Here is a 57,671-nt window from a genome sequence, read left to right as displayed (position 1 = left end):
GCTTTGATGTCGCGCACGGTGTCCGCGCAGTCCTGGATGTCCGCGCACACCACGTGCGAACCGTCCTGGGCCAGCCGGATCGCAGTGGCGCGCCCGATGCCCTGCGCGGCACCGGTAACGAGGGCGACAGTGTTCGTCGAAGTCATCTCCGACCTCCGGGGACGGGGTAGCTGCGTTGGCGTCCTCCAGTGAAACCACGCGCTCGCTCCCGGGTACAGCCCATCCGGTGGCCGCCGTTGTAGACAGCCACAACGGCGGACTCCGGGATGGTCAGCTGAGCGCCGGGATGATCTCCCTCGCGATCAGGTCCGCGTGGTGGGCCTGGTCGAACAGCGGTGTGAACAGCACGAGCTCCGCGCCGGCGGCCTGCACTTCGCGGACGGCGCGCACGCAGTCGTCCGGGGTACCGGCGATGGTGGCGGCCTCGACGTCGGGGGAGAGGCCGCCGTAGAGGGCGGTGAGTTCGGCGTTGACGCGTGCGCGGGCGCGCGCGGCGTCGGCGTCGATGGCGACGTAGACGCGCTTGGCGATTTCGAAGTCCGGGCCGGGGTTCTCCGAACGGACGAACCGGACTTGGTCGGCGAAGGCGGCGGTCGGGGTGGAGCCCGCGCCGAAGAAGCCGGTGCCGAGGTTGAGGGCGCGGCGCAGGGCCTTCGGGCCGCTGCCGCCGAACCACAGGGGCGGGTGGGGTTTCTGGAAGGGCCGGGGCGTGATGCCGGCGCCGGACAGCTGCCAGAAGTCGCCGTCGTGGTCGACGGTTTCCTGGGTCCAGAGCGCCTTCAGTAGTTCGACGCCTTCGGTGAAGCGGGCCAGGTAGCGGTCGGGTTGCATGCCGAACGCGGCGTACGGGCGGTTCTTGCCGCCGGAGCCGACGCCCATCTCCAGGCGGCCGCGCGACAGCTGGTCCAGGCTGGCGGTGCTCTTCGCCAGCTGCGCCGGGATGTGCAGGGTGGAGACGAACACCGTGCAGCCCAGCCGAAGCGTGTCGGTGCACGCGGCGGCGAAGGTCATCGCCTCCATCGGGCTGAGCTGCGGCCGCCGGCCGAACACGGCCTCCTGCGTCCACGCGCTGTGGTAACCCGCTTCCTCCGCCCGCGTCAGATACTCCCGGAACGCGCCGGGATCGAACGAACCGTCCGAGTAGTACTGCGGAATCGCAATCGCATACCTCACGACTCGATCTTACGGCCGGGGAGCCGTTCCGGCCTCGTCGACCAGGCTTCGCGGAAGCCCCGCCACGGCGCGGAAAACGTGTTCACCGCGCCGTGGCACGGGACTACGCGGGCACGGCCGGGAGCACCGGGGCGTCGGTCCGGGCCCGGACCGACGCGGCGTCTTCCCCGGGCGCCAGTGACACCAGCCGCAGCCCGGCCGGGGTGACGTCGAGGACGGCGAGGTCGGTGATGATGCGGTCGACGACTCCGGCGCCGGTCAGGGGGAGTGTGCAGCGCGAGACGAGCTTCGGCGCGCCGTCTTTCGTGACGTGGTCGGTGAGGACCACGACCCGGTTCGCGCCGGCGACGAGGTCCATGGCGCCGCCCATGCCCTTGACGAGGGTGCCGGGCACGCTCCAGTTGGCGAGGTCGCCGTTGGCCGCGACCTGGAACGCGCCCAGCAGAGCCAGGTCGATGTGCCCGCCGCGGATCATGGCGAAGGACGTGGCGGAGTCGAAGAAGCTGGCGCCGGGTGCGACGGTCACGGTCTGCTTGCCGGCGTTGATCAGATCGGCGTCCTCGTCGCCTTCGAGGGGAAACGGGCCGAGGCCGAGGATGCCGTTCTCGCTCTGGAGCGTCACGCGGACGCCGTCGGGCACGTGGTTCGCGACCAGGGTCGGGATGCCGATGCCGAGGTTGACGTAGTCGCCGTCGCGCAGTTCGCGGGCGGCGACGGCGGCCATCTCGTCGCGGGTCCAGCTCATGCGTGCGCCACCTCCTCGGTGCGCACGGTGCGCACGGTGCGCTTTTCGATCGGCTTTTCGCGGTCGCGCGCGGCGACCAGCCGGTTCACGAACACGCCGGGGGTGACGACGTGGGCGGGGTCGGTGAACTCGTCGAGCAGGTGCTCGGTTTCGGTCACGCAGATCCGCCCGCACGCGGCGACGAGGGGGTTGAAGTTGCGCGCGGCGAGCCGGTAGGTCAGGTTGCCGGCGGGGTCGGCCGTGCCGGCGTGCACGAGCGACAGGTCGGCGACGATGCCGCGTTCGAGCACGGCGGTCCGTCCGTCGAATTCCGCGTGCGGCTTGCCTTCCGCGACCGGGGTGCCGGCGCCGGTGGGTGTGTAGAACGCCGGAATGCCCGCGCCGCCCGCGCGCAGCCGTTCGGCGAGCGTGCCCTGCGGCACCAGTTCCACGTCGAGCTCACCGGCGAGCGCTTGCCGCGCGAAGAGCTTGTTCTCCCCGACGTAGGAAGCGACCACTTTGGACACCTGGTGGTTCTCGAGCAGGATCCCGAGGCCCAGTCCGTCGACGCCCATGTTGTTGGACACCACGGTCAAGTCGCGCACCCCGGAGTCCCGCACCGCTTCGATGAGGTCCGCCGGGATGCCGCTGAGGCCGAACCCGCCCACGGCGACGGTCATGCCGTCGCTCAACACGTCGGCGATCGCTTCGGCGGCGCTGCCGTAGATCGTCGGCAAGGCACGCTCCTTCCTGTTCACTGAACGATCGATCAGCACACCCCAATTCACCGCGGAGCACGGCGTCAACACCTCGGCTCGAAGCTCTCACGTGGTAATCGGCTGCTTGTCGGGGCGTTCACTGAGTGAACGTAAGCTGGGCTCATGACGAACCCGCCCGCCCACCTCATCGGCCGCGTGGCGACGGTGCTGCGCGCGCTGTCGAACGGTGAGGGCTCGACCACGTCGGAGGTGGCGCGTGCCGCCGGGCTCGCTCGCCCGACCGCGCACCGCTTGCTCACGGCGCTGGCCGAGGAGGGGTTCGTCGACCGGGAGCACCGCAGCGGGCAGTGGCACCTGGGCCCGGAGCTGTACCTGCTCGGGGAGGTCGCCGCCCAGCGCTACGACGTGACCGAGCACGCGCGCGCCAGCGTGCACCGGCTGGCCGAAGCGACGGGGGAGAGCGCGTTCTTCTCCGCGCGCCGCGGTGACGAAACCGTGTGCCTGGTGCGCGAAGACGGCAGCTTCCCGATCCGCTCGTTCGTGCTCTACGAGGGCGCGCGGTTCCCCCTCGGCGTGGTCTCCGCCGGACTCGTCGTGCTGGCGATGCTGCCCGACCGCGAGATCGACGACTACCTGGCCCGCGCCGACCTCACCGCCAAGTGGGGACCCGAGCACGGCGCGGACGCCCTGCGTACCCGGATCACGCGGACGCGCGAGGCGGGTTACTCACTCAACCCCGGCCTGGTCGTCGAAGGCAGCTGGGGACTGGCCGCCGCCGTGTTCAACCGCGCCGGCGCCCCCGCGTGGGCCCTCACCATCACCGGCGTCGAGTTCCGCTTCCCCGAGCAGCGCCGGGCCGAACTCGGCGCGCTGCTGCTGCGGGAAGCCCACCACCTCACCGGGAAGCTCGGCTCGGCCGGAGGGTAGCCACGCGGCCGTGCGCTTAGTATCTTAATTCCAGAAATTGAGATACTAGGAGGCGAGATGGAGCGGCTGCCGGCCCTGGCTCTGGCCGAACGCGCACGAGCACGATCCGCCGTACCCCTGCCCGGGGTGCCGGCCCTGCCGATGCCCGGGCACGTGCTCGACGCGGTCCGGGAGGTCGCCGGGCGGGTGCTGCCGCGCCAGTCGCGGGGCTGGCCCGAGCTGCGGCGGATCCTCGCCGCCCACCTGGGTGACCGGTTCGGGCTGGTCGTCGATCCGGACCGCGAAGTGCTGGTGACGCACGGCGCCCAGCAGGGGATGAGCGTGGTCCTGCGGGCTCTGCTCGCACCCGGTGACGAGGTCGTGGTGCCGGCCCCGACGTACTTCTTCGACGGCGTGGTGCGGATGGCGGGCGCGCGGCCGGTCTACGTGCCGAGCCGGCCGGACCACTCGTGGGCCACGGACCTGGCCGCCCTGCGCGCGGCCGTGACTCCCGCGACGCGCGCGATCCTGCTCTGCAATCCCGTCAACCCGACGGGCCACACCCCGGCGCGGGACGAGCTGTCGGCGATCCTCGCGCTCGCGGCCGAGCGCGGACTGCTCGTGGTGTCGGACGAGTCCTACGCCCGCTACGTCCACAGTGGACCCGGCTACACGCCCCAGCAGTGCCTGCGCGAGGAGTGGCCGGACCTGGTGACGGTGACCAGCCTGAGCAAGAACTACGCGTTCACCCCGTGGCGGATCGGCTACGTCCACGCGCCGGCACATCTGCTCGAGCGGGTGCACCGCGCGTTCGAATGGGACGCGATCAACGTCGGCGACGCGCCCCAGGCGGCAGCCTGCGCCGTGCTCACCGGCCCGCAGGACTGGCTGGACGTCGTCTTCTCGACGTTCCGCCGTCGCCGTGACCTGCTCTGCGACGCGATCGAGGCCGCGGGTCTGTCCGTCGTGCGCCCGTCCGCCGGGATCTTCGTGTTCCCCGACTTCTCGGTGCTCGGCCTGCGTGGCCGCGACCTCGAGGAGGCCCTGCTGCGCCACGGCGTGCCGGGGATCGCGGGTGACGCGTTCCAGGGGCCCGCCGCGCACGCCCGCCTGCTCTACGGCGGTACCGAAGCCGACCTGGCGGAGGCCGGGCAGCAGCTGGCCGCGCTGGTGCGTGACGAAAGGCGTTAGGGCACCGCGATTTCCGCGTGGGTGATCGAACGGCTCGCGGCGAGCGCGCCGACGATCTCGCGCCGCGCGGACGCGGTCCGGCGCTGCATCGCCGCCCGGGCCGCGTCCGCGTCACGCGCCGCGATGGCCTCGACGATGGCCTGCCGTTCGCGGATCCGCGCCGGCGGCATCGCCGGGTCCAGCCGGATGCCCAGCCGGAAGATCCGCTCGATCTCGTCGAGCACGCCGACGGTCGCCGCGGCCAGGCGGTTGTTTCCGCTGCCGTTCGCGATGATGGACTCGAACTCGTAGTTGGCCCTGAACCGCTCTTCGAAGTGCGGACCGTCGAGCTGGTCCTCGTCGGTGTCGACGGCGAGCTCGGCCAGCCGGGCACCGTCTGCTTCGGACAGTCCGTGTTCCGCGCACAGCGCGGCCGCTTGTGACTGCAGCAGGGCGCGCATGTCGCACAGGTCGGTCGCGTCGCCGAGCGTGACGGCCGAAACCACGTAACCGGCGCGCGGCAGCGGGCGCACCAATCCGTCGCGGTGCAGTCTGGCGAGCGCCTCGCGCACCGGGGTTTTGCTCAGCCCGAACGCGGTCGCGACCTCCAGCTCGGTGAAGCTCGCGCCCGGTGGGCGGTCCAGCTCGATGATCTCCCGCTTCAGCCGCCGGTAGGCGTTCTCCATGAGGCTGCTCGCGGGCGGGTGCTCCCGGATCAGGTCGGGCTCGTAGCGCAACAGTGCTCCCTCGGTCCGGCGCGGTTCCTGAAACGGTACACCTGCGCGTGGCGCCTGGCGTACATCATGGCAACGAAAAATATCTCAGCTAGAGATTGCTAATATCTTAACGGCTCCCTACTGTGCATCCAGACGCCGGACACCGTGAAGGAGACCCCAGTGCTTCCCAGTTCCGAACCTCGTCCCGGGTGGCGCGTCGGCGCCGACATCGGGGGCACGTTCACCGACGTGATCGCACTCGGCCCCGCGGGGGAGGTCGTGCCGATGAAGGTGCTGTCCACTCCGCCCGAGTACGGCACGGGCGTCGTCACCGCCACCACCGGCGTGCTGGCGACAGCCGGCGCCGAACCCCGAGAAGTGGCCGCGATGCTGCACGGCACGACGGTGGCGACGAACGCGATCCTGGAGATGAACGGCGCGCGCACCGCCGTGGTGACCACCGCGGGTTTCCGCGACGTGCTGGAGCTGGGCCGGTTGCGCCGCCCCGTGCTGTACGACCTGTCGTGGGTCAAGCCGGAGCCGCTGGCCCGCCGCCGGCACCGCTACGAGCTGGCGCAGCGGATCACCGCGGACGGGCAGCTCGCCCCGGCCGCGGACGAGGCCGAGGTGCGCGGGCTGGCCGCGCGGCTTCAGGCCGAGCGCATCGAGGCCGTCGCGGTGTGCCTGCTGAACTCCTACCTGGTTCCGGACGAAGAGCGTCGCGTCGCCGACCTGTTGCGCGCACAGCTGCCGGGCGTCTACGTGACCGCGTCGGTGGACATCTCCCCGCAACCGCAGGAGTTCGAACGCACGAGCACCGCGACCGTCAACGCCTACGTCGGCCCGACCGTCCACGGCTACCTCACCCGGCTCGAAACCGAGCTGCGCGACAGCGGGGTGCACGCGCCGCTGCTGGTGATGCAGTCCAGCGGCGGACTGCTGGACGCCGCGGCGGTGACGCAGCGTCCCGTGCAGATCATCGAGTCCGGCCCGGCCGCCGGGGTCACCGCGGTCCGGCAGCTCGCCCGGCTGCTGGGCCTGCCGGCCGTGGTCGCCTTCGACATGGGCGGGACGACCGCGAAGGCGTCGCTGATCGAGCACGGCGAGCCGTTCGTGTCGGCCGACTACGAAGTCGGCGGGGGCATGAACGTCGCGCGTGGCCTGGGTTCCGGTGCCGGTTACCCCGTGCGCACCCCGTCGATCGACATCGCCGAGGTCGGGTCAGGCGGCGGCAGCATCATCGACGTCGACCCGGCCGGAGCGTTGCACGTGGGCCCGGCCAGCGCCGGCTCCCGGCCGGGTCCCGCGTCCTACGGACAGGGCGGTGAGCTGCCCACCCTGACCGACGCCAACGTGACCCTGGGCTACCTCAGCCCCGAAGCGCTCGCGGGCGGCCGCGTCGCGATCCACCCCGACCTGGCCGGCAAAGCGCTGGCCCCGGTGGCCGAACGCCTCGGCCGCACCGTCGCCGACACCGCGCGCGGCGCGTACGAAGTCGCGGTCTCGAGCATGACGACGGCCGTCAAAGCGGTCACGAGTGAACGGGGGCGTGATCCGCGCGAGGCCACCCTGGTCGCCTTCGGCGGCGCGGGGCCCCTCTACGCCGCTGAGCTCGCTCGTGAGCTCGGGATCTCGACCGTGCTGGTGCCCGCCCACCCGGGGTTGTTCAGCAGCCTCGGCTTGCTCGTCGCCGACACCGAACTGCACGAAGTCGCGCCCTACCGCGAAGAACTCGCCGGACTCACCGCGCTGGCGCGGGAGTTCGAGCGGCTCGCCGCGAAGGTGACGGCGGAACTCGGTGCGGACGCGGTCATCGAGCGGCTGCTCGACCTGCATTACCGCGGCCAGCGGTTCGAGCTGCGAGTCCGCCTGGACGACGGCGCTCTCACCGAGGACCTGCTCGCCGCGGCCCGCGCGCGTTTCCACGCCGAGCACGAACGCACCTACGGGCGCGCCGCCGGTGACGACCTCGTCGAGCTGGTGAACCTCCGGGTCCGGGGGATCCTTCCGAGCCGCGTAGCCCTCGAAGACGTGCTGCGGCTTCCCGCCGATTCGGGCCGGGCGCCGGGCACCCGCGAATGCCGGTTCGCCGAAACCGTGGCGACGCCGGTGATCCGGCGGCTCGACCTGGGACCCGAACCGGTCGCCGGGCCGCTGGTCGTCGAGGACATGGACGCCACCACGCTCGTGCCGCCCGGCGCCCACGCGCACCGCGATCGGTTCCACAACATCGTCATCACCTGGAGTGCGAAATGATCCGCGACGCCGTGACCTTCGAGGTCTTCCGCAACGCCGTGACCGGGGTCGCCGACGAAATGGCGATCACGATCGTGCGCACCGCCCACTCCCAGATCGTCGCCTCCAGCATGGATTTCTCCGCCGCGTTGTGCGACGCCGGCGGGCGCGTGATCGCCCAGGCGAACACCTGCCCCGTGCACCTCGGGTCCATTCCGGACGCGATGGACGCGGTCCTCGCGGAGTTCGGTGCTTCGATCCGGCCCGGGGACGTCTACCTGCTCAACGACCCGTCACGCGGCGGCATGCACCTGCCCGACATCTTCGCCGTCGCCCCCGTGTTCGCGGACGCGGACCTGCTGGGGTTCGCCGTCACCGTGGTCAACCACGCGGACGTCGGCGGCTGGGTGGCCGGGTCGATGGCCGTGCAGTCCACGAGCATCTTCGCCGAAGGCGTGCAGATCCCGCCGTCGCGGCTCGTCGACGCGGGCAAGCTGAACGAGACCTTCCTCACCGTGGTCCTCCGCAACGTCCGCGAGCCGGAGCTGCTGCGCGGCGACCTCGAAGCTCAGCTCGCCGCCTGTCACGCCGGCGCGGAGGGCCTGCGCGCCCTCGCCGTCCGGCACGGCGCGGGCGGGCTCACCGGGCTGGTGGAGGAGCTTCTCGACTACTCGGAGGCCTTGCTGCGCACCGCGCTCGCCGAAGCGGTGCCCGGCAGCTACGAGTTCACCGACCACATCGACGACGACGGCCTCGGCTCGGGCCCGATTCCCTTCCGCGTCAAGGTGACGCTGTCGGACGCCGGGATCGAGCTGGACTTCACCGGGTCGTCCGCACAAGTCGCGTCCGCGCTCAACGCCACAGCGTCCTTCACCCGTTCCGCGTCCTACGCGGCCGTCCAAGGCGCGCTCGCCCGCGACATCCCCGCCAACAGCGGCTTCTACCGGCCCTTCACCTTCGTCATCCCCGAGGCTTCGATCCTCGACGGCCGGCGCCCGGCCGCCCGGGGTGCGCGCGGCCTGGTGGCGTACCGCATCATCGACGCCGTCCTCGGCGCGCTGGCACCGGTGTTCCCCGACCGCGTCCCCGCTGCCGGCGACGGTGGCCCCGACTCGATGGCGATCGGTGTCACCGGCGCCGACGGCCACACGGTCGTGCTGTGGGACATCCTGTGCGGCGCGTGGGGTGCGCGGCCCGACCGCGACGGCGTCGACGGCATCAGTCCCCTGGGCGCCAACCTCGCCAACACACCGGTCGAAGAGCTGGAGCGGTCCGGGCACGTCCGGATCGACGGGTACGGCTACCTGCCCGACACCGGTGGCGCCGGCCGGTTCCGCGGTGGGCTCGCCACCTTCCGCGACCTGACGGTCCTCGCGCCCGAGGCGAGCGTGCAGATCCGCTCGGACCGGCGGGAGTTCCTCCCCTACGGCCTGGCCGGGGGAGCGCAGGGCACCCCGTCGCTGAACGTCCTCGATCCCGGCGGCCCCGGTGAGCGGGTGCTGAGCTCCAAACCCCACCTCGTCATGACGGCCGGCACCCGGCACCGCCACGTGACCGCCGGAGGCGGCGGCCACGGCGACCCGTTCACGCGCGACCCGCAGCGGGTCCTCGACGACGTCCTCGAGGGCAAGGTGACCCACGAGGGAGCCACTCGGGACTACGGCGTCGCGATCGCCGCCGACGGCACCGTCGACCACACCGCCACGAGCGCCTTGCGCGAGCCGGTCCGCTGACGAACCCTCTTCCTGGTCCAGAAAGGACAACGCGATGACCACTCCTGCGCGCACCACGCCCGCCACCGTGTCCGGGCGCACCTGGCGCAAGATCGGCGTGCGGATCATCCCCCTGATCGGTGTCGCCTACGTCATGAGCTACATCGACCGCGCCAACCTCGGGTACCTCGCGGCGCCGATGTCACGCGACCTGCACCTCGACAGCGGTCAGGTCGGCCTCGCCGCGGGCCTGTTCTTCATCGGCTACATCATCGTCGAGGTGCCGAGCAACCTCGCCCTGCGGCGCTTCGGCGCCCGGAAGTGGATCACCCGGATCATGCTCACCTGGGGCCTGGTCACCGGTGCGACGGCCTTCGTGAACTCCGCCGCGACGCTCTACCTCGCGCGGCTGCTGCTCGGCTTCGCCGAGGCGGGCCTGGCCGCCGGGATCCTGCTGTACCTCACGTACTGGTTCCCGAAGCGGCAGCGCTCCTGGGCGCTCACCGCGTTTTTCCTCATGATCCCCGTGTCCTCGATCGTCGGCTCGCCCCTGGCCGCCGCGCTGCTCGCGTGGGGTCAGGACCTCTTCGGGATCGCCGGCTGGCGGTCGCTGTTCCTCGTGGAGGGCGCGCTGACGATCGTCATCGGGATCCTGATCTTCTCGTTCCTGCCCGACCGGCCGTCGCGCGCCCGCTGGCTGGACGACGAGGAGAAGGCCGCGCTGGAGCGCACGATGGCCGCGGAGGTCGAAGAGCAGCGCGGCCACGGTGCGCTGACCGGCTTGCGCCAGGCGTTGACCAGTGTCCGCGTCTGGGCGCTCGCTCTCGTCTTCTTCGCCATCGTCTTCGGCCTGTACCCGCTCGCGTTCTTCCTGCCCACCATGATCACGGCGATCACCCACAGCGTCGGTGGTGCGGCGGACATCGGCAGCGTGCTGCTGTCGGGGATCCCGTACCTCGTGGCCGCCGTCGCGATGCTGGCCTGGGTGCGCTCCGCCGGCCGCCGGTCCGCGGTCGTGGCCACCGCGGTTCCCCTGGCCGTCGGCGCGGCGGGGCTGCTGCTGGCCACGTTCGCCGGCAACGGGTTGCTGTTCATCGTGGCGGTCTGCCTGTCGGTGGCCGGGATCTACACGGCGATGCCGCAGTTCTGGCGGATCCCCGCAATCGGCCTGACCGGCACGGCGGCGGCTTCGGGCATCGCGCTGATCAACTCCGTCAGCAACCTCAGCGGGTTCGTCGGCCCGTACTTCACCGGCGCCGTCAAAACCGCCACCGGCAGCTTCACCTACGCCCTGCTGGCGATCGCGGTGATCATGGTCGCCGGACTCGCCGTCCTGGTGACCGCGGGTCGCCGGGTGGAGCGGCTCGGAGGAAGCTGACGGGATGACAAGCGCACTCATCGTGGGCGATCTCCAGCGCGGCATCACCGACCAGTACGCCTTCGCTCGGAACGTCGCGGTTCCGGTGGCCGGACTGCTGCCCCGCGCCCGCGCCGCGGGGACGCTGGTCGTGTTCGTCCACACGGCCTTCCGCGTCAACCGTGCCGACCTGCCGCCGGGCGACACGCCGTTCGCGTACTTCTACGACGCCGGGGACAGCTTCCACGAGGGCGCACCGGGCACCGAGCTGGCTCTGCCGGTGCACGAAGCCGACGTGGTGGTGCTGAAGCGCCGGACCAGTGCCTTCGCCGGCACCGACCTGGATCTGGTGCTCCGCGCGCGGGGGGTGGCCGAGATCGCCGTCGCGGGCGTCGCCACCAGCGCGATGGTCGCGGCGACCTGCTACGACGCTGCCGACCGCGGCTACCGGGTCACCACGCTCTCCGACGGCTGCGCCGACGCGGACCCCGAGGTGCACGACTTCTTGCTGCACAAGGTCTTCCCGAGCCGCGGCTTCGCCACGGTGTCCTGCGCCGAGTGGCGGTAGTCCCGCCTTGCGGTCAGGTCGCCGGGCGTGGGGCCGGCTCCGCGGACGTCGGTGTAATCCGGGCCGTCCGCCGTCGCGGTCCAGCCGAACGCCCGCTTGAAAGACTGCCCCGGGCCACTGACGATTCCCGCTCGGTTTGGCGTCCAGGCTGGACAGTGTTGTCCGCCGGCAGGACGCGTCGTCGGCCAGTTCCACGTGCGGCCGGATCCTAGGACTGCGGCACCATCGCGGTCGGCCGGTTCTCGGACGCCGGCTGAGGCGAAGCGGATCTGAGGGCCAGGTTCGCCGTGTCACGCGGCACGATCCGCTCGGTCCTGGTACGACTGGCGCAGGAGGGATACGTCAACCGGGGCGTCCGCGCGCGGAGCTTCACGTGGGAGGAGGCCGCCGACATCCTGGAAGCCCGTGAAACCCTGGAAGCGGCGCCGGCGGCCAAAGCCGCGGAGCGGGCGACCGAGTGCGAGCTCACTGAGCTTCGCCGGACCCTGGAGGAGATGGCAGCCACGCCGGCACACACCCATGACACGCTGCGGTGCCCGCTGGTGATGCGCCGGTACCGCACCATCTCGGCGCACCACCCCCGAGCGGGTTCCCTCGCCGAGCACCGGGCGATCCTGCCGGCCCTCCTCACCCGCAACCCGGAGGCGGCCGCGGCCGCGATGCGCCGCCACGGGGGTTCCGCGCGGCGCGCGTCGCTCCTGGAGCGAACCCGGAGGACGGAGGGGACGCCGGTACCCGGGCGTCCCTGAGCGCGAAGGAGCCAGTGCGGAAGTGGACGGTGCGGAACTCGCTCGCGGCGCGGTCGTCGTCGCCTTCGACGGCAGCCCGGCGGCCGAGCCCGCGGTCTCGTGGGCCGCGGCCGCCGCCGCGAGCCGGGGTGCGGACCTCGTGGTCGTGACCACGACCTGGTGGCCGGCCGCGCTCGACCCGGCCGCCGGGATGGTCCGCCTGGTGCCGGAGAGCTGCGCCGACGAGGTGGTCGCGCGGGCGACCGCCGGCCTGCCCCCGCTCGACGTGTTCGGCCACTTCGCCGACGGCGCCGGCGAACTGCTCGTCTGCGCCGCCGAACTCGACGCCGCACTGATCGTGGTCGCCGCCGGCCCGGGCGTTCCGGTGCGCGGCCTCGTGCGCGGCGCGGGCCGGCCGCTGGCCTTCGCCGGCGAGCCGGAGCCTGGCGCGCCCGTGGTCTTCGAGCTCGACTCCCGGCACCTCCGTCCCGCCGACCTGGCGCTCGCCTTCGGGTTCGCCCGCTCGGCCGGAGTGGGCCTGCACGTGCTGCAGACCACCACCGCCTGGTGGCGGCTCACCACAGCCCGGCCCCCGGCAGCCGACCTCGCCGCCTTCGCCGTCGCGGAACTGGGCGACTGGCTGGTGTCCTATCCGGACGTCCCGGTGACCTACGAACTCACCACGGCGCCCCGCGCCCGCACCCTCACCCGCCGCGCCCACACGGCACCGCTACTGCTCGTGGGCGCCCGGGGACGGCCTCGCCGGTGACGGTGGGCCCGGTGCGGACTTCCCGCACGGGCCCCACTCGGCAGAACTGCCGGCAGGCCAGATGGCCCGCACTGGCCTGGCGCCCGCTTCGCCGCCTGGTACACCGTGGCACCGGTCGACGGAGAAGCGGGCGTCCACGTCGGACGGACGCGCAGCCGGGAGGTCGTTGCTCCGTCGTGCCCGCATCGGTCCTTGATGGAGAGGATGAGATGAATGGATGCGCGACGTGCACATGACGAGCCCGGTGTCTCCCGCGACGAACGGGCGCCCATGCGGCGGCGGGTCGTGGCCGCGAGCATCGTCGGCAGCGCCCTGGAGTGGTACGACTACGCGCTCTACGGGCTCGCGTCGGCGTTGGTGCTGAACAAGTTGTTCTTCCCGGACCTCGGTTCGGAGGTCGGCACCATCGCGTCGGTCGCGACGTTCGCGGTGGGGTTCGTGGCGCGGCCGCTCGGTGGGGTGGTGCTCGGCAACCTCGGGGACCGCCACGGCCGCAAAGCCGTGATGATCACGACGCTGGTGCTGATGGGCATCGCGACGACGCTGATCGGCGCGCTGCCGACGTACGGCAGCATCGGCATCTGGGCGCCGATCCTGCTCGTGTTCCTGCGGCTGTGCCAGGGTTTCGGCGCGGGCGCCGAGTTCGGTGGCGCGGTGGTGATGAGCGCCGAGTACGCGCCGCGCGGCAAACGCGGCCTGTTCGCGTCCACGGCACAGGTCGGCGCCGAGATCGGGATGCTGCTCTCGACGGCCGCGTTCGCCGTGGTCGGCACCCTGCCGCAGGACTCGCTCCTGTCGTGGGGCTGGCGGATCCCGTTCCTCGTCGGGATCGTGCCGGTCGCCGTCGGCCTGTTCCTGCGGTTGCGGGTGCAGGACACGCCGGAATACCAGCGGGTCAAGGGAAGCGGCGAACAGCCGCGCGTGCCGATGGCCGAACTCCTGCGCACAGCGCCGAAACAGGTCCTGCTGGCCGCCGGCGCGCGGCTGATGGACCCGCCGCTCGGCTACCTCTACACGGTGTTCGTCACCGTCTACGCGGTCAAGCAGGTCGGCGTCAGCCAGCAGACGGTGCTGACCGGCCTGCTCATCGCTTCGGCGCTCGGGATCGGCTCGGTGGCGCTGTTCGGCCACCTCACGGACCGGTGGGGCACGCGGCGCATCTACCTGGCCGCCGCCGCGTTCGCCGTGCTGCTGGCCTTCCCGTTCTACTGGCTCATCGACACCGGGCAGCCCGTGGTCATCTGGCTCGCGCTCATCCTCGGCACGTCCGTCGGCAAGGAGCTCAACAACGCCGGCCAGGCGGCCTACCTGACCGAGATGTTCGAGCCGCGGATCCGCGTGAGCGGGGTGTCGCTGGCGCGCGAGTCGGTGTCGGCGGTCGGTGGCCTGATCCCCGTGCTGGGGCTGAGCCTCGTGAACTGGGCCGGCGGTTCGTACTGGCCCGTGGCCGTGCTGATGGTCGTGCTCGGCGCGATCAGCTTCGTCTGCATCTCCCTGTCCAGGCCCGCGGTGGCGGGTGCGAACGACCCGGACCCGGCCGCCGCGCCGGAATACGCGAAAGACGGTGCCACCCGATGAAGATCACCAAGGTCGAGCCGATCCTGGTCGACCGCTACCTCTTCGTCCAGGTCCACACGGACGAAGGCCTCGTCGGGCTCGGCGAGTCGGGCGCGTGGGGCTTCCACGAGTCGGCCGCCGCGGCCGTGACGAAGTTCGGTGAGTACCTCGTCGGCGAGGACCCCCTGCGGATCGAGCACCACTGGCAGTACCTCTACCGCGCCTTCCACTTCCGCGGCGCCGACATCATGGGCGCGCTCAGCGCGATCGACATCGCGTTGTGGGACCTGGCCGGCCAGTACCGCGACGCTGCCGTCCACGCCCTGCTCGGCGGCGCCGTGCGCGAACGCGCCCGTGTGTACCAGCACGTGGTCGGCACGACGCGCCAGGAGCTCGTCGACGGGGTGAAGGCGGCCAAGGAACAGGGCTTCACGGCGGTCGGGCATCTGACGCCGTTCCTCGACGAAGACCGCTCCCTGCCGTACTTCTCGACCCACGCGGCGAAGATCGGGCGCGCGATCGAGGCCGTCGGGGCGTACCGCGACGCGGTCGGCGACGACGTCGACCTGTGCATCGAGATCCACCGGCGGCTGACCCCGGCCGAGGCGGTGCAGCTCGGTGTCGGGATCGCCGAATTCCGCCCGCAGTTCCTCGAAGATCCCGTCACTCCGGACAACTTCGACGAGATGGAGTACGTCGCGAGCCGCGTCGACGTGCCCATCGCGACGGGGGAGCGGCTCACCTCGATCTGGGAGTTCGCGATGCTGCTGCGCCGCTCGGCGGTGCAGTTCGTGCGGCCGAACGTGGGCATGGTCGGCGGCATCACCGGCGCGAAGAAGATCGCCGCGCTCGCCGAGGCGCAGCACGTCGGGGTCGTGCCGCACAACCCGCTCAGCCCGGTGCTCACGGCCGCGTCGCTGCAGATCGCCGCGGCGATCCCGAACTTCGCGCTGCTGGAGTACCCGGGCCGCACGTGGCATTCGCTGCTGGCCGACCGCCCGGACGGCGCGGAGATCGTGACCGGCCAGCCCGAGTACGACGGCCACGGGTTCCTCCTGGTCGACGCGAGTCCCGGCATCGGCGTGAAGCTGCGGGCGGACGTGACCGAGCGCGTGCCGTACGTGCCGCGGCCGGTCAAGGCGCGCCTCAGCGTCGACGGGTCCGTGATCGACCAGTAGGTACCGTGCCGGGAGGAGGAGCGCATGCCACCGTCGGAAGGGCGGATCGAACCGGCCCGGCTCGCGCGGCTGCTCGGCGACTGGCCGAGCAACGACCGCGGCCTGGCCCGCGCGCTCGCGCTCGGGATCAGCCAGCTGATCACCGACAGCCACCTCGCCGACGGGGCGCTCCTGCCTTCCCAGCGCACGCTCGCCGAAGCGCTCGGCGTTTCGCGCAGCACGGTCACCGAGGCCTACGAGGCACTGGCGGCCGCCGACGTCGTGGAGTCCTTCCAGCGCTCCGGGTGCCGGGTGCGCCGGAAGGGCTTCGCGGACCCCGGCGCGACCGTGCTCGGCCCGGATTCCCTGGCGTCCTACGACATCGCGAGCGGCGCGCTGCCGGGCCTGCCGGTCGTGGCCGAGGCGATCGCGGGCATCGATCTCGGCCGCCTGATGGGCCACGTCGCGGCCGGCGGCTTCTTCCCGGCCGGGCTGCCGGAGCTGCGCGACGCGATCGCGCAGTACTACGCGGAGCTGGGCATCCCCACGACCCGCGAGAACGTCGTCGTCACCGGCGGCGCGCAGCAGGCCACGTGGCTCATCGCGCAGCTGCTGATCGGGCCGGTCGACGAGGTCGTGGTCGAGGATCCGACGAGCCGCCGGACGCTCGACGTGCTGCGCCGCGCCGGGACCCGGCTGCTGCCGGTTCCGTTCGCCGACGGGGAGTTGCGGCTCGACCTGGTCGAACAGCTCGTCACGCGCCGGCGGCCGCGGCTGGTCTACTGCCAGCCGGTCGTGCACGACCCCACGGGCCTGACGATGGATCCGCCGGCGCTGCGCGCGTTCGCCCGGATCCTCCAGGCGCACCACACCTTCTGCGTCGAGGACGCCTCCTCGGCCGAGCTGCTCTTCGACGGCGCCCGCAGCCCCGGGCTCGGCGCGTTGCTGCCACTCGACCAGCTGGTCACGGTCAGCACGCTGTCGAAGCTGACGTGGGGCGGCCTGCGTGTCGGGTGGATCCGCGGCAGCGCGCCGGTCGTCGAGCGGCTGACCGAGCTGAAACGCTCGATCGACCTCACCTCGTCGGTGCTCGACCAGCTCGTCGCCGTCGACCTGTTGCGGCGCCTGCCCGAGCTGCGGGCCGCACGGACCGCGGAGCTGCGCCGCGGGTACGAGATCGCGCGGCGGGTCCTCGAACGCTTCCGGGCGGGCTGGCGGTGGACGGAACCCTCGGGCGGCACGGGCCTGTGGGTCGACACCGGCGCCGACGCGGCCGCCCTCGGCAGTGCGCTGAGAGCCGGGGGAGTCCGGGCGCTGAGCGGGGTCGAGCACTTCTCCCCGTTCGGCGGTCTGGCCACGCACCTGAGCCTGCCGCTCTGGTACCCCGAGGAGAAGCTCGAGACGGCGCTGCGGGGGCACTAGCTGTTCCCCTTGCGCGGCAACGGATCCGGGTGCTTCGCGTGCGGTCCTCTGTGGCCGGTCCGGCTGCACCGATTCACCTGGATCCACCTGCGCACACCTCTTGGCTTCAGCCCCGGCGACAGCTATTCTTCATCTACGTGAAGAGACTTCATGGATGTGAAGGAGCCTGATGCAGTTATCCGGACTGTGGCCCGCGCTGCTGACGCCGGTCACCGCGACCGGCGCGGTCGACCACGACAACCTCGCCGCGCTGACCACCGACCTGATCTCCCGGGGCGTCGACGGGCTCGTCCCGCTCGGCTCGACGGGCGAGTTCACCGAGTTCGGCCCCGCCGAACGGGCCGCGATCCTGGAGACCGTGGTGACCGCGGCGGACGGCCGGGTGCCGGTGCTCGCCGGCGTCAGCGGGCTCTCGACCCGGGAGACCTGCGAGCTCGCGGCCCAGGCCACGGGCGCGGGCGTCGACGGCGTGCTCGTGCTCCCGCCGCTCTACTGGAAGGTTCCGGAAGACCGGCTCGCCGGCCACTTCCGCCAGGTCCTGGCCGCGACCGACCGGCCCGTTGTCCTCTACGACTTCCCGGCGCTCACCGCCCAGCCGCTGCCAACGTCGCTCCTGCAGCGGCTCGCCGCCGAGGAACCGCAGGTCGTGGGCGCGAAGCTCACGGTCCGCGACATCACGGCCATCACCGCCGCGCTCGCCGCTACCCGGCCGCACCGGCCCGGCTTCGCCGTGGTGACCGGCTTCGAGGACCTCATCCCCGCGGCGATGTGGGCGGGCGCGGACGGCGCCATCAGCGGGCTCGCCAACCTGCAGCCGGACCTGCTCGTCGCCCTCGTCGCCGCGGTGCGCGCGGGCAGCCCCGACGTGGCTGCGCTGTACGAGCGGGTCATGGCGATCTTCGACGTCTACGGCCTCAGCGAGCCGGCGATCCCCGGGCTCAAGGCCGCCGCGGCCGCGCTGGGCCGCATCGCGTCGCCGCGCAGCCGGCTCGACGGCGGCAGCGGACTGGCCGAGGCCGCGACGCGGTGGGCCGAATCGCACCACGGCGCCGAGGCGGTGGTCGCGTGATCGACGCCCGCATCTCCTCCGTGCGCCTGATCGAGCTCCACGGGACGCTCGACAACGACCCGTCGGCCGCGCCGGCGCCGCAGTCCCTTCCGATCAGCGTCTACGACGACTACCACGCCACGCTCACCGGACGGCCCAACGCGCTCGGCACCGCGCGGAAAACCTCGCTGTACCTGGAAATCGGGACCACGGCCGGTGTGACCGGCCGCTACGGCCCGCTCGGTCCGGAGGTGCTCGGCGCCCTGCGCGAGGGCGGTATCGCCCGCACGCTGCTCGGCCTCGACCCGATGGCGACGACGTACCTCTGGGATCTGCTGCAGCGAGCCAACCGCCACTCCCGCCACGGGGCCCGCAAAATCGCCATCAGCGCGGTGGACAACACGTTGTGGGACCTGCGCGGCCGCCTCCTCGGCGCGCCGGTGTGGCAGCTGCTCGGCGGGGCCGGGCGCACGCGGATTCCCGCGTACGCCAGCACTTTGGGCACCGCGCACGGCGGAGCCGAGGTGGAGAGCGTCGCGGCGCAGCTGCTCGACGAGGGTTTCACCGCGCAGAAGTGGTTCTTCGCCGACGGTCCCGGCCAGGACGTCGACGGGATGGACCGCAACGTGGGCCTCGTGGAACGCACGCGCGACGTCGTCGGCACCCGCTCGGCGTTGATGTTCGACGCGTTCATGAGCTGGGACCTGGCCTACGCCCGGTCGTGGTGCCGGCGCGTCGAGCACCTGCGGCCCGACTGGCTCGAGGAGCCGTTCCCGCCCGGCGCCGTGCCGTCGTACGCACAGCTGCGCTCGTCGACGACGATCCCGCTCGCGAGCGGCGAGCACCTCTACGACCGGCTGGACCTGCTGCCGTTCCTGCAGCAAGGGCTGATCAGCGTGGTGCAAACCGACCCCGAGTGGTGCGGGGGCGTCACGGACCTCGTGCGCATGTGCGCGCTCGCGGAACCGTACGGCGTCCCGGTGATCCCGCACGGCCACGGGCTGCACGCCGCGCTGCACGTGGTGGCCAGCCAATCGCCCGAGGTCTGCCCGCGCGTCGAATACCTGTTCCGGTCGATGCCCAACCGCTACCACTTCGAACTCTCGCCGCCGCGTCCGGTCGGCGGGACGTTCGCGCTGCCGACCGCGGACGGGTTCGGCATCGAGCTGGCCGAAAGCCGGATCGAGAAAACCGTCGACGTGATCGGCGAGAGCTAGCGCGTCACTCGCGTTTGTCGTTGAGCGCTGTGAGGTTGCCCAGGAATTCGGGTGATCGCGCACCCCGGGGCGTCGCCGTCCCGGCCAGGACCGCCTTGGCTTCGAGGAGCAGGCCGGCGAGTTCTTCGACCCGGCCCTCCTCGAGCCGGGCCACGGGAACAGCGAAGGAAAGGGCGTCCAGATGAGCCGTGCCCGCAACGGTGACGGCGACGCAGCCGAGACCGGTGTCGCTCTCTTCGCGCTCGGCCGCGTACCCGCGCTCCCGCGACCGCGCGAGGTCCGCGAACAGCGCTTCGCGCTCGACGATCGTGTGGGGAGTCAACGAAACCAGCGGCCAGGTCAGCGTTTTCACGGCGAAGTCCCCGGGCTGTTCGGCGAGGATCGCCTTGCCCAGCGACGCCGCGTGCGCGGGGATCCGCTGCCCGATCGAGGAGTGCACCCGCACGGCGAACTTCGACTCGCGCTTGGCGAGGTAGACGACGTCGGAGCCCTCCAACCGGCCGTAGTGGACGGTTTCGCCCGTCTCGTCGCTGAGCCAGTCCATCACCGCCCGCGCCGCGACGACGGCTTCGTCCTCCCGCGCGTACGCCGACCCGATCAGCAGCGCCCGCACACCGATGCTGTAGCGCGAACCCGTCTCGTCGGTTTCCACCCAGCCGCGGTTCTGCATGGTCCGCAGCAGGCCGTGCAGGCTGCTCAAGGGAATCCCGAGTTCTTCGCTGAGCATGGTCAGCGTGGGCCGGTCGCGGCGGCTCCCGAGCGACTCCAGCACCAGCAGGACCCGGTCGGCCGACTTCACCGGCGTGGGCGTGCGGCCGCTCTCGGCCGGCGGCGTCGGATCGGTGGACACGACCGGATTCTATCCGCCGGATAGCCCCTGCCCCATCCGGCGCGCCCGACGCGCGCTTCGCCGAAGCGCACGAGCAGTCCCCCCACCCCGCACGAGCAGGAAGGAGCGCACCGTGGCGTTCACCTCCCGGCCCCCGACCGGTCTCACCGAGGACCAGCGGATGCACCGCACCGTCACCCGCAAGATCGCCTGGCGGATCGTGCCGCTGCTGGGCATCGCCTACTTCATGGCGAACCTGGAACGCGCGAACCTCGGCATCGCGTCGCTGAGCATGAACGAGTCGCTCGGCCTCACCGCGGCGACCTACGGCCTCGCCGCGGGCCTGTACTTCGTGGGCTACTTCGTGTTCGAGGTGCCGAGCAACATGGCGCTCACGCGCTTCGGCGCGCGCAAGTGGCTCGCCCGCATCGCGATCACCTGGGGTCTCGTCGCCACGGCGACCTGTTTCGTCCAGGGCCCGGTGAGCCTCAACCTCATGCGCATCCTGCTGGGGATCGCCGAAGCCGGCCTCTTTCCCGGCGTCGTCTTCTACTTCACGCTGTGGTTCCTGCCGCGGGACCGGGCGAAGATGCTGGCGTTCTTCGTCATCGGCTCGTCGCTGTCGGGCATGATCGGCCCGCCGCTGTCCGGTGCGATCATGTCGGCCTGGCCCCACGCCCTGTTCGGGCTCGAAGACTGGCGCGCCCTGTTCATCGCGGAGGGCCTGCCGTCCATTGTGGTCGGTTTGGTGATCTGGAAGGTGCTCGTCGACCGGCCGGACAAGGCGCGCTGGCTCACGGCCGAGCAGAAGACGTGGCTCACCACCGAACTGGCCAAGCACGAAGCGCCCGCGCGCCACGGCAGCCCGCTGCGCAGCCTTGCGAACCCGAAGATCCTGATCCTCTCGTTCTCCTACTTCGCGAAGAACTGCGGCGGTTACGTGCTGGTGTTCTTCATGCCGCAGATCATCAAGAGCATCAACGGCGACCACCTCTCGACCCTCGTGGTGTCGTTGCTCTCGGCCATCCCCGCCGCGGTGACGCTCGTCGTGTCGCTGCTGTGGGCCGCGCACTCCGACCGCCGCCAGGAACGGCGGTGGCACGCGGCGATCCCGATGTTCGTCGCCACCGCCGGGGTGGTGCTCGCGGCCGCCACGAGCGACCCGCTCCTCACGATGGTCGGGTTGATCCTGGCGACGGCCGGGGTGGGGTCGGTGGGCTCGTCGTTCTTCCAGCTGCCCTCGTCGTTCCTCACCGGCCCGATGGTCGCCGTCGGCATCGCGGCCATCAACGCCACGGGCAACCTCGGCGGCTTCGTCGGTCCCTACGCGTTCGGTGTCCTGGAGAAGTCCACCGGCTCGTTCTTCGCCGGCAACGCGTTGCTCGCCGCGCTGCTGGCCGCCGGCGGCCTGGTGATCCTGCTGCCGATGTTCCGGTCCCGCACCCCGGACGCGCTCGGCTCCGGCGCCGTCCGAACCGAAGTGGCGGGGCGGCGCGCTTCCGGGACCTGAGCCGAACCCCTACCGTCGGCGTGCGGCCGGGTGTCGATCGGCGCCCGGCTCGCGCGTCGTACAGGTAGGCGGGCCCGAACCGGGCTCCGAGCGAGGGATGTGCGAGATGGCGAAGTACCTGCTCCTCATCTACGGGAACGAGCAGATCTGGGACAGGCTGTCCGAGCAGGAGCGGAAGGACCTCGACGCGGGGCACGCGGCGTTCGCCGCGGCCGCCGGTGACGCGATCCTCGCCGGCGGTGCGCTGCTGCCGACGGCGATGGCGACGAGCCTGCGCGGCGGCCCGACACCGACCGACGGGCCGTTCCTGGAGACCAAGGAAGCGCTCGGCGGGTACTACCTGCTGGAGGCGCCCGATCTGGACGCGGCGCTCGCGTTGGCCGAACGGTTGCCCGAGGTCTCGGCGGCGCACGGCGGGGTCGAGATCCGGCCGATGCGCGAGGCGAGCTGACCCGCGCCGTGACCGAGAACATCGACGTCGGCGAGGCGGTCGCGCAGGCGCACCGCCGCGAGTGGGCCGGTGTGCTCGCCGCGGCGGTGCGCGTGGTGCGCGATTTCGACCTGGCCGAGGAGTGCGCGCAGGACGCGTATGCCCAGGCGCTGCGGAGCTGGGCCGCGCACGGTGTGCCGGCCCGGCCCGGTGCCTGGCTGACCACCGTCGCGCGCAACCGCGCGAAGGACCTCCTGCGGCGGGAGTCGGTGGTCCGCGCGGCGTTGCCGTTGCTCGTCACGGACGCCGTCGTGGCCGGGCCCGCGGACGCGGCGGAGCCTTCGGCGGTCGACGACGACCGGCTGCGGCTCATCTTCACCTGCTGCCACCCGGCGTTGTCCCGCGATGCCCAGGTGGCGCTCACCTTGCGGCTGGTGTGCGGCCTGTCCACCGTCGAAGTGGCGCGGCTGTTCCTGGTGCCCGACACGACGATGGCGGCGCGGATCACACGGGCCAAGAAGAAGATCAAGGGCGCCCGGATCCCGTACCGGGTGCCCGCGCGCGGCGACCTGCCCGAACGCGTCGGCGCGGTCCTCGAAGTCGTGCACCTGGTGTTCACCACCGGCCACGCCGCGCCGGTCGGCGAGCAGCTCGTGCGCGCCGACCTCGTCGACGGTGCCCTGCACCTCGCCCGCACCCTGCACCGGCTGCTGCCGGACAGCGGCGACGTCAGCGGCTTGCTGGCGCTGCTGCTGCTCACCGACGCCCGCCGGGACAGCCGGCTCTCCGCCGGCGGGCAGCTGGTCCTGCTCGCCGAGCAGGACCGCTCGCGCTGGGACGCCCAGCAGATCGAGGAGGGCACCGCGCTGCTGACCGAGGCGTTGCGCCGCGCGGGCCCGACGAGGTACTCCGTCCAGGCGGCGATCGCGGCGGTGCACGCCGAAGCACCGACGTGGGACGACACCGACTGGACGGAGGTCGTCGGCCTCTACGACGTGCTGCGCCGGCTGTGGCCGTCCTCGGTCGTCGAGCTGAACCGCGCGGTCGCGATCGGCTTCCGGGACGGCTCGGAGGCCGGGCTCGCCGCGCTGTCACCCCTGCTGGCCGAACCGGCGCTGGGCACCTACGGGTACCTGAGCGCGGCCCGCGCCGACTTCTTGCGCCGGCTCGGCCGCTGGTCGGAAGCGGCCACGGCGTACGAAGAGGCCCTGGCGATGACCGGCAACGAGGTCGAGCGCGCGTTCCTCGCCGGGCGGCTCGAGGAGGTGACCACCCAGCCGGACGACTGAGCTTCAGAACTCCGTCAGGAACGGGCTGTCGAGCACCGGGCGTTCGCCGTGGAGGAACGCGGTCCAGACGCGGCGCAGGTCGGTGACGTCGGCGGTGCCGGCGGGGGCGCCGACGAGCATGGCGGCGTTCGGGAAGCGGTCGTGGGTGCCGAAGAGGAACGGGATGTCGAGGCAGTGGCACGCGCCGTACGGGTTGCCGGGAGCGGACCAGTCGAAGCGGAACAGCGTGGCGTCGGGGCCGAACTGCTTGGCCAGCCGCGGGAGTTCGCCGCTGAAGACGGCGGTGGTGCCCTGCTCGACGTCTTCCTCGGGGGCGCCCGGGTTGTAGACGCGGACTTCGTCGCGGGTCCAGCTGATCAGGGCGCGGCCCGGGCGCGCGGCGGCGATCAGATCGTTCGGGACGAGGTCGCCGTCGGCGACGAGCTGGAACGGGTTGGCCAGCGCCGCCTGGCACTCGAGCAGCTTGTCCGCCGGCATCGTGGCGAGGTCGGGCGAGTCGAGGACGTCGAGGTACTGGCCCGCCCAGCCGGCGGCTTCGGCCGGGGTTTGCGGAGCGAGGCCGACGGGGGCGCTCTGCAGCGCGACCTGGTGCACGAGGCCGCGCGCCCGCGGTGCGGACCAGAGCGCGAGCGTCGTTTGCGCGCCGGCCGACTGGCCGCCGAGCGTGACCCGCGCGGGGTCGCCGCCGAACGCGGCGACGTTGTCGCGCACCCACTCCAGCGCGGCGAGCTGGTCGGCGACGCGGAAGTTCGCCGGGGCGACCCCGTCGAGGGCCAGGAACCCGAGCGCGCCCAGCCGGTAGTTGGCCGTGACGACGACGGCGTCGGCCTCCTTCGCGAGCCGGGTGCCGTCGTACCAGGGCATGCCGCCGGAGCCGGAGGTGAAGCCGCCGCCGTGGAACCACACGAGCACCGGCCGCGCCCCGGCGGTCGACGGCGTGAACACGTTGAGCGACAAGCAATCCCGTGCCCCAGTCGTTCTGGGGGGGCGAGCAGGATCGCGGTGGTGGGCTGCGGTGCGTCCGGCAGCGGGGCGTGGAAGGTCAGGCGCTGCACGACGATCGCCATCAGTACCACGAAGAAGAAAGCCCCGACGGCGAACAGGCCCACGCCAGTCCCGGGAAACCGGGCACGTGCGCGACGTCGGCACCGATCAGCCCGGGGCGACCGTCGGCAGCAGGTAACCGGCGTGCACGTGCTCGCCCGTCGCCGGCCTGGCTTGATTCACCTCGCGCGGGTACGCCGCCGATCCCGTGGGCCAGTCGGTGGCCGATCTCACCGTGCTCGTGGTCCTCGTGCGGGTGATGATGCTGCCGCAGTACCGGAAACTGCGGTTCTCCGTGGGGTTCTGGTCGTTCATCTTCCCGCCGGCTGCCATCGCTTCACTGGCCGAACGGTGGCTGGGTCTCCTCGAACCGGCCGGGTGGCGGACCGCCACCGGCATCCTCGCGGGCGCGTTCACGGTCTTCCTCGCGGCGGTCGCCGCCTTCTCCCTGCGTCCCCAGATCCGCCGCCTGGGCGGCTGACCGGTTTTCACCGAAAGGAACAACCACGGAACTCGACCGCGAAGTCGTCTTCGAGCGGGCATGAGCCGACGCGCGAACGACCACAGTGGACCTCCCGCCGTTCCGGTCAACGATGTCCCTGCGCGAGGACCTGAGGCGCGAACTCGTCCGCCGCTGACCCCGTCGCGGCCGGGCCGGTGTCATCGCCGGCTCGGCCGCATCACCCGTTCGGTGGCGTTCGCTCCTGCATTGTCGTGGCAAACTCGTTCGAGCGCCAACAGCGGGGGACAACGTTGACGAAAATGGGGGATCATCGAGCGGCTACTTCTGCCCTTCGGCGGCATCTCCGCGTCGCCCTTGACATCTGATCATCTATGGGTATTTCGGCCACCGGTAAACCTGTGGCGGTGTTCTTTTCGCTGTGCTATCGCGCGACGATTTTCCGGGTAATGAGCTCGATGGGGAGGAGTTTCGTGATGGGGAAGCTTGCTCGCATTGGAATCGGCTTGGGAATCGCGGTAACGCTGGCGATGGGGGCGACCGGAGTCGCATCGGCCGCTCCGTCGGCGTTTGTCGCGAAGGCGGTCCACAGTGGCGGTGCCGGTGCGACGGCCGCGACCGCCACGGGGACGCTGGCTTGGTCGTCCTCATTGAAGACCGTCACCTTGGCCAACGTCAAACTTTTCGTCAAAGGCGGGGAGTGCGCCCATGTGCTGATTGCCGGGTACCAGGGTTCCACCGTCGTGACAGATCCGTTCCGGTTTCCGTCGAGTGGCTGCCTCCGCCCGGCGGCTGACCACACTTATCCGATCGGAACGGTCAGCCAGACCGCCGGGGTCGCGGGCGGAATCCAGGACCTGGAGGTTTTCGCCATCGACGATGATCACGACGTCACCGGATTCGCTGATTGCTACCAGGCCGAATCCACCTGTCGGACCGGGTTGTTCTGAGCCGGCCCGGCCGCGACGGTGCTCCGTCAGCCAGGTCGTTTCGCGAGGGCGAGAGCCAGGTCCGGGGTGAACTCGCCGGCGCGGCTCGCCGGGGCGGTGCCGCACGGGCCGTCCGAGAGGCCGGGGGTGGTCAGCCACAGCTGGTGGGGCTGGGTGAGGTCGAAGGGGAGCTCGAGGGAGAGGCCGACGCGTGCGCCGGCGGGGTTGCACGCGCCGGAGACGGCGGCGCCGTTGCGGCTGCTGTCGATCACGGTCAGGCAGCCGTCGCGGCCGGTGCGGGTGTGCAGGGCGCGCTGGATCGCTTGCGCGGTGGCGGTGGCCGTGTTGTCGGGGGCGTAGCCGCCGACGTTGAGGGCCACGCCGTCGACGTCGGGGCCGCCCGCCGCGGCCAGGTTCGCTGCCGCGGCCGGAGACGGGGCAGCGCCGACGTCGAGCAGAACCCTGGCGTGGGAGGCCCGGGCGAGGGCGGGCACGGAGTCGGCGACGACGTGCGGCGCGGCCGGGCAGTCCGGGCCCGTGTGCACGACGACCAGGGCCCGGGCGCCCCCGATCGCGTTCGCGAGCTCGCCGAACCACCGCGCGTACCCGGACGCGCAGGCACCGCCGCGGCCGGCGTCGGCGAGCAGGACCGGGAGTTCGTTCGCCGAAGCCGCTGCGGAGACGATCGCGCGGGCCCGGGCCGCCACGTCCGCGGCGGGCGAGGCGATCAGGACGGCGGCGGGTTTCCCGGCGATCGCGCGGCGGATGGCGTCGGCCGCGGGGCCGGGAGGGGCCGTGCGCAGCCACTCCGCCGCGGGGTTGTCCGGATCGACGTAGAGGCCGGCGGTGCCGTCGAACAGCGCCGGCGCTTCGCCGCGCGCCGGTGGGTCGATCGCGCTCGCTTGCGGTCCGCACGCCGTTTAGCGCCGTCACCAGCGCGACGGCCGCGACCACGCCGGGAACCGGCGCGCTCCGCGTCATGTGGCGGGCAGCCAGCGTCCGGCCAAGGCGGCGACCCACTCGGCGGCGAGCGCCGGGTCCTCGGGCGGGCCGTCGACGATCACCAGTTCGTCCAGGCCGAGTTCGGCGAGTTTCGGGACGTCGCCGGGCCGCGGGTCGCGCAGGGCGACGGCGACGCGCAGCTGCGCGAAGTCGCGGCCGATCTCCCGGCACTGCGCGCGCAGGAAGCCGACGCGGTCGGTGACGTGGCCGACGTCGTCGAGGTTGAAGCCGTACCAGCCGTCGCCGTGGGCGGCCGCGCGGCGCAGGGCCGAGTCGCTGTTGCCGCCGAACACGATCGGGATCGCGGCGGCCCGGGTGGGTTTCGGGTTGACGCGCACGGAGTCGAAGCGGACGAACTCGCCGTCGAACGACGCGACGTCGTCGCGCCACACCGTGCGCATCGCGGCGACGTACTCTTCGGTCCGCGAGGCACGCCGCTCGAACGGCACGCCGAGCGCGTCGAACTCCTCGCGCGACCAGCCCACGCCGACGCCGAGGGTGAGCCGGCCGCCGGAGAGCAGGTCGAGGCTCGCCGCCTGCTTGGCGACGACGATCGGGTTGTGTTCCGGCAGCAGCAGAACGCCCGTGGCGAGGCCGATCGTCGACGTGGCCGCGGCGATGAAGCTGAGGCCCACCACCGGGTCGAGCCAGTCGGCCGCCGCCGGCACGGCGATCCGCCCGTCGGCGGAGTACGGGTAGCGCGACGAGCCGTCGTCGACCATCACGACGTGTTCGCCCGACCACAGCGTGGCGAAACCGCCCGATTCCGCCGCGGTGGCCACGGCGTCGATGACGGGCCGGCGCGCACCCGCGCCGATCCCCAGAGCGTGCAGACCGACCTGCATCGCACCAGCATGGCACAAATCGGGCTGTCAACGGCACGACGATCTGCCTGGTGCCGAGGCGGCGGTTACCGGCCATCGAGCCGGTGCGGAAACCCGGTGAAGCCTCAACCGCCTGGTCTTGAGGGTCCACTGTGGAGTCACGCGCCGGGTGGTGAAGGCTCCGGCGCCTTGCCCCTGGCGAACGACCCGCCGTCCGCCACCCCGGCCGGGTGGTCGGGTCACGCACTCCCGCACCCTGGTCGAGTAGAAAAGGAGGGTGATCGACGGTGCCGACGACGTGTCCTTCCACGACCTGGAGATTTTCCTCGCCTTCGCGCGGCGTGAGCACTTCGCGCGCGCCGGTGAGGAGCTGGGGATCAGCACCGCGACGGTGCAGCGCATCGTGCACGGGCTGGAGCGCAAGCTGGGCGTCGAGCTCGTCGAACAGGCCGGGCGCCGGGTGCGGCTGCGCCACGCCGGGCACGTCCTGAGGCAGGAGGCGAACACGGTCCTGCGCGCCCGCTCGGCCGCCATCGCCACGACGCGGGCCGAGTCCGGCGATCCGACGCAGGTGCTGCGGATCGCGCACACGTACTCGCTCGGGCTCGGGTTCGTCCCGACGGTGCTGGCCCGCGTGCTCGAAAAGCACCCCGAGCTGCGGTTCCGCTGCCATCAGACCTCGTCGACGGAGGTCGTGACGCGCCTGCTGCGCGGCGACGCCGACGTGGTCTTCTGCTCCACCTTGCCCACCGATCCGGACGTGGTGGTGCTGCCGCTGTTCACCGAGCCGCTGCTGCTCGCGGTGCCGGCGGACGACCCGCTCGCCGCCCGCGGCTCGGTGCACCTGCGCAAGGCGTGGGACCGGCCGTTCGTCGCGATGGCGCCCGGGTCCAGCAGCCGCACGCACCTGGCCAACGCGTGCGCCCGCGCCGGGTTCGTGCCGCGGATCGCGGTGGAGGGCAGCGACCCGTTCGTCGTCGAGTCGATGGTGGGCGCGGGCCTGGGCGTGTCGGTGGTGCCGGGCCGGATGGCCGACCACCACCATCCCCGGGTCGCGCGGATCCCGCTCGACGACGAAGCGGGCCACCGGACGATCTTCCTGGCCCACCCGAAGAAGTCGGCCGTCGGCACCATGGTGCGGGCGCTGGCCAAGGTCGCGGTGGCTCAGGGCAGCCCTTCCTGATCTTTGCACCAAACGCAACGGTTCGAGGTGCCGGTGTCGTTGTTCGGGCTCCGGCGGCGTTGAAAACTCCCCGCATGCCATTCGTAACGACGCAAGTCTTCTGCGCGCACGTGCAGAAGGCGGCGGACGCCCCGCTTCCGGAAGCGGTGTCGCGGGCCGCCCGGCGCAGCCTGCTCAACGTGCTCGGCACGGCCATCGGAGCGGCCCGCACCCCGGCCGTCGAGGCCTTGCTGGCGACCGCGGCCGAGCTCGGCGCCACCGGAGCCGTGCCGGTCCCCGGTCGCCCGGAGCTGCTCGACCCGGAGTGGGCGGCGACCGTCACCGGCACCGCCGCGCACCTCGACGACTTCGACGACACGCACCTCGCCACCGTGATCCACCCCGGTGCGGCCGTGCTCGCCGCGGTGTTCGCGCTGGCGCCCGAGACCGGGCCGGACGGCGCTGCCGCGCTGAAGGCGTTCGCGCTCGGCTGCGAAGCGCAGCTGCGGATCGGGATCGCGATCTCGCCCAGCCACTACGACCGCGGCTGGCACATCACCGGCACGTGCGGCGTGTTCGGCGCGGCCGTCGCCGCCGCGCACTTGCTCGGCCTGGACTCCGCGCAGCTCGGCCACGCGCTGGGCATCGCGGCGACGGGCACGCTGGGGCAGCGCGAGGCGTTCGGCTCGATGACGAAACCCCTGCACCCGGGCAAGGCCGCCGCGGTGGGCTTGTTCGCCGCCCGGCTGGCCGCCGCCGGGCTCACCACGGACGAGGACCCGCTGGGCACCGGCGGGGTGCTGCCGGTGTTCTCGGAACCCGACTACGACGAGCTGCGCCGCGACTGGGACGGCACCTGGGAGCTGGAGCACAACGCCTTCAAGCCCTATCCGTGCGGGATCGTGGCGCACCCCGCGATCGACGCGGCGATCGGCGCGTCGCCGCAGGTCGGGGACCCGGCCGCGATCACGGCGGTCGAGATCCGCTGCCACCGGCTGGTGCCCGAGCTGATGGGCCGGCTGCAGCCCGCCGACGGCCTGCAGGCGCGGTTCAGCGCGCGGCACGCCGCGGCCGTCGGGCTGCTCGACGGCGAGGTCGGCCTGCGGCAGTTCTCCGACGAGCGCGCGACCGACGACGACGTCGCCCGGCTGCGGGCGATCACGGAGCTCGTGCCCGATCCCGCCTGCCCCCGCGATTCGGCGACGATCAGCGTCATCCGGACCGGCGCCGATCCGGTGGTGGTCCACGTCGAGCACGCGCGCGGCAGCCTGGCCCGCCCGCTGACCGACGACGAGCTGTTCACCAAAGTGGACCGGCTGGTGGAGCCGGTTCTGGGCGCCGGCGCGGCCCGCAAGATCGCCGAGGCCGTCGACGGCCTCGAGGCGGCTTCCGGGATCGACGCGGTGATCGAGGCAGTGCGACCGGAGGTGGCGAAGTGATCGGGACGGATGCGGTGCTGGAACTGGTGCACGCGCCGGTTGACGACGCGGCGGTCGAGGCCGCGGGTGCGGCCGTGGCGCAGGTCCGCGCGGCCGAGCCGGACCCGACGCTGCGGCAGGTGCTGGGCGCGTCGGCGGCCCGCCCGACCGGCCGCGCCTGGCTGTTCGGCAGCGCGGCGGCGAACCTGCGCCCGGCGGTCGAGTGGGCCGCGGTGGTGGCGGCCGTTGCCGCACTGGACGGTTCAGCCGACGCGGTGGCCGCCGGATCCGTTGTGGCGCAAGCGGTCGCGTCGTCGCTGGGACCGCAGCACGTCGCGGCCGGCTGGTGCCTCGAGACGACGGCCGGGCTGGTCGGCGCCGCCGCCGGCGCCGCCCGCGTGCTCGGCCTGCGCGACTCCGCGCTGCGGTACGCCATCGGGATCGCCGCCACCCAGGCCTCGGGCCTCGAAGCCGTGGCCGGCACGCCCGTCGGCGCGGTGCAGGTCGGCCGCGCCGCCGCGACGGGCGTGGAGGCGGCGTTGCTGGCCCGCAACGGTTTCACCGCCGCCGAAGACCCACTGGCGGGCCGGCGCGGGATGTACGCCCTGATGTCGGCGCCGCGATAGCCGCACGAGCAGAACCGAGAAGGCGAGGACACGGTGAGCAGCGAGGAACCTGTGCAGCGCAGCCCGGGAGCCCGCGGGGACAGTCCGATGAGGACAGAACCCCCGGCCGCCACCGGCGACGTCGGAAGTCCGGAGGTCGCCACCCGCGGTGGCGCAGCCGACGGCGCTGGGTCCGGGAGTCCGGCGGCCTCGCCCGAGGCCGGCGGCTCCGGACGCGTGGCAGCGCCCGCCGGAAGCGTCGCGGCGGCGAGCGTCGGCGCTCCGGAGGGCTCGGCGCGGTCAGGCCTTTCCGGAGCCCCCGGCGGTGTCGGACGTGGGGAAGCTGCGACTTCGGCCGGCGGAGGCGCCGGGCGCACGGCGGTCGCCGCCTCGACGGCCGGCGTCGCCACGGATGCCGCGGGCGATTCAGAGAGCGCAGCTCGTGATGGCTTCGCACCCGGCGAAGCCGTGACCTCTTCGCTCGAAGGCGCCGCAGCCGCGAGCATCGGTGCTCCGGAGGGCTCGGCGCGGTCAGGCGTTTCCGAAGCCCCCGGCGGTGTCGGAGGTGAGGAAGCCGCGACCTCGACGGCTGACGTCGCTACGGATGCCACGGGCGATTCAGAGGGCGCAGCTCCTGACAGCTCCGAACCCGGCGAAACCGCCGGCTCAGCCGTTGAGAGTGCCCCCGCTGGTGCGTCACGCCGGCTGGACCGCTCCGCGATCGGCCAGCTGGTGTTCGGGGTCGTGTCCGTCGCGGTCGGCGTCGCGGCGCTGGTGGATGCCGCGGGGCTCGCGAAGTTCGGCAAGAGCGGCCAGCCGGGGCCGGGGCTGTTCCCGGATCTGATCGCGGCGTTGCTGGTCGTGCTCGGGGTCTGGCTGGCGGTCGTGACGATCGTCCGGCCGCCCCGCGCGGAGCCGAAGGACGACGCCGAAACCACTGATCCGAAGGGGTTCCGGCGCGTCGTCACGGTGTGGCTGGCGTTCGTGGTGTCGATCCCGCTGCTGGTGCTGTTCGGGTTCGCGCCCGCGATGGCGGCGCTGGTCGCGTTCCTGGTGTTCGGCGTGGAACGGATCCGCGGGTTCCGGCCGGTGCTGGCGGTCGTGCTCGTGCCGGCGCTGGTGTACCTGCTGTTCTCGGTGGTGCTGGGGGTCGAACTGCCCGAATCGGTGCTGTTCCCCGCCTGATCCCGCCCTCCTGTCCCCGCCTGGTCTCAAAGGAGAGTTCCATGGGCGCTCTGCACAACCTGCTCGACGGCTTCGCCGCCGCGCTCACCCCGACGAACCTGTTCTGGGTGGCGGTCGGCGTCGTGGTGGGCACGCTCGTCGGCATCCTGCCCGGCCTCGGCCCGCCCGCGACGCTCGCGATCCTGCTGCCGCTGACCACGAGCCTCGAACCCGCCACCGGCCTGATCCTCATGGCCGGCATCTACCACGGCGCGAAGTTCGCCGGGTCGACCACGGCGATCCTGCTGAACATCCCGACGGAACCGTCGTCCGTGGTGCTCTGCATCGACGGCCACGAACTCGCGAAGAAGGGCAGAGCGGGGCCCGCCATGGGCATGTCCGCGATCTCCGGCTTCATCGCCAGCACGGTCGGCGTGGTCGCGCTGACGTTCGCGGCCCCGTTCGTGGCCCAGCTCGCCGTGGACTTCGGCCCGCCGGAGTACGCCGCGCTGATGGCGTTCGCGCTGCTGCTGGTGATCATGATGGCGAGCGAGTCCCCGTTGAAGGGCTTCATCTCCATGGGGCTCGGCCTGCTCCTGTCCACTGTGGGCATCGACCTGTTCACCGGGCAGCAGCGGCTCACGTTCGGCAGCGTCACGATGTCGGACGGCATCGAGTTCATCACGCTGTCCGTCGGCCTGTTCGCGGTCGCGGAGGTGTTGGTCAACGTCGAAAAGGCGGCCGGGCGGCCCCTGTTCAGCATGCCGTCGAAGTTCCGCGAGCTGCTGCCCAGCCGGGCCGACCTGCGCCAGAGCCGGGGCGCCATCACGCTCGGCTCGGTGCTGGGCTTCCTCGTCGGCGCGCTGCCCGGCGGCGGCTCGACCGTCGCGTCGTTCCTGTCGTACACGCTGGTCAAGCGCACCTCCCGGACCCCGGAGCGGTTCGGCAAGGGCGCGATGGAGGGGGTGGCCGGGCCGGAGGCGGCGAACAACTCCGAATCCGGCGGCGCGATGATCCCGTTGCTGACCCTGGGCCTGCCCGGCACGGCGAGCACCGCCGTGATGCTCGCCGCGCTGCTGCTGTACGGCCTGCAGCCCGGGCCGCTGCTGTTCACCGAGCACCCGGAGATCGGCTGGCCGGTGATCGCGAGCCTCTACATCGGCAACGTCGCGCTGCTGATCCTGAACCTGCCGATGATCCCGATCTGGGTGAAGCTGCTGAAGGTGCCCTACTGGGTGCTCTACCCGGCGATCCTGGTGCTGGCCGTGGTCGGCGTGTACAGCATCCGCAGCTCCATGTTCGACGTGTCGCTGCTCGCCGTCTTCGGGGTGGTCGGCTACGTGTTCCGGAAGCTGGGAGTGCCGGCCGCGCCGATGCTCATGGCGTTCGTGCTCGGGCCCATGGCGGAGAACGCGGTGCGCCAGTCGCTGGTGCTGTCGAAGAACAGTCCGCTGATCTTCGTGCAGCGGCCCATCGCCGCGGCGATCCTCGGCGTGGCCGTGGTCGCGGCGATCGCCTTGGCCGTGACCGGGCAGCGGCGGCGCCGCGCGATGCGAGCCGGGGCGCCGCAGCCCGTGGCGACCCACTGAACGCGAGAGAGGAGATCCCATGCGCACTTCGACGAGACTGGGCGCCTGCCTCGCGGCGGTGACGCTTCTGCTGAGCGGCTGCGGGATCGCGCAGCGGCACTCCGCGAACGGGGTGCCGAGCCGCAGCGAGGTCGTGGTCCACACCGGACCGGGCGGGGGCAGTGACGTGTTCGCCCGGCAGGTCGTGAAGATGCTCCAGGACGACAAGCTGATCGACGGCAACTGGCCGGTCCGCAACGAGACGGCGGGTTCAGGCATCGGCGCGATGTCCTACCTCAAGAGCCGGCGCGGCCGGGAGGACAGCGTCGCGGCCATCACCCCGACGTGGCTCGTCACCCCGTTGACGCTCGACGGGGCCGCGGTGTCCATCGCCGACGTGCAGCCGATCGCGGGGTTGCTCGTCGAGCCGCAGGTGATGGCGGTGCGGGCGGACTCGAAGTACCGCACCGCGGCCGATTTCATCGCCGACGCGCGCACCCACCCCGACAGCCTCGTGCAGGTCGGGGGTTCGGTGACCGCGACCGACTCGCTCACCGGACAGGCCCTGCAGGCCCGGACGAAGACCAAGTGGAGCTTCCTGACGTTCGCCGACAGCGGGCAGCGCATCGCGGCGCTGCTGCGGGGTGACGCGCAGATGATGATCGGCTCCACGGGCGACTTCAGCGAGCAGGTGCGGGCCGGGAAGATCCGGGTGATCGGGGCGGTCGGCGACAAGCGGCTCCCGGCTCTGCCGAACGTCCCGACGCTGGCCGAGGAGGGCGTGCCGAGCGCCGGGCTGCCCGAGGAGTTCCGCGGTTTCGTGGGCCCGCCGGACATGCCGGCGCAGACCGTGGCCTACTACCAGGACCTGCTGCGCAAGCTCAGCACCCGGCCCGACTGGAAGAAGTACGCCGAGACGGACGGTGACGTGACGAAGTTCCTCGATGCGAACCAGTTCCGGACCTACCTCGCGCAGCAGCAGGCTTCGCTGAAGAACCTGGTGGACCAGCTGGGGCTGGCTTCCCGGTGACGCATCACGACGAAGAGAGGCACACGGTGGACGAAACCCGGTCGCTGGCGGCGTTCGCGTCGGCTCTGGCGTACGACGACCTGCCGGAGGCGGTGGTGCACGAAGCCCGGCGCGCGCTGGTCGACTGGCTGGCCTGCGCGCTCGCGGGCGCGCACGCCACCGGGACCGGGGCGCTGGTGCGCGTGGCCGGGCGCGTCGGCCCCGGTGACACCACGCTGATCGGCCGCGGTGAACGGGCTTCGGCGCCGTTCGCCGCGCTGGTGAACGGGTTCGCGTCGCACGTCGAAGACTACGACGACACGTTCAACCCCGGCGGCACGACCGTGCACGGCTCCGCCCCGGTGTGGCCGGTGGTCTTCGCGGCGGCCGAGCAGTCTCCCGTGTCCGGTGCGCGAGCGCTGGCTGCGTTCGTCGCCGGGTTCGAGACGGAAACCCGCGTCGGGCTGGCCGCCGGGCCGGAGCACTACGAGGCGGGCTGGCACGTCACCGGCACGACCGGGCACCTCGGGGCCGCGGCCGCCGCGGCGAACCTGCTCGGCCTCACGCCGGACGCGACGGCGCAGGCGTTCGGCACGGCAGGCACGCAGGCCGCCGGACTCAAGAACGTCTACGGCACCGACGGAAAAGCCTTGCACCCCGGCAAAGCCGCGATGGACGGCCTGCTGGCGGGGCTGGCCGCGGCCGAGGGCTTCACGTCGTCGTTCGACGTCCTGGAGGGCGAGCGCGGGTTCCTGGCGGTGCTTTCGCCGGCGCCGAAGCCGGACCTGCTCACCGAGGGGCTGCGCGAAACGTGGCACCTGCTCGCCAACGGCTACAAGGCCTACCCGAGCGGCTCGCTCACCCATCCCACGCTCGACGCGATCCGGATGCTGCGCGCACAGCACGGTTTCACGGCTTCGGAGGTGTCCGAAGTGGAGGCTCGTGTGCACCCGTACGCCGCGACCGTGACCGGGAAGGTGCGGCCGCGCACGGGGCTCGACGCGAAGTTCAGCCTCACCCACGGGGCGGCGGTGGCCCTGGTGGCCCAGCGGCCCGGGCTCGAGCACTTCACCGACGCCGGCGCGACCGATCCGGTGCTCGCCGAGGTGCGCGAGCGCGTCACCGTGGTGGCCGATCCGAGCTTGAGCAAACGAGCCGCGGTCGTCACCGTCACGACCACCGACGGCCGGCGGTTCACCGAAACCGTGGCCGACAACCGCGGCACGCCGGACAATCCGCTGCCGGACGAGGACCTCGACGCGAAGTTCCTCGACAGCGCGGGCCCGCTCCTCGGCGCGGACCCGGCCCAGGAGCTGCTCGAGCAGTGCTGGCGAGCCGGTGAGCTCGCCGACTTCGCGGATCTCGTCCGGCGGACGGGGGCGGCGTCGTGACCCCGCCGATCGCGATCGTCACCGGTGGCGTGCGCAACCTCGGCCGCGCGATCGCGCTGGCGCTGGCCCGCGACGGGTTCGGGGTGGTGGTCACGGCCGGTTCGGACGGCGAGACGGCGCAGCGGACCGCGGACGAGATCGCCGCGCTCGGGGTGCCGGCGCTCGGGCTGGTCGCGGACGTCGCCGATCCCGCCGCCGTCACGGACACCGTGGCGCGTGCCGCGGAACTCGGGCCGGTGCGGGTGCTGGTGAACAACGCCGCGCTACGCACCCGGGTCCCGTTCGACGAGCTGACCCTCGCCGAGTGGGCCGCCGTGCGCTCGGTGACGCTCGACGGCGCCTTCCACTGCGCCCACGTCGCCCTGCCTCATCTGCGCCGGGCCGGCGGTGGCCGCATCGTGTCGATGATCGGCGCGAACGCGCTGCGCGGCGACCCGGCGCGGGTGCACCTGTCGGCGGCCAAACACGGGGTCGTCGGGCTGACCAAGGCGCTCGCCGCCGCGTATGCCGCCGAGGGGATCACCGTGAACGCCGTGTCCCCGGGCAAGATGAACGCCCCCGACGCGGCCGAGTCGGCGCTGCGCCGCGACCGCGTGGCCGCGACGGTCGCCTTCCTCGCGTCCCCGGCCGCGGACCACGTGAACGGGCAGCTGATCGCCGTGGGGCCGCCGGAGGGGTGACGGGCTCAGCCCGGCGCGCTGATCACGTCCAGCACGTGCCTGCGGTCTTCGGGCCTGAGGTAGAGGTAGTGGCTCGCTCCGGGCAGGACCTCGACGTCGGCGTGGGGGAGCAGCCTCCGGAGCTTCGCCGCGGCGGCGACCGGGTCGTGGACGACGCTGCGGCCGCCGAACAGCGCGCGGACGGGAATCCGGATCGCGCGCAGATCGGCTTCCCGCGGGCAGGTCTGGAACGGGATCCGGGTGCGGTAAGCGCGAATTCCGGCGACGATGACCTGCGCCGCGGGCTGGTCGAAGATGTCCTGTCCCGCCACAACCACAACGCGAGATCGCGCCGGTGTTTGGCTCGGGCGGTGCGATCGGCCCCCGGCCGATCCGACCGCTCGAGCCAAACACCGGCTCAAAGGCGATCTCGCCGCCGCGGCGGAGCCGAGGCAGAAAACACCGAGCCGCCGACGAGGTGGACTTCGCGCAGCCCGAGCACGGCCAGGACGTCGTCCAGCCCGCGGGCCCGATCGCCGACACCGGTGAACGGGGCGGTCTGCACACTGCGCCCGGCTTCGCCGAGCGTGTCGACGGCGTAGACCGGACCGCGGTCCGCGAGCGCCGGGATCAGCGGTGCGTAGCAGGCGGAGGTGGCCAGGAGCCCCGGCAGGAGTACGACGGGGTGTTCGCCGGTGCCGAACCGGTACACCCGGGTGGTGCCGTGGCGGCACGGGACGTCGAGCACCTCTTCCGGGGGCGGGCACTCCCGCATCGCGCGCTCGTAGACCTCGAAATAGTGCCGCTCTGCCTCGGGATTCTTGAACCCGCCGATGCGCTTCACGGCGCGGACGCTAGTTCGCGCGGCCTCCGCCGGTCTTGGACGAAAGTAAGATGGCGGCATGACGGAGTGGTCGCTCGTCGTGCCACGCGGGGAGGTCACGAGAGCGCAGGGGAGGCACGTCTTCGGGCTCTCGCGCGTCCCGGGGGTCCTGACGTACGCAGCGCACGATTTCCCCCAAGCCGCCGCGATGCCCTGGCGCGTGACGCCGTTGGGCGCGATCACGGTCGTCCTCGACCTTGACGCGCCGGTGCGGGCGCTGCCGCCGTCGCCAGTGCTCGGGCTGCGGGACCGCCCGCTGCTCGTGTCCCAGGGCGGTCCCGCGCGCGGGATCACGATCGCGCTGACGCCGCCCGCCGCGCACGCGCTGTTCGGGCTCCCGCTGCGGCTGCTGGCCAACACGGGCGTCGGCGCGGCCGACCTGCTCGGCCGCGACGTCGCGCGGCTGACCGAACGGCTCGCCGCCACCCCCGGCTGGCCCGCGCGGTTCGCGCTGCTGGACGACTTCCTGCGCCCGCGAGTGCTGGCCGGCCCGGCGCTGGCGCGGCCGGTGCACGCGGCGTGGCAGCGGCTGACGGCCGGCCCGGTCCGCGTCGACGCGGTGGCGGCCGAGCTCGGCTGGACGCGCCAGCACCTGTCGGCGCGGTTCCGCGAGGAGATCGGCCTTTCGCCCAAGACCGTCGGGCGGATCGCGCGCCTGCACCGCGCCGTGGCGCTCCTCCCGACCGCCCGGTCCCGGGCCGAGCTGGCGATCCACTGCGGATTCGCGGACCAGTCGCACCTGAACCGCGATTTCCGCGATCTCACCGGCTGCACGCCCACCGAATACGTGGGCGGCGAGGAGTAGCGCTCTCGCGGTCAGTCCCGGCCGGCGAGCTCGAGTTTGCGGGCCAGCAGGGCGGGGTTGGTGAACATGACCTCGTGTGAACCTTCGAGGGTCACCAGGCGGAAAGCGCCCAGGCGGCGGGCGTTGGCGAGGTACCCGTGGTCCGGGTCGCCGGGCGGGAGCGCCGAGTCCTCATCGGACAGCACGTAGCTGCGGGGGAGGTGGGTCAGCGCGTAGAACTTCGTGAGGTCCAGCTTCTCGACCGTCGGGCGCAGCGGTTCGGGGCTGAGCAGGCGGTAGGTCTCCTGCGCTCGCGCCAGGTCGGCGTCGCCGATGAACGCGTCGCGCCAGACTTCGAAGGGCAGCATGACGGTGTTGTCCGTCGTCTGCGCGGCCAGGTGCGGGAAGAGCTCCTGGTAGGCGAGCGGGGTGTTGTCCAGGACGCTGGTCCCGTTCGCGGGCACGAAAGCGTTGAGGAAGACCAGCCGCCGCACCCGCTCGGGCACGCGTTCGGCGACGCGGGCGATGACGCTGCCGCCGAAGCTGTGGCCGACCAGGACGAAGTCGGCGAGCTCGTGCTCGTCGAGGTAGGTCGTGATCGACGCGACGCAGTCGTCGTGGCTGACGTCGCGGTCGGCGCCGGGACCGTGCCCGGCGACCGTGGGGCAGTGGACCTCGTGGCCCTGCTCGGTGAGGTGGGCGGCGACGTCGGCCCACAGGGTTCCGTCGTGCCACGAGCCGTGGACGAGAACGAAGGTTGGCATGGGCGCACACGTTAATCACCGCTGAGCGCCGCGGAGCGGGAATTCTCTTGTGCAGAACAGCTTCCGGATAACCTTGACATGAAATATCCAGTTTCTTGAGGTTCTCCGTCGCGGCGGCAGCTCCGCGCGGCTGGGGTACGACCGGCTCGTCCTCGCCGCGGGCAGCCGCGTGGTGCGTCCCGGCGCCGAGCACCTGTTCGACGTCGACACCCTGGCCGCCGCCGCGACGCTCCAGTCGCACCCGCGCCGCCTGCCCGCGCGTGCCGCGGCGCCCGGCCGGTTCGCGAGCTGAGACGCGCCGGTCCGGGGTTGTGCCCCGGGACCGGTGGTCAGTGCAGGTGCAACAGCACGAAGTTCTTGAGCACGATCATCAAGATCCCCAGCACCGCCGCCGAACACGTCGTGACGATCAGCTGCCGCCCCCGCAGCTGCGCCGCGCGACCCGCCGACCACGCGTGGTAGACGAGCAGCACGACGGCCACCACGAGCGCGGTGTTCGCGGCGAACGTGTCCGACGCGCCGGCCAGCCAGGCCACCAGCAGCGCGAGCAGCGGCCCGTACGACGCGCTCACCATGGGCCACGTGACGGCGAGTTCCGTCCGCACGTGCCGTGCCGTCGGCAGCTTCCCGCGCTCCACCTGCTGCCCGAGCAGCTCGGCGTACTCCTCGGCCGCCCAGTACACGATGAGCGTGACCACGACGGCCACCGCGAGCGCCCCCGTGGGGATCCGGCCGCCGGCCGCCGTGAGGATCGCCGCCGTCACGATCGCGCCGTAGATCCCGGCCGCGCGCCGGCGCCCCGCGATCCGCCCGCGCGCCACCGGCCGCGACCGATCAGGCGACGAGGCCGCCTCCGCACCGGAATCCATCCACCCACCCTCTTCCCGCGCGCGAACCGCGACATCACCCGCACCGGACGAGGTCCTTGTCCTGGCTGCCGTGCACCTCCGTGCGGTGGTTGGAATGGGTTGCCGTGGCGGACCTTTTCGCCGATCCTGCCGTGCGGGCACAAGCTCGGCGCGGCCCGCGCGTTCGACCTCGTTGAGGACTGTCGAGGAACGCGCTCATCGGCATTTCTTGCTGGTCAGTCCCGGCGAAACTCCCGTAGATATGTTCACAGAAGACTTATTTCAAACAAAATTGAACCAGAAAGCCCCGCAATTTGAGGTTGATTATGTTCTGTCGTTGACAGAAGTAGCTCCGGCTGGTGAGACTGTTCCGCGAGCAACGGGCCGCGGCCGCCCGGATTCCCTCCCCCGCAGAGCATGCGCCAGTCAGCCAGAGGAGCTGTCGATGATGAGAGCCCGCATGTCCACGATGTTGATCGGTTTGAGTCTTGTGGTGCCGGTGGCCGCGTGTGCGGCGGAGCAGCAGCCGCCTCGGTCGAGTGCGGCGGGGTGCCAGATCGCGCTGCTGCTGCCGGAGAACACGACGCCGCGGTACGAAGCCAAGGACCGGCCGCTGTTCCAGGCGGCGGTGAAGGCGCAGGACCCGGGCTGCACGGTGCTCTACTTCAACGCCGCCAACGCCGCGGACAAGCAGCAGCAGCAAGCCGAGTCGGCGCTCGCGCAGGGCGCGCAGGTGCTGGTGCTCGACGCGGCCAATGTGGACAGTTCGGCGGCGATCGTCCAAGAGGCGAAGGCCAAGGGCGTGCCGACCGTCGCGTATGACCGCACGGCGGGTGGCCCGCTGGCGTACCGCACGGGGTTCGACAACGTCGAAGTCGGCCGGACGCAGGCGAACGCCATGATCAAGGCGATGCAGGCGGCCGGGCACGCTTCCGGTGACATCGTGATGATCAACGGGGCGCCGGACACGACCGGAGCGTTCTTCAAGCAGGGCGCGCACGAGGTTTTCGACCACTCCGCGTACAAGGTCGCCGCCGAGTACGACACGGACGGCTGGTCGCCGACCAACGCCACCACGGAGATGACGCAAGCCATCTCCAAGATCGGTGCCCACGACATCGTCGGGGTCTACGCGGCGAACGACACGCTCGCCGGAGCTGCGATCACGGCGATGCGCCAGGCCGGCATCTCGCCGGTGCCACCGGTCACCGGACTCGACGCGACCGACGAGGGGCTCCAGCGAATCGTGCAGGGCACGCAGTACATGACGACCTACAAGAACCTCAAAGCGGAAACCGCGGCGGCGGCCAAGGTCGCGATCGCTCTCGCGCACGGACAGCCGGTGCCTTTCGCGCCGAAGGTCAAGAACGCGACGGGAGACGAAGTGCCCACGCAGCTGCTGCCGCCGGTCGCCGTGACGGTGGCGAACATCAAGTCGACGGTCGTGGCCGACGGGTTCGCCACGTCCGCCGAGATCTGTGTCGGGGGCGCTGCCGACGCGTGCGCGCGAGCCGGCCTCACCCGGTGAGGAGCGTCGAACTCATGCAAACCCCCTTGCTGTCCATGCAACACGTCGAGAAGACCTATGGCGCGGTGCGCGCGCTGCAGGACGTGACGTTCGAGGCGCGGGCCGGTGAGATCGTCGCGCTGGTGGGCGACAACGGCGCGGGCAAGAGCACCTTGATCAAGGCCATCGCGGGCGTTTCGCCCGCGGACTCGGCGGAGATCAGGTTCGACGGCGACCTCGTGTCGGTCACGAGCCCACAGGATTCGGCGAAGCTGGGCATCGCGACCGTGTACCAGGACCTCGCGCTGTGCGACAACCTCGACGTCGTCGCCAACCTGTTCCTCGGACGCGAGCGGCTCATGACCGGTCCGTCGCGCGCGGTCCGGTTGCTCGACAAGCTCGAGATGGCGCAGCGCGCCCGGGAACTGCTCGCCGGGCTCGGCGCGCGCATCCCCAACGTGCTGGCCCGCGTCGAAGAGCTCTCCGGCGGACAGCGGCAGGCCGTCGCCATCGCGCGGGCCGTGCTGGGCGAACCGAAAGTCGTCCTGCTGGACGAACCCACGGCTGCGCTGGGCGTGGCCCAGACCGCCCAGGTGCTGCAGCTGCTCAAGCGGCTGAAGGCCCGTGGCCTGGCCGTCGTCGTGATCAGCCACAACCTGGCCGACGTCTTCGCGGTCGCCGACCGCATCTGCGTGCTCCGGCTCGGCCGCAACGCGGGGGAGTACCGCACCGAGGACGCGAGCCACGAGCAGGTCGTTTCGGCCATCACGGGTCTCACGGCATCGGCCGACGCCCTGCGGGTCGAGCGGGAACTGAACGGCGCGAGTTCGGGAGGCGAGCTCGCATGAGTGCGGAAGAGACAGTGCGAGCAAGCATGACGACATCCACGGCGGCCCGCCCGCAGTCCCTCGACCCCGTCCTGCCCGCGCCCGGCGGAGGCGAAACTCTCGGGCAGGTCCTGCGCGATCGGCTGCGGCGCATCCGCAAGGGTGACGTGGGGGGCCTGTCCGTCTACTTCGGACTCGTCCTGGTCTGGGTGGTCTTCCAGCTCGTCAACGGTCGCTTCCTGTCCGATGACAACCTGCACAACCTGGCCCGTCAGATCTCCTACGGCGGGGTGATCTCGCTCGGCGTCGTCATGGTGCTCCTGATCGGCGAGGTCGACCTCTCGGTCGGGTCGGTGTGCGGCTTCGGCGCGGCAGTCCTCGCCGTGCTGGTGCAGAAGGGCGGCGTGAACCCGTACCTCGGGATCCTGGCCACGGTCGTGGCCGGCGGCGCGGTCGGCGCTCTGCAGGGCTTTATCCGGACCCGGATGAACGTGCCCTCGTTCATCGTGACGCTCGGCGGGCTCCTGCTGTTCCTGGGCGTGCAGCTGCGCCTGCTCGGCAAGACCGGCACGATCCTCTTCCCCTTCGGCGGAGCCATTTCCCAGCTGGAGGGCCGGAGCCTGGCGCCGGCCATCGGGTACGTCGTCGCGGCGGTCGCCGTCCTGTGCTTCCTGGTGACCGCGTTGCTCGGCCGGCGTCGGCGGTTGCGCGTCGGGCTCCCGGCGGCGCAGCCGGGCCTCGTGGCCGCCAAGGTGATCGCGCTCGCCGTCGTGCTGTTCGTCGTGTTCTGGGAACTCAACCGCGCGATCGGCGTACCGGTGGCGCTGGTCATCTTCCTGGCGCTGGTCGTGTTCTTCTGGTTCCTCATCACGCAGACGCGCTACGGACAGCGGGTGCGGGCCGTCGGCGGGAACGCCGAAGCGGCGAGGCGAGCGGGGATCAACGTCGACCGGATCCGCGTGTCGGTGTTCGCCATCTCCGGCGCGATGGCAGCGGCCGGTGGTGTGCTGGCCGCGTCGTACGTCGGTGCCGCTTCGCAGGACCTCGGCGGAAGCACGCTGCTGCTGTACTCGATCGCCGCGGCCGTCATCGGCGGCACGAGCCTGTTCGGCGGCCGGGGGAGCGCGTGGTCGGCGGCCATCGGCTGGCTGGTGATCGGGTCGATCTACAACGGCATGTACTTGCTCAACCTGGTCTCCGACCTCCAGTACATGGTGATCGGGGCGGTGCTGGTCGCCGCGGTCGTCGTCGATTCGGTTTCCCGTCGTCGCTCGACGACCACTTGATCCCCGCCGGAAACGGCGACCCAACGAACATCCGTGGACACCGCAGGGAGAAACGCGTGAAGATCACCGACATCACCGCAACCGCCGTGCGCGCCGACTACCGGCCCGAGTACATGAAGGACAAGCGGTTCTACGTCAAAGACGAGATCCAGGTGAACGTCGTCGTGCAGGTCCACACCGACGAGGGCGTCGTCGGCGTCGGCGAAGCAGCGCACTGCCCCGGCCTCTACGGCGAGACGGCACCGTCGACGCTGGGTGGCATCGACCTGCTCAAGCAAGGGCTGGCCGGGCTCGATCCGCTCCAGCTGACCAAGGCGAACGCGATCATGGATCGGTATTCGCCCGCGGGCAACGTCGCGGCGAAGGCCGGCATCGACATCGCGCTGCACGACCTGGCGGGCAAGATCCTCGGCGCGCCCGTCTACCAGCTCCTCGGCGGCCGCGTGCACGACGGCGTGCCCACCCACATCACGCCCGCGACGTACGAGGACACCGCCACCGACCTGGCCCGGCTGATGGAACAGGGCTACCGGTTCTTCAAGCAGAAGATGAGCGGCGACACCGACTACGATCTCGCGATCGTCCGGTCGCTGCTCCCGGTCATCGGCGATCGGGCCACCCTCAGCCTCGACGCCAACCAGGCGTGGTCGGTGAACCAGGCGTTGCTCATCGCCGACGTCCTCGAGCGGGAGGTCTCGCTGGAGCAGAAGGTGATCCTCGAACAGCCGGTGCTGGCCAACGACTTCCGCGGCCTGGCGAAGATCCGGCAGGCGACCCGGTTCCCGGTGATGGCCGACGACGGGATCCGCACGGTCGCCGACCTCAACCGCGTGATCGAGACCGACGCCGCCGACATCGTGAGCCTGAAGATCAGCCGCGTCGGCGGGGTGCAGAAGTGCCAGCAGATGATCCGCGTCGCCGAAGCGCACAACATCGACTACATCGTCGACGAGATCAACGAGATGAAGATCGCCAACACCGCCGTCGCCCACCTGGCCGTGGCCTCGCGCAACCCGCTGTACACCGGGGTCGCCTGCCACACCCTGTTCGAACAGGACATCGTCGCGAACGGAGGAGTCACGATCACCGACGGGATCGCGGACGTGAGCGACCGGCCCGGCCTCGGGATCGGCTCGGAGTCGGTGCTCGGGGTCGACGTCGCATCGACTGCGGTCCGGTACGAATATGCGTGAGCACGGTGACGGCCACGGGCGCCGGTTGCGGATCGCGGTGGTCGAGAAGAACCGGGGACCGTACTGGGACATGGTGAACGCAGGCTGGCGGGACGCGGCGGAGCGGCTCGGGCTGGACCTGATCATCGAGGCCCCGGTCTACGAAGCGGTCGCCGACCAAGTCGGCGCGATCCGCAGGCACCTCGCCGCGGGCGTGGACGGGGTGGCTTTCGTGGCCAGTGACGAGACGGCGTTCGACGAGGTCGTGGCGGAGGCCACCGTGGCCGGCGTGCCGGTGGTCACGTTCGACCTCGACGCGCCGCGCAGCGGCCGGTCGCTCTTCGTCGGGATGCCGGAGGCGGTCGAACTCGGCCGGCAAGCGGGCCGGCTGATGGCGGAGCGCGTGCCGGCGGGGTCCCGGGTCTTGGTCCAGACCGGATCCGCCAAGGCACCCGGAGCAGTGGGCAAACTGCGGGGCTTCCTGGAAGTGATGGCGCGGGCCGGTCTCGAGGTAGTCGGCGGTGAGGATGACGGCGAACGGATCGAGCTGGCCACCGCGAACGCGCGCGCCGCGCTGGCCGACGAGCCCGGCATCGCGGGTTGTTACGGGGTGTACGGCTACCACGCCCCGGTCCAAGCCGCGGTCGTGGAAGCGGCGGGCCGGGCCGGGGAGATCGTCGTCATCGGCAACGACATGCTGCCCGAGACGGCGGCCGCGATCGCCCGCGGCACGGTGGCGGCGAGCATCTGGATCCGCGAGTACTACTTCGGCTACCACGCGGCCGCGGCGATCGCGATGGTCGCGCGGCTCGGGACCGCGGAAGCGCTCACCCTGCTGGGCTTCGACCCCGTCCGCGCGGAACTCAACCAGCGGCGACCGGCACCGCAGGTCGTGACCGCGGAGAACCTGGCGGAGTTCACCGGGTGGGCCAAGACGCACCAGGTGTTCGAGCGGACCGCCGCGACGACGGGCACGTGAGCCTCGTGGCGGCGGCACGTGGTTACGCTGGCACGCCGGGACACACCAACGGGGGTGGACAGTGAGCAACGGACCGGCTCGGTCGTCCCACACGGCCTCGGGGACACCACAGCAACGAGACCAGGTTTTGTTCGCGCTGAGCCGTTACGGCCCGATCAGCCGCGCGCGGCTGGGCGAGGTCACCGGGCGTTCGCGCACCTCGGTCTGGGCCGTGGTGAGCGACCTGATCGCCGAGGGAACCGTCGTCGAGGACTCACCCGACCCGGACGTGCGGGCCGCGCACAGCGGGCGCCCGCCCACCCTGCTCAAGCTCGCGGAGCCCAGCGACGTCGTCGTCGGGGTGGATTTCGGCCGCACGCACATCCGGGCCGCGCTGGCCGACCTGTCGGGCCGGATCCTCGCGGAGCGGGTCGTGTCCATGCAGGTGGACGACTTCGCGGCCGAATCGCTCTCGACGGCCGCCGAGCTCGTGACCGCGTTGACGGCGGAAGCCGGTGTCGACCGCGGGGTGGTCAGGAAGGTGGTCGTCGGCCTGCCCGCACCGGTCAACCGCGCGACCGGCAGCATCACCCTGGGCCGGGTCCTCAACAGCTGGGTCGGCATGGTTCCGGCGGCCGAGCTCGAAGACCGCATCGGCATCCCCGTTTCCCTGGAGAACAACGCGAACCTGGGTGCGCTCGCCGAAGCCTGGGAGGGCGCGGCGCGCGACGTGGACGACGTCTTCTACGTCAAGGTCTCGAGCGGCATCGGCGCCGGGCTCGTGCTCAACGGCCGGCTCTACCGGGGTGCCGCGGGCATCGCCGGCGAGATCGGGCACGTACTGGTCGACGAGGACGGCGCGCTGTGCTGGTGCGGGAGCCGCGGCTGCCTCGACACCGTCGCGTCCGGGCGGCGGATCATCGAACTGCTCCAGCCGACCCGCCCGGAACCGCTGACGCTCGAAGAGGTCGTGCGGCTCGTGCGCGCCGGAGATCCGCTGGCCCACCGCATCGTCTCCGACGCCGGCCGGACCCTCGGCCGGGCGATCGCGGACCTGTGCGCCAGCCTCAACCCGGGTGCCGTGGTGCTGGGTGGTCTGGTCAGCGAAGCGGGGGACGTGCTCGTGGACGCCGTCGGCGACAGCTTGCACCGCTACGCCCAGCCGGCCATCACCGACGGACTGCGGCTGATGCGGTCTTCGCTGGGCAGGCGGGCCGAGGTCGTCGGGGCGGTGACGCTGGCGCTCGACTCCACGCGGCGGCTCCTGGCCGATCGGCACCGGCTCCCGCAGACGTCGAACCAGGGCCACGGAAAGGGGAGTACCGGATGACCATCGGGGCGATACCGCGGATCCGGATCGGCGGGACAGCGGTCAGCAGGCTGGCGCTCGGCGGCGCCGGCTGGTCCCTCGCGGACGAACCGGACGTCGATGGCGCGATCGCCACGATGCACGCGGCGATCGACCACGGGGTCACGCTGATCGACACCGCTCGCGCCTACACCACGGTCGATCACCCCGCCCACAACGAGTGGCTGATCGGCAAGGCGCTGGCCACGCACCCGGACGGTGATTCGGTCTTCGTCGCCACCAAGGGCGGGCACTTCCGCAGCGGGCCGGCGGAATTCCCCGTCGACGCGTCCCCGGCAGCCTTGCGGCGCGACTGCGAGCAGAGCCTGCGCACGCTCGGTCGCGACCGGCTGGACCTGTACCAGCTGCACCGCGCGGACAATCCGTCGACTGTGCTCGAGGAGAGCGTCGGCGAGCTGGCGGTACTGCGGGACGAGGGCAAGATCCGCGGCGTCGGTCTGTGCAACGTGACCGTGGCGCAACTCGAGAAAGCTCGTGCGATCACCGTGATCGACGCGGTGCAGAACCGCTACTCGCCGCTCTCCCGCGACGACGAGACGCTCGCCTACTGTGCGCGTGAAGGCATTCCCTACCTCGCGTACTCCCCGCTCGGCGGCAGGTCCGGCGTCCGACGGCTCGAGACGGGGCTACCTGGCCTCGGGCGGATCGCGGCCGAGCGTGGCTGCACCGTGCAGCAGGTCGCCCTCGCGTGGCTCACTTCGTTCCGCGCCAACCTGGTTCCCATCGTCGGCACGGGGCGTCCGGCCCACCTGGTCCAGGCCGTCGAGGCGGTCGCTGCCGGCTTGACGGCACCGGAGGTGGAGCGTCTGTCGGTTGCGCTTCCGCGTAACTGACGCGCGGACGGCTCCGTCGCGGGCTCTGGGTGTCGCCTGGTGAAAAACGTTTCACCACGGCCCCGGCGGCGCATTGACTTTGCTTCGCAAGGGATAGTAGCGTCATCGCCGCCAGGGTTGTGAAACCTTTCAATTCGGGAGGGGAGGCCGGCGACGAGTGTGCGCGCTCCGCGAAACCCGGACTGTGCCGCCCCGGATCGACGCCGTGTCGGCGCTGGGTGCCCGAGTTGCCCGGGCCGGCCGTTCGGACCTTCCCGGCCGCGCCGTCCCGGTTCCCCGTGCGAGTGCGGGCCGCGGAAGCGCGTGCGGCGCAGTGGGGCGAGGGGAGGACGGTGGGCCGGTGAACGACCTGCTCGCACGCGAGGAACTCGACTTGCTGGCGCTCTTCGCCGAAGGCTTGCCGCTGGACCTCATCGCCCGCCGGCTGGAGCTGTCCGATCGCACGGTGCGCCGGCGGCTGCGCTCGATCTGCGACCGGCTGGGCTTCGCGACCCCCATTCAGGCGGTGGTGTGGGCAGCTCGTCGTGGGCTGCTCTGAGTGGCGTGGCTCCGCTGGTCCGACCTGACGACCGTGGTTCGGCCTGCCCTGTCCAGATCCGGACACTTCCTTGTCCGGCAACGGAAACCGTCGTAATCTCGCGCTGAGTAAAACGATTCATCGGGGGTGCTTCCCGCCCGTCCCCACCGGAAGCAATCTCGCGTCCTCGGCCCCTCTCGAGCCTCGACGAGGGGAATTTTCTGTGTGCTCACAGGCACTTCGGTGAGTGGCGAGGCGAGGAGAAGGCGACTTTCGCAGGGTTGTGCCCTGCTGCACCTGTCTTCTACTTTTGATGAATCGTTTCAAGTCGTGGGGACCAAGTTAGCCCCGGACGCTCCGCACCGGTGTGTCCGCCGATCGGGAACGAGGACGACGATGTCTACGAGCAGACGCGGGTTTCTCCGCGGCGCGGCAGCGGCCGCGGTCGGAGCCGCGGGTGTGGTGGCGGTTCCGGGGACGGCGTCGGGCGCCGCGGCGCCCGATCTCTCGGGTACGGCTCTTGCCGCCGGCCCGCGGCTCGCCTCGGCGCTCGACGGATCGCCCGTGCTGGCCGGGTTCCGGACGCCTCCCGCCGAGGTCCTGCCGCGGGTGTGGTGGCACTGGATGAACCAGAACATCACCCAGGAGGGCATCAAGGCCGACCTCGAGTGGTTCAAGCGCGCCGGCATCGGCGGCATGGTGAACTTCGACGGCGCGGGCCGCGTCCCGGTCGTGGTGCCCACTCCCTTGCCCTACCTGTCCGACGGCTGGAAGTCCGCGTTCCGCTACGCGATGCAGATGGCCGATCAGCTCGGCCTCGAGGCCGACGTCGCCTGTTCGCCCGGGTGGTCGGAGACCGGCGGCCCGTGGGTCACGGCCGAAGACGCGATGAAGAAGTACGTCTGGACCGAGACGTGGGTCGAAGGCGGCCAGGCGCAGGTGACCCTGCCGCAGCCGCCGTCCGTGGCCGGACAGTTCGGCGACGCGGCTGCGCAATCCGCGACGACGACGCCCTTGCCCACCTTCTACCGCGATGCGCGCGTGTTCGCCTACCGCGTGCCGAACGGGACGCAGAACCAGGCGGCGCTCGCACCCAAGATCTACGCCGGCGCACTGCTGGCCGATCCGAAGGCGAGCCCGCAGTCGAACGGTGAGCACGGCGTGGAGCTCGACGTCGCGAAGCTGTCGAACGCCTCGGTCGCGGACCCGCAGTACTTGCCCGCGCCAGGGAGCAGCGGTACCTGGGTGCGCTTCGAATACCCGCGCCCGGTCACCGTCACCGGCGTCACGATCGCCGCCGGTGCCGCGTTCACCGGCTGGAACGACGTCGTCGAGTACGGGCCGTCGGTTCAGGTCCACAGCAGCCGTGACGGACGGCAGTGGACTTTGCTCGCGCAAGGCGTCTACAGCGGGGTGCAGCGCACGCTGTTCGTGCCGCAGACCACCGCGAAGTACTTCAAGGTGGTGTTCGGCCAGAGCCCCACGGCGCCGTCGCCGGCGCCGATCGCCTTGTCCCGCCTCGTCTTGCGCACGGTCGGGACGATCCACGAGTTCGAGGTGAAGGCCGGGTTCGGCCAGACGGCGAACTACTACCGGATCGCGACGCCGTCGCAAGGCGGTGCGCCGGCCGTGCGCCGCGCCGACGTCGTCGACCTGACCCGGCAGCTCGCGCCCGACGGAACCCTGCACTGGCAGGTGCCGGCCGGCACGTGGGTCGTGGTCCGCCTCGGCTACAGCCTCACCGGCCACCAGAACGGTCCGGCGTCCGCCGCGGCCACCGGCCTGGAGGTCGACAAGCTCGACGCCGGCCGGGTCCGGAAGTACCTCGGTACCTACCTCGACAAGCTCGCCGACGCCGCCGGAAAGGAGCTGTTCGGAGCCAAGGGGCTGACCGGGCTCCTCAACGACAGTTACGAGGCGGGCTACCAGAACTGGACGGAATCGCTGCTGGAGGAGTTCCGCGAGCGGCGCGGCTACGACCCGGCTCCGCTCCTGCCGGCGCTCACCGGCGTGCCGGTCGACAGCGCCGCGGACGCGGACAAGTTCCTCTGGGACTGGCGCCGGACGCTGAACGAGCTTCTCGCCGAGAACCACTACCAGGTCATCCCCGCCGAAGCCCACAAGCGCGGGCTCCAGCGCACCTACGCCGAAGCACAAGAGGACAAACGCGGCTGGTTCGGAGACGACCTGGAGATGCGCCAGTACGCCGACATCCCCATGGGCGCCTCCGGTGAAGCGTTCGCACCGGGGGACCAGTCGTTCGAGACCTACCGGGTCGACACCCGCGGCGCCGCCTCGGTCGCGCACGTCTACGGCCGGGCCCACACAGCGGTCGAAGCCTTCACCTTCACCCCGCAGGGCTTCACGCCGAAGGACCTCAAACCCCTCGCCGACGAAATGCTCGCCCAGGGCGCGACCAGGTTCATGATCCACACTTCGGTGCACCAGCCCCTCGACCGAGGCCCGGGCATCACCCTCAACGGCATCGGCTCGTTCTTCACGCGACTCGAAACGTGGGCCGAGGTCGCCAAACCGTGGACCACGTACCTCGCGCGCTGCTGCTGGCTGCTGTCCCGCGGCACCCACGTCGCCGACGTCGCGTACTTCTACGGCCAGGAGGCTCCCGCGACCGGCGTGTGGGGCCGCGGCTTCCGGCAGCACGACCAGCCGGCCGGGTACGACTACGACTTCGTCAACGGCACGATGATCCTCACCGAGATGTCGGTGCGCGACGGCAGGATCGTCACCCGCTCCGGTCAGTCGTACGCGTTGCTCCACCTCGGCGGTGACGCCCAGCGCATCACGTTGCCCGTGCTGCGCAAGCTCGCCGGGTTCGTCGACGCCGGGGCGGCCGTCGCCGGGCCGAAACCGGCCGGCTCACCCAGCCTGGCCGACGACGACGCCGCGTTCCAGCAGCTGGCCACGCGGCTGTGGGGCGACGGTGACCAGCGCGATCGGGTGGTCGGCGCTGGCCGCGTCTTCAGCGGGATCACGGCCGCCGAGGCCCTCGCCGAGCTCGGCGTCGTCCCGGACTGGACCTTCCGGCTCGACGCGATGGACCCGTTGGCCGCCAACGAACCCCTGTGGCTGACCCACCGCCGCACGGATTCGGCGGACGTCTACTTCCTCGTCAACCGCCGCAACGTGCGCACCACCATCCCGCTGACGCTGCGCTCGGCGGGCAGCGCGGTGGAGACCTGGGATCCGGTGACCGGGCAGACCGCTCCGATCACCTTCGACGCCACCAGCGGGGCCACCCAGCTCACGGTCGACCTCGGGCCCGTCGATTCGCTCTTCGTCCTCGTGTCGCACGGCAAACCCGGTGCCAAGACCGTCCCGGCGACCACGGAACGGCAGATCGGCGCGGTCGGCGGCACGTGGAAAGTCGAATTCCCGGCGGGAACCGGCGCTCCCGCCACCGCGAGCTTCGCCTTCCTGCGCTCGCTCACCCAGGAGACCGACCCCGGCATCCGCTACTTCTCCGGCACCGCAACGTATTCGACGACCGTCGACGCCCCGGCGGACTGGACCAAAGCGGGCGGGCGCATCCTCGTGGACCTGGGCGAGGTGCACGACATCGCCCAGGTCGCGGTCAACGGCGCCGACGCGGGGATCGCCTGGCGCGCGCCGTATCGGTTCGACATCACCGGCGCCTTGCGCGCCGGCCCCAACACGCTTCAGGTCAAGGTCACCACCAGCTGGTTCAACCGGCTGGTGGGCGACCAGCAGGCCGGCGCCACGCAGATCGCGTACGTCCAGCCGCCGTTGAAGAACATCGCCGCCGGGACCGAACTCAAACCGGCCGGCCTCCTCGGACCGGTCCGCATCGTCAACCGGACGTAGCCCGGTCCGCCAATCCGACACCCCACCTGCAGCTCACACCGCCCGGCCGAAAGGACACCCGATGAACCGCCGGCGACGCCTATTGACTCTCCTCACAGCCTCGCTACTGGCCGCGTCCGGATCGGCGGCCGTCGCCGCCGTTCCGGGCGGCGGCAGCCCGGCGAAACCGACCACCCTGCGGACCGAGAACCTCGTCGACCCGATCGGCATCGACGCGGCCAAGCCGCTGCTCAGCTGGCTCCCGCCGCAGAAGAGCGCGACGGGCCAAGCCGCCTACGAGATCCGCGCGACGGTCCAATCGCCGTCACAGCAACGAGAACGCGACCTGTGGGACAGCGGCCAGGTGCGTTCGGCCAGTACGTCGAACATCGCCTACGCGGGCCCGGCGCTGCACGCGCGTGACCGCGTCCGGTGGGAGGTCCGCACCTGGGACGCCGCCGGACGCGTGTCGCCGTGGAGCGACCCGTCCACGTGGGAAATGGGCCTGCTCACCCCCGCCGACTGGTCGGCCCGGTGGATCGAGAACCCGTCCTACGACTACACCCAGCCGGACGGCAAGGAGACCCCGCTCCCGGTGTTCGGCAAGGCGTTCGCCGTGCACGGGGCGGTCAAGCAGGCTCGCCTGTACACCACCGGCCTGGGCATGTACGCCGCCACGCTCAACGGCCGCCCGGTCGGCGAAGCCGTGTTGGAACCGGGCCAGACCACCTACACCGCGGAAGTCGACTACCGCACCTACGACCTCACCCGAGCGCTGCGGGCGGGGACGAACACGATCGGCCTCCAGACCGGCAGCGGTACCTACCAGCGCGTGAAGACGCCGGGCCGGTACTTCTTCGGCGGCACTCTCGAGCAGTACACGGTGTACGGCGAGCCGAAGGTCATCGCGCAGCTCGAGATCACCTACCAGGACGGGCACCGTGAGGTCGTCTCGAGCGACGGCACCTGGCGCACCGCGCTGGGGCCGACGACCTTCTCGTCGTGGTGGAGCGGCGAGGAGTACGACGCCCGTCGCGACGGGAACGCGCCGACGTCGGCCGCCGCGCTGGCCGGAGCCGGGTGGCAGCAGGCGAACCCGGTGACGCTCACGCAGAGCACCACACCCCGCGACACCACGCCGTTGCGCGCCAACCCGCGTCCGCCGATCACCGTGGCACAGACGGTGCGGCCCACCAGCGTCCGCAAGCTCGCCGACGGCTCCTACCTCTTCGACTTCGGCGCCAACCGCTCCGGCTGGCCCAGCGTCTCGGTCACCGGCCACGCCGGCGACACCGTGACCATGATCCCGGCCGAGAAGCTCGCCGCCGACGGCAGCCTGGACATCGCCAGCACCGGCGCCTCGGCCGGCAACCAGATCGCCTACCGCTACACCTTGTCCGGCCACGGCAGGGAAACGTGGCACCCGCAGTTCACCTACAGCGGTTTCCGCTACCTCCAGGTGAGCGGCCTGCGAGCGGCGCCCACTTCCGACACCGTGACCGTCGACGTGATCCACGCGGCGAACCCGAGCGCGAGTGAGTTCACGTCCTCGAGTGACCTGCTCAACCAGATCCACGCGATCACCGAGCGCGCGATCCAGAGCAACATGACGTCGGTCATGACCGACTGCCCGGACCGCGAGAAGGGCCCGTACACCGGCGACAACCTGCAGAACCTCGACGCGCTCCTGACCGACTACGACATGTCGGCGTTCGAACCGCAGCTCGTGCGCAACATGGCCACCGCGCAGCGGCAACCCGGTGACGCGTCACCCGGCCTGATCGCGAACATCGCACCCGAGTTCCACCGCGTCGCGCCCACCACGCTGCCGCGGCCCCAGGGCACCATCGAGTTCCTCGACGAGGTCAACTGGGGCGGCGCCGTGATCCGCATCCCGTGGCAGCTCTACCTCACCTACGGCGACACGCGCACGATGGCCACGTACTACGACAACATGGTCGCCTGGCTCGACTACGAAGCCAGGAACAAGGCCGCCAACAACGGCGACATCCCCGGCCTGGGCGACTGGTCCGCGACCGACAACACCACGCCGATGCAGCTGGCCATCACCGCGGGCTACTACACCGCGGCGAGCGACCTGGCGAGCATCGCGCAGGTCCTCGGCAAGACCGCCGATCACGCCACATACAGCGCACTGGCCGCCCAGCTCGCGGCGGAGTTCACGACGCGCTTCCGGCACGTCGACGCGGCCGGCGTGTACTACGGCAGCGACAGCGAGGCCTCCGACGCCATGGCGCTCGACGCGGGCCTGGTCGCCCCCGCCGACCGCGCGGCCGTGCTCGATCGCCTCGTCGCCTCGGTTCGCAAGGCCGGCAACCACATCACGACCGGCTCGGTCGCGCTGGGACCGCTCTTCCGCGCCCTGGAGAACGGCAACCGCGACGACGTCATCTACGACTTGGTCGTGAACCCCACGTCCCCCGGTTACGGCTACCTCGTCGCCAGCGGCCACACCACGTTGTCCGAAAGCCTCGACGGGAGCGGCTCGCAGAACCACCACTTCCTCGGCGCGGTCGACGCGTGGTTCATCCGCGGAGTGGCCGGCATCCGGCAGGCCGAGGGCTCGGTGGGCTACCGCAGCCTGACGATCGCCCCGGCGCTCGTCGGCGACCTGAACCACGCGGCGGGCAGCTACCGCACTCCCTACGGCACGGTCAGCACTGACTGGACGAAGTCCGGTCACGACTTCCGGCTCCACGTCACCGTCCCGCCCGGGACCACCGCCACCGTGCACGTTCCCGTCGCCGCGAACCGGCAGATCCAGGTCGCCGGAGCCGCCCGGATGACCGGCGGCAACGGCACGGAGACGGTGTACACCGTGGGCGGCGGCGACTACACCTTCTCGGCCACGATCTGAACCCGGCCGCCCGGACCGGCCACATCGGACACGTCTTCTCCCTCACCACCCCACCACGAAGGAGTTACCCGATGGATGTCACCCGTCGTTCGATGCTGAAGTGGTCCGGGGCGGGGATCACCGCCGCGAGCTTCGCCGCGGTGATCCCCGCCGGCTCGGCCGAGGCCGCAGCCGCGCCGGGCGCCGGTTCCGTGAGCGCGGCTCCGGCAGTGTCCGCCGCGACCCAGGCGGCGGTGAAGCAGGCGAACCAGCTGGTGGCGAAGATGACCCTCGACGAGAAGATCGCCTACTGCCACGGGATTCCGGCCACGAAGGGGTTCACCGGCCACATCCCGGCCAACGAGCGGCTCGGCATCCCCGCCCTGCGGCTCGCGGACGGGCCCAGCGGCGTCGGCAACGGGTCCACCGGCGTCACGCAGTGGCCGGACTCCAAGGCGCTGGCGGCCACGTGGAACCCGGCCACCGCGACCGACTACGGCCGGGCCTACGGCGCCGAACAAGCGGCCAAGGGCCACAACGTCGCGCTGGCACCCTGTATCAACCTCCTGCGGTTGCCGCACTGGGGCCGCTCTTTCGAGACCTACACCGAGGACCCGTTCCTCAACGGGCTGCTCGCCGCGGCCACGATCCGCGGCATCCAGGCCAACCACGTCATCTCGACGGTCAAGCACTTCGTGGCCAACAACCAGGAGATCCTGCGCAACTCGATCGACGTGGTGGTCTCGCCCCGCGCGCTGCAGGAGCTCTACTACCCCGGCTTCCGGGCCGCGGTGCAGCAGGGTCAGGTCGGCGCAGTCATGACGTCGTACAACAAGATCAACGGCACCTGGGCCCAGGAGAACCAGGTGAACGTGCAGGACACGCTGCGCGACACGTGGGGTTTCGACGGCATGGTGATGTCGGACTGGGGCGGCACGCACAGCACCGTCCAGACCGCCAAAGCCGGCTCCGACACGGAAATGCCCGGCAGCACTTACCTCGGCGACGCGCTCAAGGTCGCCGTGCAAAGCGGCAGCGTCAGCGAAGCGCAGCTCGACACCATGGTGACCCAGGTGCTCACGGCGATGATCCGCGTCGGGCTGTTCGACCACCCGCTGCCGGATCCGGCGACCGTCGTCGACACCGTGGTCTCGACCCCGGCTCATCTCGCACTCGCCCGGCACATCGGCGTCGAAGGCAGCGTGCTGCTGAAGAACGACGGCGTGCTGCCGCTGGCGCGTCCGCGCAGCATCGCGGTCATCGGGAACGCCGCCGACGCCGGCGCGCAGACGCACGGTGGCGGCTCCGGCAGCGTCAACCCCAACGGCGCCGTCGTGACGCCACTGGCGGGGATCCGGGCGCGGGCCGGCTCCATCCCGGTCACCTACGCCCCAGGCACCCTCGGGATCGCCGCGCTGCCGGTGATCCCGGCCGCCGCGTTCGGTGCCGGGCTGACCGCGGCGTACTACGCCTCCACCGACCTGACCGGTGCCGCGCTGGGGACCGAGACCGTGCCGACCCTGAACATCACGGCGACCCCGGCCGCGGTCGCCGGCGAGACCGACGGCTGGTCGGCGCGGTACGCCGGCACGTTCCACGCGGACGAAGCCGCGGGTTACCGCTTCAGCTTGAGCGTCGGCGGGCTGACGACACTCAGCATCGACGGCAAGGAGGTGCTCACCGCGTTGCCCGGCCGCGAAGCCGTGCAGAACGCGCTGGTCGACCTGACCGCGGGGGAGCACGCCGTCGAGGTCACCTACGTCTCGGCCGCACCGGTCGGCGGGCGCGCACCGCGCACGTCACTCGTGCTGGGCTCCCAGACCGGCTACGACAAGCTCCACCAGGCGGCGGCTGCGGCCGCGCGGGCGGCCGACGTCGCCGTCGTCGTGGTCGCCGACGTCACCAGCGAAGGGATGGACCGTTCCACGCTGGCGCTGCCCGCGGACCAGAACGAGCTCATCACCGCGGTCGCGCAGGCGAACCCCAACACCGTGGTGGTGCTGAACACCTCGGGGGCTGTGCTCATGCCCTGGCTGGGCGGCGTGAAGGCCGTGCTCGCCAACTGGTACGCCGGGCAGGAACAGGGCAACGCGCTCGCCGCGATGCTCTTCGGCGACGAGGAACCGGGCGGTCGGCTCCCCGAGACCTTCCCGGCTGCGAACGACCAGGGCCCGGCCAAGACCACCGTCGAATTCCCGGGCGACGGCGTGCAGGTCTACTACGACGAAGGTCTGGCGGTCGGCTACCGCTGGTACGAGCACTCGGGTGAGAAACCGCTGTTCCCCTTCGGTTTCGGCCTGTCCTACACGAGTTTCCGGCTCGGCGGACTGCGGCTCTCCCGCACGACAGGCGGGCTTCGCGTTCAGGCGACCGTCACGAACACCGGCCGCCGGGCCGGCTCGGAGGTCGTCCAGCTCTACGTCGCTGCACCGGACGCGGCCCGGGAGCCGGCCCAGCAGCTCAAGGCGTTCACCAAGGTCGCCCTGAAACCGGGTCAGACCACCACGGTGACCCTCGAAGTCGCGCGCGACGACCTCGCGGTCTGGCTCGACTCGACCACGGGCTGGACCGTGGTCCCCGGCAGCTACACCGTCGGTGTGGGCACCTCGTCGGCCGATCTCCCGCTGCGGGGACGTCTGTCGCTGTCCTGAGCGGTCTGCAGCTGAAGCGGGGGCGCGGGATCCCCCCGGGGGCGCGGGGGGGGGTGGGGGGTGGTGTGGCGGCGGGTGCCGAGCAGGGGCCCCCCGGGCCGGGGGGTGTCGCGCAGAGAGGT

General features: G+C 71.7%; 52 protein-coding genes (1 of these 52 cut by a window edge). 39 read left to right on the top strand and 13 right to left on the bottom strand.

The window, feature by feature from the left end; genetic code table 11:
• The 4 genes from ACIA77_RS23895 to ACIA77_RS23880 form a co-directional block, all read right to left on the bottom strand.
• A protein-coding gene (locus ACIA77_RS23895) for an SDR family NAD(P)-dependent oxidoreductase (RefSeq protein WP_395888164.1) crosses the window boundary here: on the bottom strand, positions 1–146 show its 5' portion. Its footprint begins 607 nt before the window's first position; only the first 146 of its 753 coding nucleotides appear in the window; the start codon lies at positions 144–146; its stop codon lies off the left edge, out of view.
• Between the two features lie 124 nt (positions 147–270).
• Complete coding sequence (locus ACIA77_RS23890) at positions 271–1,173, bottom strand: LLM class flavin-dependent oxidoreductase (protein WP_395888163.1); 903 nt, start codon at positions 1,171–1,173, stop codon at positions 271–273.
• Between the two features lie 103 nt (positions 1,174–1,276).
• Positions 1,277–1,918: a 3-oxoacid CoA-transferase subunit B gene (locus ACIA77_RS23885; protein WP_395888162.1), complete on the bottom strand. Its 642-nt coding sequence runs from the start codon at positions 1,916–1,918 to the stop codon at positions 1,277–1,279.
• Entirely contained in the window at positions 1,915–2,634 is a 720-nt protein-coding gene (locus ACIA77_RS23880; protein ID WP_395888160.1) for a CoA transferase subunit A, read from the bottom strand. The genes ACIA77_RS23885 and ACIA77_RS23880 overlap by 4 nt, the downstream gene beginning before the upstream one ends.
• A 144-nt stretch (positions 2,635–2,778) precedes the next feature.
• Here ACIA77_RS23880 and ACIA77_RS23875 point away from each other — a divergent pair, with 144 nt between their 5' ends.
• Together ACIA77_RS23875 and ACIA77_RS23870 are read left to right on the top strand one after the other, a co-directional pair.
• A complete protein-coding gene (locus ACIA77_RS23875; RefSeq protein ID WP_395888159.1) occupies positions 2,779–3,543 on the top strand; it encodes an IclR family transcriptional regulator in 765 nt (254 codons plus the stop codon).
• 57 nt (positions 3,544–3,600) lie between these two features.
• The gene (locus ACIA77_RS23870) at positions 3,601–4,713 is read left to right on the top strand and encodes a pyridoxal phosphate-dependent aminotransferase (protein WP_395888158.1); all 1,113 of its coding nucleotides are present in this window, start codon (positions 3,601–3,603) and stop codon (positions 4,711–4,713) included.
• On the opposite strand, the gene ACIA77_RS23865 is transcribed toward ACIA77_RS23870, so the two are convergent.
• Positions 4,710–5,429: a GntR family transcriptional regulator gene (locus tag ACIA77_RS23865; protein ID WP_395888157.1), complete on the bottom strand. Its 720-nt coding sequence runs from the start codon at positions 5,427–5,429 to the stop codon at positions 4,710–4,712. The two genes, ACIA77_RS23870 and ACIA77_RS23865, sit on opposite strands and share 4 nt — an antisense overlap.
• Positions 5,430–5,588: 159 nt before the next feature.
• On the opposite strand from ACIA77_RS23865, the gene ACIA77_RS23860 reads away from it, so the two are divergent.
• The 11 genes from ACIA77_RS23860 to ACIA77_RS23810 all read left to right on the top strand — a co-directional run bounded on the left by ACIA77_RS23860 (position 5,589) and on the right by ACIA77_RS23810 (position 19,178).
• Positions 5,589–7,664, top strand: a complete 2,076-nt coding sequence (locus tag ACIA77_RS23860) for a hydantoinase/oxoprolinase family protein (RefSeq protein WP_395888156.1) — start codon at positions 5,589–5,591, stop codon at positions 7,662–7,664.
• Positions 7,661–9,376 (top strand): hydantoinase B/oxoprolinase family protein, encoded by a 1,716-nt coding sequence (locus tag ACIA77_RS23855; protein ID WP_395888155.1) that lies wholly within the window; start codon positions 7,661–7,663, stop codon positions 9,374–9,376. The genes ACIA77_RS23860 and ACIA77_RS23855 overlap by 4 nt, the downstream gene beginning before the upstream one ends.
• A 34-nt stretch (positions 9,377–9,410) precedes the next feature.
• Complete coding sequence (locus ACIA77_RS23850) at positions 9,411–10,733, top strand: MFS transporter (RefSeq protein WP_395888154.1); 1,323 nt, start codon at positions 9,411–9,413, stop codon at positions 10,731–10,733.
• 4 nt (positions 10,734–10,737) lie between these two features.
• Positions 10,738–11,280: a cysteine hydrolase family protein gene (locus tag ACIA77_RS23845; protein ID WP_395888153.1), complete on the top strand. Its 543-nt coding sequence runs from the start codon at positions 10,738–10,740 to the stop codon at positions 11,278–11,280.
• Positions 11,281–11,567: 287 nt separating this feature from the next.
• Entirely contained in the window at positions 11,568–12,029 is a 462-nt protein-coding gene (locus ACIA77_RS23840; protein ID WP_395888152.1) for an FCD domain-containing protein, read from the top strand.
• 22 nt (positions 12,030–12,051) lie between these two features.
• Positions 12,052–12,777, top strand: a complete 726-nt coding sequence (locus ACIA77_RS23835) for a universal stress protein (RefSeq protein WP_395888151.1) — start codon at positions 12,052–12,054, stop codon at positions 12,775–12,777.
• 213 nt (positions 12,778–12,990) lie between these two features.
• The gene (locus tag ACIA77_RS23830; protein WP_395888150.1) at positions 12,991–14,355 is read left to right on the top strand and encodes an MFS transporter; all 1,365 of its coding nucleotides are present in this window, start codon (positions 12,991–12,993) and stop codon (positions 14,353–14,355) included.
• Positions 14,352–15,512 carry a mandelate racemase/muconate lactonizing enzyme family protein gene (locus ACIA77_RS23825; protein WP_395888149.1) on the top strand — a complete coding sequence of 387 codons (1,161 nt, stop codon included), beginning with the start codon at positions 14,352–14,354 and terminating at the stop codon, positions 15,510–15,512. The genes ACIA77_RS23830 and ACIA77_RS23825 overlap by 4 nt, the downstream gene beginning before the upstream one ends.
• Positions 15,513–15,536: 24 nt before the next feature.
• The gene (locus tag ACIA77_RS23820) at positions 15,537–16,913 is read left to right on the top strand and encodes a PLP-dependent aminotransferase family protein (protein WP_395888148.1); all 1,377 of its coding nucleotides are present in this window, start codon (positions 15,537–15,539) and stop codon (positions 16,911–16,913) included.
• A gap of 169 nt (positions 16,914–17,082) precedes the next feature.
• Positions 17,083–17,982, top strand: a complete 900-nt coding sequence (locus tag ACIA77_RS23815; protein WP_395888147.1) for a dihydrodipicolinate synthase family protein — start codon at positions 17,083–17,085, stop codon at positions 17,980–17,982.
• Entirely contained in the window at positions 17,979–19,178 is a 1,200-nt protein-coding gene (locus ACIA77_RS23810; RefSeq protein ID WP_395888146.1) for an enolase C-terminal domain-like protein, read from the top strand. The genes ACIA77_RS23815 and ACIA77_RS23810 overlap by 4 nt, the downstream gene beginning before the upstream one ends.
• Positions 19,179–19,182: 4 nt before the next feature.
• On the opposite strand, the gene ACIA77_RS23805 is transcribed toward ACIA77_RS23810, so the two are convergent.
• Positions 19,183–20,028 carry an IclR family transcriptional regulator gene (locus ACIA77_RS23805; protein WP_395888145.1) on the bottom strand — a complete coding sequence of 282 codons (846 nt, stop codon included), beginning with the start codon at positions 20,026–20,028 and terminating at the stop codon, positions 19,183–19,185.
• Positions 20,029–20,140: 112 nt separating this feature from the next.
• Here ACIA77_RS23805 and ACIA77_RS23800 point away from each other — a divergent pair, with 112 nt between their 5' ends.
• From ACIA77_RS23800 to ACIA77_RS23790, 3 genes are all read left to right on the top strand, one after another.
• A complete protein-coding gene (locus ACIA77_RS23800; RefSeq protein WP_395888144.1) occupies positions 20,141–21,517 on the top strand; it encodes an MFS transporter in 1,377 nt (458 codons plus the stop codon).
• A gap of 106 nt (positions 21,518–21,623) precedes the next feature.
• The gene (locus tag ACIA77_RS23795; RefSeq protein WP_395888143.1) at positions 21,624–21,968 is read left to right on the top strand and encodes a YciI family protein; all 345 of its coding nucleotides are present in this window, start codon (positions 21,624–21,626) and stop codon (positions 21,966–21,968) included.
• Between the two features lie 8 nt (positions 21,969–21,976).
• Positions 21,977–23,236: an RNA polymerase sigma factor gene (locus tag ACIA77_RS23790; protein ID WP_395888142.1), complete on the top strand. Its 1,260-nt coding sequence runs from the start codon at positions 21,977–21,979 to the stop codon at positions 23,234–23,236.
• Between the two features lie 3 nt (positions 23,237–23,239).
• Here ACIA77_RS23790 and ACIA77_RS23785 read toward each other — a convergent pair whose 3' ends face one another.
• Complete coding sequence (locus ACIA77_RS23785) at positions 23,240–24,385, bottom strand: carboxylesterase family protein (RefSeq protein WP_395888141.1); 1,146 nt, start codon at positions 24,383–24,385, stop codon at positions 23,240–23,242.
• 115 nt (positions 24,386–24,500) lie between these two features.
• Here ACIA77_RS23785 and ACIA77_RS23780 point away from each other — a divergent pair, with 115 nt between their 5' ends.
• Both ACIA77_RS23780 and ACIA77_RS23775 read left to right on the top strand, forming a co-directional pair.
• On the top strand, positions 24,501–24,761 hold the full coding sequence (locus ACIA77_RS23780) for a hypothetical protein (protein WP_395888140.1): 261 nt from the start codon (positions 24,501–24,503) through the stop codon (positions 24,759–24,761).
• 386 nt (positions 24,762–25,147) lie between these two features.
• On the top strand, positions 25,148–25,690 hold the full coding sequence (locus ACIA77_RS23775) for a hypothetical protein (protein WP_395888139.1): 543 nt from the start codon (positions 25,148–25,150) through the stop codon (positions 25,688–25,690).
• 26 nt (positions 25,691–25,716) lie between these two features.
• On the opposite strand, the gene ACIA77_RS23770 is transcribed toward ACIA77_RS23775, so the two are convergent.
• The gene (locus ACIA77_RS23770) at positions 25,717–26,376 is read right to left on the bottom strand and encodes a glycoside hydrolase family 6 protein (RefSeq protein WP_395888138.1); all 660 of its coding nucleotides are present in this window, start codon (positions 26,374–26,376) and stop codon (positions 25,717–25,719) included.
• A 270-nt stretch (positions 26,377–26,646) separates the two neighbouring features.
• Positions 26,647–27,516, bottom strand: coding sequence for an LLM class F420-dependent oxidoreductase (locus ACIA77_RS23765; protein ID WP_395888137.1), 870 nt, complete (start codon positions 27,514–27,516; stop codon positions 26,647–26,649).
• Between the two features lie 256 nt (positions 27,517–27,772).
• On the opposite strand from ACIA77_RS23765, the gene ACIA77_RS23760 reads away from it, so the two are divergent.
• The 8 genes from ACIA77_RS23760 (at position 27,773) to ACIA77_RS23725 (ending at position 36,492) form a co-directional block, all read left to right on the top strand.
• Positions 27,773–28,678: a LysR family transcriptional regulator gene (locus tag ACIA77_RS23760; RefSeq protein WP_395888136.1), complete on the top strand. Its 906-nt coding sequence runs from the start codon at positions 27,773–27,775 to the stop codon at positions 28,676–28,678.
• Between the two features lie 74 nt (positions 28,679–28,752).
• On the top strand, positions 28,753–30,096 hold the full coding sequence (locus tag ACIA77_RS23755) for an MmgE/PrpD family protein (RefSeq protein ID WP_395888135.1): 1,344 nt from the start codon (positions 28,753–28,755) through the stop codon (positions 30,094–30,096).
• Positions 30,093–30,701: an MmgE/PrpD family protein gene (locus ACIA77_RS23750; protein WP_395888134.1), complete on the top strand. Its 609-nt coding sequence runs from the start codon at positions 30,093–30,095 to the stop codon at positions 30,699–30,701. The genes ACIA77_RS23755 and ACIA77_RS23750 overlap by 4 nt, the downstream gene beginning before the upstream one ends.
• A gap of 723 nt (positions 30,702–31,424) precedes the next feature.
• Positions 31,425–31,865 (top strand): tripartite tricarboxylate transporter TctB family protein, encoded by a 441-nt coding sequence (locus ACIA77_RS23745; protein ID WP_395888133.1) that lies wholly within the window; start codon positions 31,425–31,427, stop codon positions 31,863–31,865.
• Positions 31,866–31,906: 41 nt separating this feature from the next.
• Complete coding sequence (locus ACIA77_RS23740; protein ID WP_395888132.1) at positions 31,907–33,433, top strand: tripartite tricarboxylate transporter permease; 1,527 nt, start codon at positions 31,907–31,909, stop codon at positions 33,431–33,433.
• A gap of 19 nt (positions 33,434–33,452) precedes the next feature.
• Positions 33,453–34,442, top strand: a complete 990-nt coding sequence (locus ACIA77_RS23735) for a Bug family tripartite tricarboxylate transporter substrate binding protein (protein WP_395888131.1) — start codon at positions 33,453–33,455, stop codon at positions 34,440–34,442.
• 26 nt (positions 34,443–34,468) lie between these two features.
• Positions 34,469–35,812 carry an MmgE/PrpD family protein gene (locus tag ACIA77_RS23730; RefSeq protein ID WP_395888130.1) on the top strand — a complete coding sequence of 448 codons (1,344 nt, stop codon included), beginning with the start codon at positions 34,469–34,471 and terminating at the stop codon, positions 35,810–35,812.
• Positions 35,809–36,492, top strand: coding sequence for an SDR family NAD(P)-dependent oxidoreductase (locus ACIA77_RS23725; RefSeq protein WP_395888129.1), 684 nt, complete (start codon positions 35,809–35,811; stop codon positions 36,490–36,492). The genes ACIA77_RS23730 and ACIA77_RS23725 overlap by 4 nt, the downstream gene beginning before the upstream one ends.
• Positions 36,493–36,497: 5 nt before the next feature.
• On the opposite strand, the gene ACIA77_RS23720 is transcribed toward ACIA77_RS23725, so the two are convergent.
• Both ACIA77_RS23720 and ACIA77_RS23715 read right to left on the bottom strand, forming a co-directional pair.
• Positions 36,498–36,803, bottom strand: a complete 306-nt coding sequence (locus ACIA77_RS23720; RefSeq protein WP_395888128.1) for an alpha/beta fold hydrolase — start codon at positions 36,801–36,803, stop codon at positions 36,498–36,500.
• 86 nt (positions 36,804–36,889) lie between these two features.
• Positions 36,890–37,315: an alpha/beta fold hydrolase gene (locus tag ACIA77_RS23715; protein WP_395888126.1), complete on the bottom strand. Its 426-nt coding sequence runs from the start codon at positions 37,313–37,315 to the stop codon at positions 36,890–36,892.
• Positions 37,316–37,373: 58 nt separating this feature from the next.
• On the opposite strand from ACIA77_RS23715, the gene ACIA77_RS23710 reads away from it, so the two are divergent.
• Positions 37,374–38,159 carry a helix-turn-helix domain-containing protein gene (locus tag ACIA77_RS23710; protein WP_395888125.1) on the top strand — a complete coding sequence of 262 codons (786 nt, stop codon included), beginning with the start codon at positions 37,374–37,376 and terminating at the stop codon, positions 38,157–38,159.
• An 11-nt stretch (positions 38,160–38,170) separates the two neighbouring features.
• Here ACIA77_RS23710 and ACIA77_RS23705 read toward each other — a convergent pair whose 3' ends face one another.
• Positions 38,171–38,902, bottom strand: coding sequence for an alpha/beta fold hydrolase (locus ACIA77_RS23705; RefSeq protein ID WP_395888124.1), 732 nt, complete (start codon positions 38,900–38,902; stop codon positions 38,171–38,173).
• A gap of 169 nt (positions 38,903–39,071) precedes the next feature.
• Here ACIA77_RS23705 and ACIA77_RS23700 point away from each other — a divergent pair, with 169 nt between their 5' ends.
• A complete protein-coding gene (locus ACIA77_RS23700; RefSeq protein WP_395888123.1) occupies positions 39,072–39,194 on the top strand; it encodes a hypothetical protein in 123 nt (40 codons plus the stop codon).
• Positions 39,195–39,231: 37 nt separating this feature from the next.
• Here the strand turns inward: ACIA77_RS23700 and ACIA77_RS23695 are convergent, their stop codons facing one another.
• The gene (locus ACIA77_RS23695) at positions 39,232–39,771 is read right to left on the bottom strand and encodes a hypothetical protein (protein ID WP_395888122.1); all 540 of its coding nucleotides are present in this window, start codon (positions 39,769–39,771) and stop codon (positions 39,232–39,234) included.
• A gap of 439 nt (positions 39,772–40,210) precedes the next feature.
• On the opposite strand from ACIA77_RS23695, the gene ACIA77_RS23690 reads away from it, so the two are divergent.
• From ACIA77_RS23690 to ACIA77_RS23640, 11 genes are all read left to right on the top strand, one after another.
• The gene (locus tag ACIA77_RS23690) at positions 40,211–41,278 is read left to right on the top strand and encodes a substrate-binding domain-containing protein (protein ID WP_395888121.1); all 1,068 of its coding nucleotides are present in this window, start codon (positions 40,211–40,213) and stop codon (positions 41,276–41,278) included.
• A gap of 14 nt (positions 41,279–41,292) precedes the next feature.
• On the top strand, positions 41,293–42,105 hold the full coding sequence (locus tag ACIA77_RS23685; RefSeq protein ID WP_395888120.1) for an ATP-binding cassette domain-containing protein: 813 nt from the start codon (positions 41,293–41,295) through the stop codon (positions 42,103–42,105).
• 26 nt (positions 42,106–42,131) lie between these two features.
• A complete protein-coding gene (locus ACIA77_RS23680; RefSeq protein ID WP_395888119.1) occupies positions 42,132–43,370 on the top strand; it encodes a sugar ABC transporter permease in 1,239 nt (412 codons plus the stop codon).
• Between the two features lie 56 nt (positions 43,371–43,426).
• Entirely contained in the window at positions 43,427–44,563 is a 1,137-nt protein-coding gene (locus ACIA77_RS23675; protein WP_395888118.1) for a mandelate racemase/muconate lactonizing enzyme family protein, read from the top strand.
• Positions 44,556–45,521 (top strand): substrate-binding domain-containing protein, encoded by a 966-nt coding sequence (locus tag ACIA77_RS23670; protein WP_395888117.1) that lies wholly within the window; start codon positions 44,556–44,558, stop codon positions 45,519–45,521. The genes ACIA77_RS23675 and ACIA77_RS23670 overlap by 8 nt, the downstream gene beginning before the upstream one ends.
• A gap of 127 nt (positions 45,522–45,648) precedes the next feature.
• A complete protein-coding gene (locus tag ACIA77_RS23665; RefSeq protein WP_395888116.1) occupies positions 45,649–46,830 on the top strand; it encodes an ROK family protein in 1,182 nt (393 codons plus the stop codon).
• On the top strand, positions 46,827–47,702 hold the full coding sequence (locus tag ACIA77_RS23660; protein WP_395888115.1) for an aldo/keto reductase: 876 nt from the start codon (positions 46,827–46,829) through the stop codon (positions 47,700–47,702). The genes ACIA77_RS23665 and ACIA77_RS23660 overlap by 4 nt, the downstream gene beginning before the upstream one ends.
• A gap of 340 nt (positions 47,703–48,042) precedes the next feature.
• A complete protein-coding gene (locus ACIA77_RS23655; protein WP_204094756.1) occupies positions 48,043–48,240 on the top strand; it encodes a LuxR C-terminal-related transcriptional regulator in 198 nt (65 codons plus the stop codon).
• A 375-nt stretch (positions 48,241–48,615) separates the two neighbouring features.
• Positions 48,616–52,062 (top strand): glycosyl hydrolase, encoded by a 3,447-nt coding sequence (locus ACIA77_RS23650; RefSeq protein WP_395888114.1) that lies wholly within the window; start codon positions 48,616–48,618, stop codon positions 52,060–52,062.
• 61 nt (positions 52,063–52,123) lie between these two features.
• Entirely contained in the window at positions 52,124–54,919 is a 2,796-nt protein-coding gene (locus ACIA77_RS23645) for a family 78 glycoside hydrolase catalytic domain (protein WP_395888113.1), read from the top strand.
• A 71-nt stretch (positions 54,920–54,990) separates the two neighbouring features.
• Positions 54,991–57,549, top strand: coding sequence for a glycoside hydrolase family 3 C-terminal domain-containing protein (locus ACIA77_RS23640; protein ID WP_395888112.1), 2,559 nt, complete (start codon positions 54,991–54,993; stop codon positions 57,547–57,549).
• Positions 57,550–57,671: the final 122 nt, after the last annotated feature.

Origin of the sequence: Amycolatopsis sp. NPDC051903 (genome assembly GCF_044452505.1) — a bacterium.
Classification (GTDB): domain Bacteria; phylum Actinomycetota; class Actinomycetes; order Mycobacteriales; family Pseudonocardiaceae; genus Amycolatopsis.
The sequence above is the reverse complement of the archived record's forward strand: the minus strand, read 5'-3'. Positions and strand labels throughout refer to the sequence as shown.

Bases quoted from the DNA above. Each gene is read 5' to 3' on its own strand.
- ACIA77_RS23670 (WP_395888117.1), top strand. From the start codon at position 44,556: ATGCGTGAGCACGGTGACGGCCACGGGCGCCGGTTGCGGATCGCGGTG.
- ACIA77_RS23815 (WP_395888147.1), top strand. From the start codon at position 17,083: ATGCAGTTATCCGGACTGTGGCCCGCGCTGCTGACGCCGGTCACCGCG.
- ACIA77_RS23645 (WP_395888113.1), top strand. From the start codon at position 52,124: ATGAACCGCCGGCGACGCCTATTGACTCTCCTCACAGCCTCGCTACTG.
- ACIA77_RS23795 (WP_395888143.1), top strand. From the start codon at position 21,624: ATGGCGAAGTACCTGCTCCTCATCTACGGGAACGAGCAGATCTGGGAC.
- ACIA77_RS23705 (WP_395888124.1), bottom strand. From the start codon at position 38,902: ATGCCAACCTTCGTTCTCGTCCACGGCTCGTGGCACGACGGAACCCTG.
- ACIA77_RS23870 (WP_395888158.1), top strand. From the start codon at position 3,601: ATGGAGCGGCTGCCGGCCCTGGCTCTGGCCGAACGCGCACGAGCACGA.
- ACIA77_RS23695 (WP_395888122.1), bottom strand. From the start codon at position 39,771: ATGGATTCCGGTGCGGAGGCGGCCTCGTCGCCTGATCGGTCGCGGCCG.
- ACIA77_RS23755 (WP_395888135.1), top strand. From the start codon at position 28,753: ATGCCATTCGTAACGACGCAAGTCTTCTGCGCGCACGTGCAGAAGGCG.
- ACIA77_RS23685 (WP_395888120.1), top strand. From the start codon at position 41,293: ATGCAAACCCCCTTGCTGTCCATGCAACACGTCGAGAAGACCTATGGC.
- ACIA77_RS23875 (WP_395888159.1), top strand. From the start codon at position 2,779: ATGACGAACCCGCCCGCCCACCTCATCGGCCGCGTGGCGACGGTGCTG.
- ACIA77_RS23710 (WP_395888125.1), top strand. From the start codon at position 37,374: ATGACGGAGTGGTCGCTCGTCGTGCCACGCGGGGAGGTCACGAGAGCG.
- ACIA77_RS23680 (WP_395888119.1), top strand. From the start codon at position 42,132: ATGACGACATCCACGGCGGCCCGCCCGCAGTCCCTCGACCCCGTCCTG.
- ACIA77_RS23735 (WP_395888131.1), top strand. From the start codon at position 33,453: ATGCGCACTTCGACGAGACTGGGCGCCTGCCTCGCGGCGGTGACGCTT.
- ACIA77_RS23855 (WP_395888155.1), top strand. From the start codon at position 7,661: ATGATCCGCGACGCCGTGACCTTCGAGGTCTTCCGCAACGCCGTGACC.
- ACIA77_RS23660 (WP_395888115.1), top strand. From the start codon at position 46,827: ATGACCATCGGGGCGATACCGCGGATCCGGATCGGCGGGACAGCGGTC.
- ACIA77_RS23765 (WP_395888137.1), bottom strand. From the start codon at position 27,516: ATGCAGGTCGGTCTGCACGCTCTGGGGATCGGCGCGGGTGCGCGCCGG.
- ACIA77_RS23740 (WP_395888132.1), top strand. From the start codon at position 31,907: ATGGGCGCTCTGCACAACCTGCTCGACGGCTTCGCCGCCGCGCTCACC.
- ACIA77_RS23845 (WP_395888153.1), top strand. From the start codon at position 10,738: ATGACAAGCGCACTCATCGTGGGCGATCTCCAGCGCGGCATCACCGAC.
- ACIA77_RS23640 (WP_395888112.1), top strand. From the start codon at position 54,991: ATGGATGTCACCCGTCGTTCGATGCTGAAGTGGTCCGGGGCGGGGATC.
- ACIA77_RS23825 (WP_395888149.1), top strand. From the start codon at position 14,352: ATGAAGATCACCAAGGTCGAGCCGATCCTGGTCGACCGCTACCTCTTC.
- ACIA77_RS23690 (WP_395888121.1), top strand. From the start codon at position 40,211: ATGTCCACGATGTTGATCGGTTTGAGTCTTGTGGTGCCGGTGGCCGCG.
- ACIA77_RS23830 (WP_395888150.1), top strand. From the start codon at position 12,991: ATGGATGCGCGACGTGCACATGACGAGCCCGGTGTCTCCCGCGACGAA.
- ACIA77_RS23850 (WP_395888154.1), top strand. From the start codon at position 9,411: ATGACCACTCCTGCGCGCACCACGCCCGCCACCGTGTCCGGGCGCACC.
- ACIA77_RS23820 (WP_395888148.1), top strand. From the start codon at position 15,537: ATGCCACCGTCGGAAGGGCGGATCGAACCGGCCCGGCTCGCGCGGCTG.
- ACIA77_RS23650 (WP_395888114.1), top strand. From the start codon at position 48,616: ATGTCTACGAGCAGACGCGGGTTTCTCCGCGGCGCGGCAGCGGCCGCG.
- ACIA77_RS23885 (WP_395888162.1), bottom strand. From the start codon at position 1,918: ATGAGCTGGACCCGCGACGAGATGGCCGCCGTCGCCGCCCGCGAACTG.